This is a genomic window from Streptomyces sp. NPDC032161 (assembly GCF_040636995.1).
In the GTDB taxonomy this organism is placed as follows: domain Bacteria; phylum Actinomycetota; class Actinomycetes; order Streptomycetales; family Streptomycetaceae; genus Streptomyces.
The window spans coordinates 1222122-1278874 of record NZ_JBEZVN010000001.1; the positions used below are offsets into that span (position 1 = coordinate 1222122).

General features: G+C 72.1%; 54 protein-coding genes and 3 tRNA genes (2 of these 57 cut by a window edge). 24 read left to right on the plus strand and 33 right to left on the minus strand.

Annotated elements, in window-relative coordinates:
* Positions 1-536 carry the 3' portion of an NAD(P)H-binding protein gene (locus AB0E67_RS05275; protein ID WP_362021076.1) on the plus strand. It extends 100 nt beyond the left edge of the window, so only the last 536 of its 636 coding nucleotides appear in the window; the start codon falls outside the window, past its left edge; the stop codon is at positions 534-536.
* 73 nt (positions 537-609) lie between these two features.
* Here the strand turns inward: AB0E67_RS05275 and AB0E67_RS05280 are convergent, their stop codons facing one another.
* From AB0E67_RS05280 to AB0E67_RS05315, 8 genes are all read right to left on the minus strand, one after another.
* On the minus strand, positions 610-1665 hold the full coding sequence (locus AB0E67_RS05280) for a UDP-N-acetylmuramate dehydrogenase (protein WP_362021079.1): 1056 nt from the start codon (positions 1663-1665) through the stop codon (positions 610-612).
* 139 nt (positions 1666-1804) lie between these two features.
* Positions 1805-3247: a DHA2 family efflux MFS transporter permease subunit gene (locus AB0E67_RS05285; protein ID WP_362021081.1), complete on the minus strand. Its 1443-nt coding sequence runs from the start codon at positions 3245-3247 to the stop codon at positions 1805-1807.
* A 226-nt stretch (positions 3248-3473) separates the two neighbouring features.
* Positions 3474-4031, minus strand: coding sequence for a TetR/AcrR family transcriptional regulator (locus tag AB0E67_RS05290; protein WP_362021488.1), 558 nt, complete (start codon positions 4029-4031; stop codon positions 3474-3476).
* Positions 4032-4323: 292 nt separating this feature from the next.
* Positions 4324-4752, minus strand: a complete 429-nt coding sequence (locus AB0E67_RS05295; protein WP_362021084.1) for a MaoC family dehydratase — start codon at positions 4750-4752, stop codon at positions 4324-4326.
* Complete coding sequence (locus AB0E67_RS05300; protein WP_362021086.1) at positions 4752-5204, minus strand: MaoC family dehydratase N-terminal domain-containing protein; 453 nt, start codon at positions 5202-5204, stop codon at positions 4752-4754. Before AB0E67_RS05300 ends, AB0E67_RS05295 begins: the two co-directional genes overlap by 1 nt.
* Positions 5205-5308: 104 nt before the next feature.
* A complete protein-coding gene (gene rpmG / locus AB0E67_RS05305; protein ID WP_003956487.1) occupies positions 5309-5473 on the minus strand; it encodes a 50S ribosomal protein L33 in 165 nt (54 codons plus the stop codon).
* An 88-nt stretch (positions 5474-5561) separates the two neighbouring features.
* Positions 5562-5634 (minus strand) — tRNA-Met (locus AB0E67_RS05310).
* A gap of 45 nt (positions 5635-5679) precedes the next feature.
* Positions 5680-5752: transfer RNA gene (locus tag AB0E67_RS05315), tRNA-Thr, on the minus strand.
* A 498-nt stretch (positions 5753-6250) separates the two neighbouring features.
* Here AB0E67_RS05315 and AB0E67_RS05320 point away from each other — a divergent pair.
* Both AB0E67_RS05320 and AB0E67_RS05325 read left to right on the plus strand, forming a co-directional pair.
* A complete protein-coding gene (locus AB0E67_RS05320; RefSeq protein ID WP_362021089.1) occupies positions 6251-7561 on the plus strand; it encodes an amidohydrolase family protein in 1311 nt (436 codons plus the stop codon).
* Positions 7562-7595: 34 nt separating this feature from the next.
* The gene (locus AB0E67_RS05325) at positions 7596-8252 is read left to right on the plus strand and encodes an SDR family oxidoreductase (protein WP_362021092.1); all 657 of its coding nucleotides are present in this window, start codon (positions 7596-7598) and stop codon (positions 8250-8252) included.
* 129 nt (positions 8253-8381) lie between these two features.
* Here the strand turns inward: AB0E67_RS05325 and AB0E67_RS05330 are convergent, their stop codons facing one another.
* Positions 8382-8855, minus strand: a complete 474-nt coding sequence (locus AB0E67_RS05330; RefSeq protein WP_362021094.1) for a DUF523 domain-containing protein — start codon at positions 8853-8855, stop codon at positions 8382-8384.
* Positions 8856-8946: 91 nt separating this feature from the next.
* Positions 8947-9028: transfer RNA gene (locus AB0E67_RS05335), tRNA-Tyr, on the minus strand.
* A 217-nt stretch (positions 9029-9245) separates the two neighbouring features.
* Between AB0E67_RS05335 and AB0E67_RS05340 the strand changes: the two genes are divergently transcribed.
* From AB0E67_RS05340 to AB0E67_RS05355, 4 genes are all read left to right on the plus strand, one after another.
* Positions 9246-9734 carry a YajQ family cyclic di-GMP-binding protein gene (locus tag AB0E67_RS05340; RefSeq protein WP_362021097.1) on the plus strand — a complete coding sequence of 163 codons (489 nt, stop codon included), beginning with the start codon at positions 9246-9248 and terminating at the stop codon, positions 9732-9734.
* Positions 9735-9916: 182 nt separating this feature from the next.
* The gene (locus AB0E67_RS05345) at positions 9917-10579 is read left to right on the plus strand and encodes a hypothetical protein (protein WP_362021103.1); all 663 of its coding nucleotides are present in this window, start codon (positions 9917-9919) and stop codon (positions 10577-10579) included.
* 150 nt (positions 10580-10729) lie between these two features.
* The gene (locus AB0E67_RS05350; RefSeq protein ID WP_362021106.1) at positions 10730-11239 is read left to right on the plus strand and encodes a methylated-DNA--[protein]-cysteine S-methyltransferase; all 510 of its coding nucleotides are present in this window, start codon (positions 10730-10732) and stop codon (positions 11237-11239) included.
* 1 nt (position 11240) lies between these two features.
* The gene (locus AB0E67_RS05355) at positions 11241-11906 is read left to right on the plus strand and encodes an alpha-ketoglutarate-dependent dioxygenase AlkB (protein WP_362021108.1); all 666 of its coding nucleotides are present in this window, start codon (positions 11241-11243) and stop codon (positions 11904-11906) included.
* Positions 11907-11951: 45 nt separating this feature from the next.
* Here the strand turns inward: AB0E67_RS05355 and AB0E67_RS05360 are convergent, their stop codons facing one another.
* Positions 11952-12563: an SMI1/KNR4 family protein gene (locus AB0E67_RS05360; RefSeq protein WP_362021111.1), complete on the minus strand. Its 612-nt coding sequence runs from the start codon at positions 12561-12563 to the stop codon at positions 11952-11954.
* Between the two features lie 113 nt (positions 12564-12676).
* Here AB0E67_RS05360 and AB0E67_RS05365 point away from each other — a divergent pair, with 113 nt between their 5' ends.
* Positions 12677-13078 carry a YccF domain-containing protein gene (locus AB0E67_RS05365; protein WP_362021114.1) on the plus strand — a complete coding sequence of 134 codons (402 nt, stop codon included), beginning with the start codon at positions 12677-12679 and terminating at the stop codon, positions 13076-13078.
* Between the two features lie 93 nt (positions 13079-13171).
* On the opposite strand, the gene htpX is transcribed toward AB0E67_RS05365, so the two are convergent.
* From htpX to AB0E67_RS05425, 12 genes are all read right to left on the minus strand, one after another.
* Entirely contained in the window at positions 13172-14035 is an 864-nt protein-coding gene (gene htpX, locus AB0E67_RS05370; RefSeq protein WP_362021117.1) for a zinc metalloprotease HtpX, read from the minus strand.
* Positions 14036-14311: 276 nt separating this feature from the next.
* Positions 14312-14770: an MscL family protein gene (locus AB0E67_RS05375; RefSeq protein ID WP_073785363.1), complete on the minus strand. Its 459-nt coding sequence runs from the start codon at positions 14768-14770 to the stop codon at positions 14312-14314.
* Positions 14771-14868: 98 nt separating this feature from the next.
* Positions 14869-16383, minus strand: a complete 1515-nt coding sequence (locus AB0E67_RS05380) for an NADH-quinone oxidoreductase subunit N (RefSeq protein ID WP_362021491.1) — start codon at positions 16381-16383, stop codon at positions 14869-14871.
* Between the two features lie 134 nt (positions 16384-16517).
* Positions 16518-18074, minus strand: a complete 1557-nt coding sequence (locus AB0E67_RS05385; protein ID WP_362021120.1) for an NADH-quinone oxidoreductase subunit M — start codon at positions 18072-18074, stop codon at positions 16518-16520.
* Between the two features lie 27 nt (positions 18075-18101).
* Positions 18102-20102: an NADH-quinone oxidoreductase subunit L gene (locus AB0E67_RS05390; protein WP_362021123.1), complete on the minus strand. Its 2001-nt coding sequence runs from the start codon at positions 20100-20102 to the stop codon at positions 18102-18104.
* Positions 20099-20521, minus strand: a complete 423-nt coding sequence (gene nuoK, locus AB0E67_RS05395; RefSeq protein WP_362021126.1) for an NADH-quinone oxidoreductase subunit NuoK — start codon at positions 20519-20521, stop codon at positions 20099-20101. Before nuoK ends, AB0E67_RS05390 begins: the two co-directional genes overlap by 4 nt.
* Positions 20521-21018, minus strand: coding sequence for an NADH-quinone oxidoreductase subunit J (locus tag AB0E67_RS05400; RefSeq protein WP_362021494.1), 498 nt, complete (start codon positions 21016-21018; stop codon positions 20521-20523). Before AB0E67_RS05400 ends, nuoK begins: the two co-directional genes overlap by 1 nt.
* Positions 21019-21119: 101 nt before the next feature.
* A complete protein-coding gene (locus AB0E67_RS05405) occupies positions 21120-21773 on the minus strand; it encodes an NADH-quinone oxidoreductase subunit I (RefSeq protein ID WP_362021497.1) in 654 nt (217 codons plus the stop codon).
* Positions 21770-22738, minus strand: a complete 969-nt coding sequence (locus AB0E67_RS05410; protein ID WP_351517775.1) for a complex I subunit 1 family protein — start codon at positions 22736-22738, stop codon at positions 21770-21772. The genes AB0E67_RS05405 and AB0E67_RS05410 overlap by 4 nt, the downstream gene beginning before the upstream one ends.
* Positions 22735-23853: an NADH-quinone oxidoreductase subunit C gene (locus AB0E67_RS05415; RefSeq protein WP_362021500.1), complete on the minus strand. Its 1119-nt coding sequence runs from the start codon at positions 23851-23853 to the stop codon at positions 22735-22737. The genes AB0E67_RS05410 and AB0E67_RS05415 overlap by 4 nt, the downstream gene beginning before the upstream one ends.
* A 68-nt stretch (positions 23854-23921) precedes the next feature.
* A complete protein-coding gene (locus AB0E67_RS05420) occupies positions 23922-24650 on the minus strand; it encodes an NADH-quinone oxidoreductase subunit B family protein (protein WP_362021129.1) in 729 nt (242 codons plus the stop codon).
* Positions 24641-25042, minus strand: coding sequence for an NADH-quinone oxidoreductase subunit A (locus AB0E67_RS05425; protein WP_073785375.1), 402 nt, complete (start codon positions 25040-25042; stop codon positions 24641-24643). Before AB0E67_RS05425 ends, AB0E67_RS05420 begins: the two co-directional genes overlap by 10 nt.
* 193 nt (positions 25043-25235) lie before the next feature.
* Between AB0E67_RS05425 and AB0E67_RS05430 the strand changes: the two genes are divergently transcribed.
* The 6 genes from AB0E67_RS05430 to AB0E67_RS05455 all read left to right on the plus strand — a co-directional run bounded on the left by AB0E67_RS05430 (position 25236) and on the right by AB0E67_RS05455 (position 34696).
* On the plus strand, positions 25236-26465 hold the full coding sequence (locus AB0E67_RS05430; protein WP_362021132.1) for a sensor domain-containing protein: 1230 nt from the start codon (positions 25236-25238) through the stop codon (positions 26463-26465).
* A gap of 407 nt (positions 26466-26872) precedes the next feature.
* On the plus strand, positions 26873-28228 hold the full coding sequence (locus AB0E67_RS05435; protein WP_362021135.1) for a sensor domain-containing protein: 1356 nt from the start codon (positions 26873-26875) through the stop codon (positions 28226-28228).
* Between the two features lie 414 nt (positions 28229-28642).
* A complete protein-coding gene (locus AB0E67_RS05440) occupies positions 28643-29317 on the plus strand; it encodes a response regulator transcription factor (RefSeq protein WP_351517767.1) in 675 nt (224 codons plus the stop codon).
* A 284-nt stretch (positions 29318-29601) separates the two neighbouring features.
* Positions 29602-31557 (plus strand): 2-oxoacid:acceptor oxidoreductase subunit alpha, encoded by a 1956-nt coding sequence (locus AB0E67_RS05445; RefSeq protein ID WP_362021138.1) that lies wholly within the window; start codon positions 29602-29604, stop codon positions 31555-31557.
* Positions 31550-32608 carry a 2-oxoacid:ferredoxin oxidoreductase subunit beta gene (locus AB0E67_RS05450; RefSeq protein ID WP_362021141.1) on the plus strand — a complete coding sequence of 353 codons (1059 nt, stop codon included), beginning with the start codon at positions 31550-31552 and terminating at the stop codon, positions 32606-32608. The genes AB0E67_RS05445 and AB0E67_RS05450 overlap by 8 nt, the downstream gene beginning before the upstream one ends.
* 102 nt (positions 32609-32710) lie before the next feature.
* Entirely contained in the window at positions 32711-34696 is a 1986-nt protein-coding gene (locus AB0E67_RS05455) for an APC family permease (protein WP_362021143.1), read from the plus strand.
* A 70-nt stretch (positions 34697-34766) separates the two neighbouring features.
* On the opposite strand, the gene AB0E67_RS05460 is transcribed toward AB0E67_RS05455, so the two are convergent.
* On the minus strand, positions 34767-35171 hold the full coding sequence (locus AB0E67_RS05460) for a helix-turn-helix domain-containing protein (protein ID WP_362021145.1): 405 nt from the start codon (positions 35169-35171) through the stop codon (positions 34767-34769).
* 189 nt (positions 35172-35360) lie between these two features.
* On the opposite strand from AB0E67_RS05460, the gene AB0E67_RS05465 reads away from it, so the two are divergent.
* The 5 genes from AB0E67_RS05465 to AB0E67_RS05485 all read left to right on the plus strand — a co-directional run bounded on the left by AB0E67_RS05465 (position 35361) and on the right by AB0E67_RS05485 (position 40673).
* Entirely contained in the window at positions 35361-36239 is an 879-nt protein-coding gene (locus tag AB0E67_RS05465) for an SDR family oxidoreductase (protein ID WP_362021147.1), read from the plus strand.
* 136 nt (positions 36240-36375) lie between these two features.
* Positions 36376-37401, plus strand: coding sequence for an EamA family transporter RarD (gene rarD / locus AB0E67_RS05470; RefSeq protein ID WP_362021150.1), 1026 nt, complete (start codon positions 36376-36378; stop codon positions 37399-37401).
* 87 nt (positions 37402-37488) lie between these two features.
* Complete coding sequence (locus AB0E67_RS05475; protein WP_362021153.1) at positions 37489-39102, plus strand: FAD-dependent monooxygenase; 1614 nt, start codon at positions 37489-37491, stop codon at positions 39100-39102.
* Positions 39103-39224: 122 nt separating this feature from the next.
* Positions 39225-39773, plus strand: a complete 549-nt coding sequence (locus AB0E67_RS05480) for a hypothetical protein (protein ID WP_362021156.1) — start codon at positions 39225-39227, stop codon at positions 39771-39773.
* 123 nt (positions 39774-39896) lie between these two features.
* Positions 39897-40673 (plus strand): HAD family hydrolase, encoded by a 777-nt coding sequence (locus tag AB0E67_RS05485; protein ID WP_362021159.1) that lies wholly within the window; start codon positions 39897-39899, stop codon positions 40671-40673.
* A gap of 113 nt (positions 40674-40786) precedes the next feature.
* Here AB0E67_RS05485 and AB0E67_RS05490 read toward each other — a convergent pair whose 3' ends face one another.
* From AB0E67_RS05490 to AB0E67_RS05500, 3 genes are all read right to left on the minus strand, one after another.
* A complete protein-coding gene (locus tag AB0E67_RS05490) occupies positions 40787-41404 on the minus strand; it encodes a CGNR zinc finger domain-containing protein (RefSeq protein WP_362021162.1) in 618 nt (205 codons plus the stop codon).
* A 144-nt stretch (positions 41405-41548) separates the two neighbouring features.
* Positions 41549-41938: a VOC family protein gene (locus AB0E67_RS05495; protein ID WP_362021502.1), complete on the minus strand. Its 390-nt coding sequence runs from the start codon at positions 41936-41938 to the stop codon at positions 41549-41551.
* Between the two features lie 22 nt (positions 41939-41960).
* Entirely contained in the window at positions 41961-42956 is a 996-nt protein-coding gene (locus tag AB0E67_RS05500) for a nitroreductase/quinone reductase family protein (protein WP_362021165.1), read from the minus strand.
* Positions 42957-43349: 393 nt separating this feature from the next.
* On the opposite strand from AB0E67_RS05500, the gene AB0E67_RS05505 reads away from it, so the two are divergent.
* On the plus strand, positions 43350-44165 hold the full coding sequence (locus AB0E67_RS05505; RefSeq protein ID WP_362021168.1) for an HAD family hydrolase: 816 nt from the start codon (positions 43350-43352) through the stop codon (positions 44163-44165).
* A 66-nt stretch (positions 44166-44231) separates the two neighbouring features.
* Here AB0E67_RS05505 and AB0E67_RS05510 read toward each other — a convergent pair whose 3' ends face one another.
* The 5 genes from AB0E67_RS05510 to AB0E67_RS05530 all read right to left on the minus strand — a co-directional run bounded on the left by AB0E67_RS05510 (position 44232) and on the right by AB0E67_RS05530 (position 49910).
* Positions 44232-44852 (minus strand): TetR/AcrR family transcriptional regulator, encoded by a 621-nt coding sequence (locus AB0E67_RS05510; protein WP_362021171.1) that lies wholly within the window; start codon positions 44850-44852, stop codon positions 44232-44234.
* A 222-nt stretch (positions 44853-45074) separates the two neighbouring features.
* Entirely contained in the window at positions 45075-46106 is a 1032-nt protein-coding gene (locus tag AB0E67_RS05515; RefSeq protein ID WP_362021174.1) for an ABC transporter permease, read from the minus strand.
* Positions 46093-47058 carry an ABC transporter ATP-binding protein gene (locus tag AB0E67_RS05520; RefSeq protein WP_362021177.1) on the minus strand — a complete coding sequence of 322 codons (966 nt, stop codon included), beginning with the start codon at positions 47056-47058 and terminating at the stop codon, positions 46093-46095. The genes AB0E67_RS05515 and AB0E67_RS05520 overlap by 14 nt, the downstream gene beginning before the upstream one ends.
* 199 nt (positions 47059-47257) lie before the next feature.
* The gene (locus AB0E67_RS05525) at positions 47258-48541 is read right to left on the minus strand and encodes a DUF2092 domain-containing protein (RefSeq protein ID WP_362021180.1); all 1284 of its coding nucleotides are present in this window, start codon (positions 48539-48541) and stop codon (positions 47258-47260) included.
* A 361-nt stretch (positions 48542-48902) separates the two neighbouring features.
* Positions 48903-49910 carry a polyprenyl synthetase family protein gene (locus AB0E67_RS05530; protein WP_362021183.1) on the minus strand — a complete coding sequence of 336 codons (1008 nt, stop codon included), beginning with the start codon at positions 49908-49910 and terminating at the stop codon, positions 48903-48905.
* 156 nt (positions 49911-50066) lie between these two features.
* Between AB0E67_RS05530 and AB0E67_RS05535 the strand changes: the two genes are divergently transcribed.
* The 4 genes from AB0E67_RS05535 (at position 50067) to AB0E67_RS05550 (ending at position 55807) form a co-directional block, all read left to right on the plus strand.
* Positions 50067-51566 carry a peptide MFS transporter gene (locus AB0E67_RS05535; RefSeq protein ID WP_362021185.1) on the plus strand — a complete coding sequence of 500 codons (1500 nt, stop codon included), beginning with the start codon at positions 50067-50069 and terminating at the stop codon, positions 51564-51566.
* Positions 51567-51656: 90 nt separating this feature from the next.
* A complete protein-coding gene (locus AB0E67_RS05540; protein WP_362021187.1) occupies positions 51657-53654 on the plus strand; it encodes a CocE/NonD family hydrolase in 1998 nt (665 codons plus the stop codon).
* 173 nt (positions 53655-53827) lie between these two features.
* Positions 53828-55057 carry a fumarylacetoacetase gene (fahA, locus tag AB0E67_RS05545; RefSeq protein ID WP_362021190.1) on the plus strand — a complete coding sequence of 410 codons (1230 nt, stop codon included), beginning with the start codon at positions 53828-53830 and terminating at the stop codon, positions 55055-55057.
* Positions 55058-55198: 141 nt separating this feature from the next.
* A complete protein-coding gene (locus tag AB0E67_RS05550; protein ID WP_362021193.1) occupies positions 55199-55807 on the plus strand; it encodes a Uma2 family endonuclease in 609 nt (202 codons plus the stop codon).
* A gap of 25 nt (positions 55808-55832) precedes the next feature.
* On the opposite strand, the gene recQ is transcribed toward AB0E67_RS05550, so the two are convergent.
* Positions 55833-56753 carry the end of a DNA helicase RecQ gene (gene recQ, locus AB0E67_RS05555; RefSeq protein WP_362021196.1) on the minus strand. Its footprint extends 1215 nt past the window's final position, so the window shows 921 of its 2136 coding nt (coding positions 1216-2136); the start codon falls outside the window, past its right edge — the gene reads right to left on this strand; its stop codon occupies positions 55833-55835.

Sequence of the window (56753 nt, forward strand, 5' to 3'; positions counted from 1 at the left end):
CGGCGCGGCTGCCCGTACCGCCTCCCGGGGTGAGCGTCCGCACGGTGGCGCGGCTGGAGGATCCGGAGGCGCTGCGCGAGGTGGTGGCGGACCGGGACGCGGTGCTCTCCGGACTCGGCTCGCGCGGGCGGAGGGCCGACGGCGTGGCGGAACGGCTGACCCGGTCCGTGCTGCGGGCGATGGAGGCCGAGGGGACGCGGCGGCTGGTCGTGGTCAGCGCGGCCCCGGTCGGCCCGCGCCCGTCCGACGACCCGCTGGTGGACCGGCTGATCCGCAAGGTGGTGGGAGCGGTCCTCAGGGAGGTCTACGCGGACCTGACGCGCATGGAGGCCGCGCTGGCCGAGAGCGACACGGACTGGACGTCGGTACGGCCGCCGAAGCTCACCGACGGCCCGCTGACGGGCACGTACCGGACGGTCGTCGGCGGCGGTCCGCGCGGCGGCCGGACCATCTCACGGGCCGATGTGGCCCACGCGATGCTGGCGCTGGTCGACGACCCGGCCGCGGTGCGGCGGGGCGTGGGCGTGGCGTACTGAGTCCCCGGCGCGCCGGGGACTGTGCCCGGGCCCGGCGTACCGTCCGGCGCCCCGCACGTCCGCCGTACGCGTCCTACAGGCTCACGCCGACCGTGACGGGTTCGTTGACGAGCGTGACGCCGAACGCCTCGTGGACCCCGGCGACGACCTCGCGGGCGAGCGCGAGGAGGTCCTCGGTGGTGGCGCCGCCCCGGTTGGTGAGCGCGAGGGTGTGCTTGGTGGAGATGCGGGCCGGTCCGGTGCCGTAGCCCTTGGTGAAACCGGCCCTGTCGATGAGCCAGGCCGCGGAGGTCTTGACGCGTCCCTCGCCCGCGGGGAAGGCGGGGGGCGTCACGTCGGGGCCGAGCCGGTCCCGGACGCGGACGAGGAACGCCTCGTACTGGGCCGCCTCCAGGATCGGGTTGGTGAAGAAGGAACCGGCCGACCAGGAGTCGTGGTCCTCGGGGTCCAGCACCATGCCCTTGCCCGCGCGGAGCTTGAGCACGGTGTCGCGGGCGGCGGAGGCGGGTACGCGCTCGCCCTGTTCGACACCCATGGCGCGGGCCGTCTCGGCGTACTTCAGGGGCGCGGACAGGCCGCCCGCGTCCTCCAGCTCGAAACGGACACGGAGCACCACGAAGCGGTCGGGTTGGGCCTTGAAGCGGCTGTGCCGGTACGAGAACGCGCATTCGGCGTTGGAGAGGATGACCGTTTCACGGGCCTGCCGGTCGTAGGCCACGACCTCCGTGATCGTGGAGGCCACCTCCTGGCCGTAGGCGCCGACGTTCTGGATCGGCGTCGCCCCGGCGGAGCCCGGGATGCCGGCCAGGCACTCGATGCCCGCGAGACCGGCTTCGACGGTGCGGGCGACCGCGTCCGTCCAGATCTCCCCGGCAGCCAGCTCCAGCGCCGTGCCGTCCAGGGCGAAGCCCTGGGTCGCGATGCGCAGGGCGGTGCCGTCGAAGCCCTTGTCGCCGATGACCAGGTTGCTGCCGCCGCCGATGACGAGGAGCGGAGTGCCGGTGTCGTCGGCCTCGCGCACGGCCTCGATCACCTCGGCGTCGGTCGTCGCCGTGAGGAGGCGGGAGGCGGGACCACCGAGACGGAAGGTGGTCAGCGGGGCGAGGGAGGCGTCGTGGAGTTCCTGCACGGGGACAAGAGTACGGTCCGCCCGTGGACGGCCCGGGCGCGCGTCTCCGGGCGCGCCCGGTCCGCGGCCCCACCGCTCGGGCGGGGCCGCGGACCGGGGCGGTCGGGGCCGGGGGCCCGGAGGGACGCGAGGGCCGCGCTCAGACGGCGGCGGGGACGCGCTCCCCCGCCGCGTCGTCGGCCGCCGCGGTCTCAGGGGCCGGGGCCTCGCCGCGCCCCGGGATCAGCAGCGCGACGAGGGCGGCCAGCGCCACCGCGCCGGCGCCGATCCACACCGCCGGGACGGTGCCGTCCGTGAAGGCGCGCGCCGACTCGTAACCGCCGCGCGAGGAGAAGACCGTGGCGAGCACGGCGACGCCGAGGGCCCCGCCGACCTCGCGCAGCGCGTTGTTGGTGCCGGAGGCGATGCCCTGCTCGGCGGGACGGACGCTGGACATCACGAGCCCGGCGGCGGGCGCGAAGTACAGGGCCATGCCGACGCCACTGACGATCAGGCCGGGCAACTGCGCGGCGTACGAGGCGTCGGGTTCGAGGACCAGGGCGAAGAGGGCCAGGCCGGCCGCCTGGAGGGCGAGCCCGGTGACGACCACCGGACGCCCGCCGAACCGGTCGGAGAGCATCCCCGCGATCGGCGCGACCAGCATCGGCATCCCGGTCCAGGGCAGCATCCGCAGGCCCGCCTCGGTGGGCGAGTAACCCAGCACGGCCTGGAGGTACTGGCTGAGCAGGAAGATCGCCCCGAACATGCCGAGGAACATCAGCAGACCGGCCGCGTTGATCCCGAAGAACGCGCGGCTGCGGAACAGCCGCATGGGCAGCATCGGGTGCTTCGCGCGGAAGCCGTGAACGACGAACGCGCCGACGAGCACGGCACCGGCGAGCAGCGAGCCGAGGACGGTGGGGCTGGTCCAGCCGTCCTCGTTGGCGTTGACCAGGCCATGGACGAGACCGAAGAGGCCGCCGCTGACCAGGAGCGTTCCGGGAACGTCGAGCCGTGCGCCGGGCGCGTACGACTCCGTCAGCCGCAGCCGGGCGAGCGGCATCAGGAGCAGGCCGACCGGAACGTTCAGCCAGAAGATCCACTGCCAGGACAGGTGCTCGGTGAGGCTGCCGCCGATCAGCGGACCGCCGGCCACGGCCAGTCCGGAGACGGCGCCGAAGATGCCGAGCGCGGCACCCCGGCGGGCGGGCGGCACGGCGGCCGTGAGGAGGGTGAGCGTCAGCGGCATCATGATCGCCGCACCGAGGCCCTGCACGGCCCGGAAGGCGATCAGCTCGCCGATCCCCGACGAGAGGGCGGCCGCGGCGGAGGCGCCGGTGAAGACGGCGAGCCCGACGAGGAAGAGCCGACGGCGTCCGAACCTGTCGCCCAGGGCCGCTCCGAGCATGAGCAGGACCGCGAAGGTGAGGGTGTAGGCGTTGACCGTCCATTCGAGCTCGGCGAGTTCGCCGCCGAGGCTCTTCCGGATGGAGGGCAGGGCGGTGGTGACGACGAGGTTGTCGAGGGCCGCCATGAAGGCGGCGACGCTGGTGATGACGAGGGTCCAGACCGCTCCCGAGCGGCCCGACACTGGCTGGTTCACTGCTCTGCTCCCCCTAAGGATTAGTTATCAATTACTAACTTGCTTGGACAGAAAGCCGGACGGAAGACCGGACGGAGCCAGGTCGGACCGGATGGAACCGGGTCGGGCCGGACGGTCGCCGGTCGCCGACGGGATCAGGCGTGGCCCGGGGCGGACTGTCCGGAAGACCGGTGTCGTACCGCCCCAAGGGCCGGCACGGACCAGCGGAACGGATCGGCGGATGGTTTCAGTTCGAGGGCCCGGGCACGCATCCCGGCTTGGCCGGGTCGTAGAACCCGGCCCATACCCGGTGCTCGGGCGGGAAGCCGAGCGAGGTCAGGGTGTTGATGAGCATTCCGTACGCGAAGAAGACGGTCGTCTCCTCGATGTCGGCACCGAGGGCGAGATGGACGTCGTCCCACATCCGCAGCCACGCGGCGCGCAGGACCTCGCCGAACTCCCGGTCCCCCGCGCTCACCATGGCGGCGTACATCTGCATCTGCATCCGGAGCTTCTCGGGATCGTCGACGATGAGGCGCTGATACGCGCCGGCCATCGCCGTGACCGCCGCGTCGCCCTCCAGCCCCTCGGCCGCGTCGGTGAACACCTTCCTCGTGTCCGAGATGCAGCGCTCGGCGGCGGCGAGGAACATGGCCTGCTTGTTGGGGAAGAGGCGGAAGAGATACGGCTGCGAGACGCCGACACGCCTGGCGATCGCCTCCGTGGAGGTGGCGTCGTAGCCGCCGCGGGCGAATTCGGTGATCGCCGCGCGGATGACGCTCTCGCGCCGTTCTTCCGCACTCATCCTTGCCATGCCATGAAGTTAGTATGCAATCACTAACTTGGTCAAGCGGATCACCCCCGGCCCCCTCGTGGGGAAGCCGGGGCGCCACGCCCCGGGACCTCGCGCGGGCCGACCTCTGCCCGGGCCGACCTCTGCCGGGGTCTGCCTCGGCCCGGGTCGGCCTGAACGCGGCGGGAGGGGCGGGACGCGGCGGGAGCGGACGCGGCGAGGGGCACCGCCCCAGGACGGTGCCCCTCGCGCGCTCGCCCGCCCGCGCCCGCGGATACCCGCGTTCGCGGGCCCGCTCGCCGTCTCAGGCGAGCTGCACCACGGCCCGGGCCATGCCCAGCACCTTCTTGCCCTCGCTCATGGCCGTCAGGTCCACCCGCACCCGCTTGTCGTCGAGCAGGGCGGCCACCTTGGCGCCGACCTCGATCAGGGCGCCCTCGTCGTCGTTCGGCACGACGACCGGCTTGGTGAACCGGACCCCGTACTCGACGACCGCGCCCGGGTCGCCCACCCAGTCCGTGACCACGCGGATCGCCTCGGCCATGGTGAACATGCCGTGCGCGATCACGTCCGGCAGTCCGACCTCGCGGGCGAACTTCTCGTTCCAGTGGATCGGGTTGAAGTCCCCGGAGGCGCCCGCGTACTGGACCAGCGTCGCCCGGGTCACCGGGAAGGACTGCGCGGGCAGTTCCGTACCGACCTCGACCGACCCGTATCCGATCCTCGCCGTCATCACGCCTCCTCGGCGGCGCGCGCCACCAGCTTCGTCCACGCGGTCACCACGCGTTCACCGGACGCGTCGTGGACCTCGCCGCGGATGTCCAGGACGTCGTTGCCCGCCAGGGACTTGATGCCCTCGATCGTCGAGGTGACCGTCAGCCGGTCCCCCGCCCGCACGGGACGCATGTAGGCGAACTTCTGGTCGCCGTGCACCACACGGCTGTAGTCCAGGCCCAGCTGCGGATCCTGCACCACCTGCCCGGCGGCCTTGAAGGTGATCGAGAAGACGAACGTCGGCGGCGCGATCACGTCGCTGTGGCCGAGCGCCTTGGCGGCCTCGGGGTCGACGTACACCGGATTGGCATCGCCCACCGCCTCGGCGAACTCGCGGATCTTCTCGCGGCCGACCTCGTACGGCGGGGTGGGCGGATAGGTCCGCCCCACGAAGGACTGGTCGAGCGCCATGAGCTCGCTACCTCCTGATGAAAGATGAAAAAGGCCGAAACAACAGCCCCATACAACGACACGAGGCCGCCCCCATCGGGGACGGCCTCGTGTACGAGCCTGATTCAGCGCGTTTCGCGGTGCGCGGTGTGGGAGTTGCAGCGCGGGCAGTGCTTCTTCATCTCAAGACGGTCCGGGTTGTTACGCCGGTTCTTCTTGGTGATGTAGTTCCGCTCCTTGCACTCCACGCAGGCCAGCGTGATCTTCGGGCGGACGTCGGTGGCAGCCACGTGAGTGCTCCTTGACGGACGGATGGACGGATGAACGCAAAAAAGAGTAGCCGATCGAAGGACCGACCCCGCAATCGGCTACCGTGAGTAGCGGTGACCGGACTTGAACCGGTGACACAGCGATTATGAGCCGCTTGCTCTACCGACTGAGCTACACCGCTTTGATGACAGGTCCCCCCGCCGAAGCGGGGATTCCCGATCACCAGAGCCCCAATGCGGAATCGAACCGCAGACCTTCTCCTTACCATGGAGACGCTCTACCGACTGAGCTATTGGGGCGAGCGAGGAAGACATTACACGCTCGGTCGCCGGTTGCCCAAATCGGTTTGAGCGCCCCGCTCCGAGCGCCCGGTCCGCCCGCCCGTCATCCGCCCCGCCCCCGCTTCCCGGCCGCCTGAACAGCGCCTCGGCCGCCACACGGGCCACGGCCGTTCCGCCCCGGCGCGCACGCACCCGCGGCCACCACCACCCCGTTCCCGGCGGCGCCGACCGGTTCTTCCGCGGCCCCGACAGGGTCGTCACCCGCCCCGTGGGCCACGGCGTTCCCTCGGGCTCGCCCCGGTAAGCCGACGCTGCCCCGGACACCCTCCTCGGCCCGTACGTCCCCGGAGCCACACCGGTACGACTATTTCGCTCCTCCTCGAACCGGACCGAACACGCCCCTAGGCTCGACTCACTCTGCGTGATCTTCCGCGCTTTCCAGTCGCCTCTTCTCCCCCCTCCCAGCCCTTGCACCCCTCGCACCCCCTGCCAGGGACTTCCCGTTCCAGGAGCGCGATGCCCGAGAGCCATCCGCGGCCGTCCGACGACCACGCCGACGACCACGCCGACGACCCGGCCGACACGACCGACGGCCCCGACACCGCCACGACCGCCGAGACGAACCCCCTGGTGCTCTGCGGCGCCCGCCTCACCGACGGCCGCGTCGTGGACGTACGGCTCGGCGGCGGCCGTATCGAGGCCGTCGGCACCGCGGGCAGCCTGGCCGTCCCCGGCGCCCGGGTGGACCTGCGCGGCCATCTGCTGCTCCCGGCCCCCGTCGAACCCCACGCCCACAGCGACACCGCACTCACCGCCGACGGCACGGGCCCCGGCATCCCGGGCCCCGTCTCGCACCGGCCCCAGGACATCCAGCGCCGGGCAACCGAGGCCGCGCTGCTGCAGCTCGGCCACGGCGCCACCGCGCTGCGCGCGCACGTACGGATCGGCTCGGTCCAGGGCCTCGCCTCGCTCGACGCCGTCCTGCGCGCCCGGGACTCGCTGCGCGGCCTCGTCGAACTCGCGCCGGTCGCCGTGCCCCGGCTGCTCACCGGCGTCGCGGGCTCCGACAACCTGGCCATGCTGCGCGACGCGGTGAAGATGGGGGCGTGCGCGGTCGGCGGCTGTCCCGACCTCGACCCCGACCCGGCGGGCTACGCGGAGGCCGTGCTGGAGATCGCCGCCGAGCACGGCTGCCCCGTCGACCTGCACACGGACGGTGACGACCCGGCCCGGCTCGGACGGCTGGCCGCCGTGGCGGGCGGGGTGCGGTCCGGTGTCTCCGTCGGCCCGTGCGCCGGTCTGGCCCGGCTCCCCTCGCAGTCCGCGACCCGGGCCGCAGACCAGCTCGCCGCGGCCGGGGTGACGGTGATCTGCCTCCCCCAGGGCGGCTGCTGCGGGGTGGAGGGCCGGGGCACCGCGCCCGTGGGGCTGTTGCGCGCGGCCGGGGTACGGATCGCGGCGGGCAGCGGCGCGCTGCGGGACGTCACGAACCCGGTGGGCCGCGGGGACCCGCTGGAGGCCGCCTATCTGCTGTCCTCGCAGAGCGGACTGCGGCCCGACGAGGCGTACCGGGCGGTCTCCTCGGCCGCCCGGAAGGCGATGGGCCTGCCCGAGGTCCGGATCGAGGCGGGGTTCCCGGCCGAACTGCTCGCCGTGCGCGGGGAACAGCTCTCGGGCGTGCTGTCGCTCGCGTACAGCCGGATCGTGGTGCACCGCGGCCGGGTGGTGGCGCGGACGAGCGCCGTGCGCGAGTACTGCGACTCGGAGACCGTCGTCGCCCTCGGCCTGCCGCGCCAGGGTCGGCCGGATCCGTTCGGCGGGCCCTGAGCACGGCGGCCCGCAGCGGCGTACGGTCGGGAACATGCGCATTGTCATCGCAGGTGGACATGGTCAGATCGCGCTGCGGCTGGAGCGGCTGCTCGCCGCGCGCGGGTACGAGGCGGTCGGCGTCATCCGTGATCCGGAACAGAGCGCGGACCTCCGGGCGGCGGGCGCCGAACCGGTCGTCCTGGACCTGGAGTCGGCCTCCGTGGACGACGTGGCGGCGGTACTGCGCGGCGCCGACGCGGCGGTCTTCGCGGCCGGCGCGGGCCCGGACAGCGGCGCGCCGCGCAAGGAGACGGTGGACCGCGGCGCGGCGGTGCTGCTCGCGGACGCGGCCGAACGGGCGGGCGTACGGCGCCTGGTCGTGGTCTCGTCGATGGGTGCCGATCCCGATCACCCGGGCGACGAGGTCTTCGACGCGTACCTGCGGGCGAAGGGAGCCGCGGACGCGTACGTGCACTCCAGGACCGCGCTGGACTGGACGATCCTGCGCCCCGGCATGCTGACGAACGACGCGGGCACGGGGCTGGTCCGTCTGGCCGTCTCGACCGGCCGCGGACCGGTGCCGCGCGACGACGTGGCGGCGGCGCTGCTGGAGCTGCTGGAGACCCCAGCGACGGCGGGGCTGACGCTGGAGCTCGTCTCGGGGAACGTGCCGGTGGCGGTCGCGGTCAAGGACGTGGCGGGCAACTGACCCCCGGCTGCCCCGGCCGACCCCGCCGCCGTCCGTGGCATCGACGAGAACCGCGTGCGGCGCCCGGGGGCACGCGGGCCGGCGGCGCCCGCGTACAGCGCTCCGGGCCACGCGGACCGGCGGGCGCCCTCAGTCGCGCGGGGCCGGGCGGACCGTGATGCCGTGGCGCTCCAGCAGCGCGGCGGTGACGCCGTCGCCCTCGCGGAGCCGGCCCGTGAACGTGCCGTCGTAGACCGTGCCGCGCCCGCAGGAGGGGCTGCGGCTCATCAGCAGCGCCTCGGCGCACCCGGCCCCGCGCGCGACCTCCAGCGCGCGTTCCGCGCCGTCCACGAACTCCCGTGTCACGTCGTGCCCGGTGTCGTCGACGACGCGGGCGCGGCCCTCCAGCACGTCGTGCCCGTCGCCGCCGACGATCTCCGCGGGGCGGCGCGGGGTGGACAGTCCGGCTGCCACCTCCGGGCAGAAGGACACCGCCCGACGGTCCCCGATGGCCTCGGTCACCGCGTCGGACGCCTTGCCCCGGCCGTCGAAGCGGCACGGCACACCGCGCAGACAGGCGCTGACCAGTACGGGTGCGGGTGCGGGTGCGGATACGGGTTCCATGCTCACGACCTCGGCAGCGGGCCCGCCGCACAGGCCGACGGGCCAAGGAAACGAAGAAGGCCCCTGTCTTGTGAACAGGGGCCCTTTCCTGTGGCGGCGCCAGGATTCGAACCTGGGAAGGCTGAGCCGGCAGATTTACAGTCTGCTCCCTTTGGCCGCTCGGGCACACCGCCTGGGATCGTCACCGTCGAGAACCGCTTTTCGGCGGTGCTCCCTGGCAACGACGTAAACGATACCCGATGCCCGGGGGTGCTCCGCCACCGGATTGACCAGCGGCTCGATCGGGTCCGGATGGCTAGGCTTTGACCGGCGGGGCGGGGCCGGGAGGCCCGCGACCGCCCCCGTACGTACCCCGTTTCCCAGCACCCCCGATCCAAGGAGCCACACGTCATGGCCGACTCCAGTTTCGACATCGTCTCGAAGGTCGAGCGGCAGGAGGTCGACAACGCCCTCAACCAGGCCGCCAAGGAAATCTCGCAGCGTTACGACTTCAAGGGCACCGACGCCTCGATCGCCTGGTCCGGCGAGAAGATCCTGATGTCGGCGAACGGCGAGGAGCGGGTCAAGGCGATCCTCGACATCTTCCAGTCCAAGCTGATCAAGCGCGGGATCTCACTCAAGGCGCTGGACGCGGGCGAGCCGCAGTTGTCCGGCAAGGAGTACAAGATCACCGCCTCGATCCAGGAGGGCATCTCCCAGGAGAACGCGAAGAAGGTGGCGAAGATCATCCGCGACGAGGGCCCGAAGGGCGTCAAGGCTCAGGTCCAGGGCGACGAGCTGCGGGTCAGCTCGAAGAGCCGGGACGACCTCCAGGCCGTCCAGGCCCTGCTGAAGGGCAAGGACCTCGACTTCGCGATCCAGTTCGCGAACTACCGCTAGCTAGGGCGTGTTCCGAAAGTAGCGTCGTCCGCCCGAAGGGCGGGGCGTCTGTTTCCCGGTCGGGGAGGGCGCGTCGGGGCGGCACGGAGAACTCCGGACGCCGCCCCCGGCACGCCCTCCCCGACCGTCGCTGTCCGGCCGTTCGGCCGCGTCGCGCCCCGGCCGCATGCCACGCTGGGGGGATGTTCTCCGAGTCCACCACCCCCGACGGCCGGCACACCCCGGCCGAACCGACGCCGCTCGCGGGCGGTGAGGTTTTCCGGAGCGCGGATGCCGGGACGGTGCTGGACTTCTGGCGCTACGCGATGCCCGATCTGCGGACCAACACGACCCGGGGCCTGCTCGCGGAGTTCCTGGTCCACCGCGCGGTCGGCGCCGAGCAGCGCAACGCGGAGTGGGAGAGCTTCGACGTCCTGGCACCGGACGGGCTGAAGATCGAGGTCAAGACCAGTGCCTACCTCCAGGCGTGGGGGCAGCGCCGACTGTCGGAGATCCGTTTCTCCCGGCTGCGCGGGCGGATCCGGACGCCCGAGGACGGCGATGCCGCGGAGCAGTCCTACAACGCGGACGTCTACGTCTTCGCACTCCACACCGCGCGCACCCACGCCGCGTACGACCCGCTCGACGTCGGCCAGTGGTGCTTCCACGTCGCCTCCCGGGCTCGCGTGGAGGCCACGGGGCAGGCCAGTCTGGGCCTGGCCTCCGTACGGAGGCTCTGCGGCGAGCCCGTCGGCTACGGGGAGCTCGCGGAGCGGATCAGGGCCTGTGCCCTTCGGCCGCTCCCGTTCCCCGGTGCCACCACCGACGCCGTCGAAGCCGTCGAAGCCGCCCCTGCGGATGCGTGACAGACGGCGGGTGACGGGTGACAAGCGACGACATCGTTCCGGCGCGATGTCCGAATACCGCCGGTCGCGGTGCGGCCGCGGACGCAGACTGGTGAGTGCCGGACGATGATCCTGTCGCCCCCGGCACGACAGGCGCGGAGAGGACGAGCCATGACCATGTACGCGACGGTCGACAGCCCGCTGGGTGAACTGCTGCTGGTCGGCGAGGAGACCGCCGACGCGGCCGGAGGGGTCGCGCTCGCCTCGCTCTCCCTGCCCGGACAGAAGGGCGCCGCGGTCGTCCGGGCCGACTGGGTCCGCGCGCCGGACGCCTTCGAGGGGATCGCCGCACAGCTGCGGGAGTACTTCGCGGGGCGGCTGACCCGTTTCGACATCGTGTACGCCGACGGCGCGGGCACGGACTTCCAGCGCCGGGTGTGGGCCGCGCTCGACACCCTCCCGTACGGGGAGACCGTGTCGTACGGGCAGGTCGCCGAGCGCGTCGGGGCGTCCGGGGCGGGTGTGCGGGCCGTGGGCACGGCGATCGGCCGCAACCCGCTGCTGGTCGTGCGGCCGTGCCATCGGGTGATCGGCGCGGACGGGGCCCTGCGCGGCTACGCGGGCGGCGTGGAACGCAAGGAACGGCTGCTGAGGCTGGAAGGCGCCCTGGTGGTGCGCTGACATGTCCGGGCTCTTTCCCAGACCGCGGGCCGTCGTGGCGCCGGGGGCCGTGCACGTGCCGGAGTGGCTGTCGCCCGCGCGTCGGCGGGAGCTGGTGGCCGCCTGCCGGGAGTGGGCGCGAGGGCCGGTGCCGCTGCGGCACACGGTGCTGCCGGGCGGCGGTGTGATGTCGGTACGGACGGTCTGCCTGGGCTGGCACTGGCAGCCGTACCACTACTCGCGCACGGCCGACGACGTGAACGGCGCGCGGGTCGCCGCGTTCCCCGACCGGCTCGCGGAGCTGGGCCGGGAGGCACTGGTGGCGGCGTACGGGGACGAGAGCCGCGCGCGGGCGTACGCGCCGGACGCGGCCCTCGTCAACTTCTACGACGGAGCGGCGCGGATGGGCATGCACCAGGACAAGGAGGAACGGTCCGGTGCCCCGGTTGTGTCGCTCAGCATCGGCGCCACCTGCGTCTTCCGCTTCGGGAACACGGAGAACCGGGGAAAGCCCTACACGGACGTGGAGTTGGCCTCCGGCGACCTGTTCGTCTTCGGCGGGCCGTCGCGCTTCGCCTTCCACGGCGTACCGAGGATCGTCGCCGGGACGGCCGATCCCGCGTCGGGGCTGGGCCATGGCCGGCTCAACCTGACCCTGCGCGAGACGGGCCTCGGCCCTTCCGGATAGTCCGGGCGTTCCGCAGGGCCCGAGAATCGGACGGCCCGAGGAGCGTCAGGGGCGAGCGGCTCTCCCGGCGCCGACAGACACCGCGCCGGCGGTCACGGGTCGTATGCGCGCGCCGAAGTCGGGCCAGGGCTCCATGTCGGCTTCCTCGTCCTCCGCCTCCTCGCAGTGCCACGCGGTGCCGTCCAGCCAGGCGTGCAGCCACTGGGCGAGATCGGGCTTGTCCACGTACCAGGCGAGCTCGGGCTCGCCGACGTTCGGCTCGAAGAGCAGGACCGTGGTGCGCTCGCTGCGGCAGTCCACGCAGGAGTACATCCCACAGCCCAGGCTGCATATCGGCAGCACGCCCTCCGGCCACGGCCACGCCCCCTCCTCCGCGTCGTCCCGGCGCAGCGCGAGGTACTGCGCGACGGCGGACTCCTCCCCGTCGGGCGTCCGGTCGCCGATCAGCGGCAGGAAGCCGTACGCGGGCCCGAAGCCGCCGTTGGCCGTCCGGGTGTACAGCGCGGTCAGCAGCGGCGGCAGAGGGAAGCCCAGGGCGGCCTCGGCCCGCTCGACGCCCTCGGCGGACAGGGGCGCCGGAAGGGGGTGCGCCGCCCAGCGCGGCCCGGTGCGCGCGGTCTTCTCCACGGCTGCCAGCAACTGCTCGATGTCCATCATGCGTTCATGGTGAGTGACGGCACTGACAATCGGCCGGAGCGGTGGTCCGGGCCGTCGGCCGGGACCGGCGGCGAAGGGCGCTGCCGGGCGAAACACGTGGAAGGCTGGGAATCATGAAGCTGCTGCAACTGATCCTGAACGTCCTGTGGGTGGTGTTCTGCGGGTTCTGGATGGCCCTCGGATATCTGGTGGCCGCGATCATCTGCTTCGTGCTGATCGTGACGATCCCGTTCGGCATCGCGTCCCTGAGGATCGCGGGCTACGTCCTGTGGCCGTTCGGGCGGACCACCGTGGAACGGCCCGACGCGGGGGCGCCCTCGTTCGTCGGCAACGTCATCTGGCTGGTCTTCGCCGGGTGGTGGCTGGCGCTGGGGCACCTGCTGACCAGCATCCCGCTGTTCGTGTCGATCATCGGCATCCCGTTCGGCTGGGCGAACCTGAAGCTGATCCCGATCTCCCTCATGCCGCTGGGGCGCGAGGTGGTCCCGACCGACGAGAGGTTCGGGGCGCGCTAGCGGTCCGGACGGGGGCAGAAGCCGGGATGGAACGGAGGCGGTTCGCGCGGAGCGCCTCGTGCGTCCCGGGGCCGGTGCGCGGGGCCGACGGCCTCACGGGCGGCGGCCCGCCATCTGTTCCAGGCGGGCGATGCGCTCCGCCATCGGCGGGTGCGTCGAGAACAGCTTGGACATGCCCTGACCGGGGCGGAAGGGGTTCGCGATCATCATGTGGCTCGCGGTCTCGATCCTCGGCTCGGGAGGCAGCGGGAGCTGCTGCGTCCCCGCTTCGAGCTTCCGCAGGGCACCGGCGAGGGCCAGCGGGTCGCCGGTGAGCTGGGCACCCGAGGCGTCCGCCTCGTACTCGCGGGAGCGGCTCACGGCCAGCTGGATGACGGAGGCGGCGAGCGGGCCGAGGATCATGATCAGCAGCATGCCCAGAATGCCGGGGCCCTCGTCGTCGTCGGACCGGCCCACCGGGACCAGCCAGGCGAAGTTGACCAGGAACATGACGACGGAGGCGAGTGCCCCGGCGACGGACGAGATCAGGATGTCGCGGTTGTAGACATGGCTCAGCTCGTGCCCGAGGACGCCGCGCAGCTCTCTCTCGTCGAGGATCTGAAGGATGCCCTCGGTGCAGCAGACCGCCGCGTTGCGCGGGTTTCGGCCGGTGGCGAAGGCGTTGGGGGCCTGGGTCGGGGAGATGTAGAGCCGGGGCATGGGCTGCCGGGCGGCCGTCGAGAGCTCGCGGACCATGCGGTACAGCCCCGGCGCCTCGAACTCGCTCACGGGGCGGGCGCGCATGGCCTTCAGCGCCAGCTTGTCGCTGTTCCAGTACGCGTAGGCGTTGGTGCCGACGGCCACGAGGAGCGCGACGATCAGGCCCGTACGTCCGAAGAAGCTTCCGATGACGATGATGAGCGCGGAGAGACCGCCGAGAAGTACGGCGGTCTTCAGCCCGTTGTGCCGGCGGTGCACGGTACGCCCTCCAAGTGGTGCGGCAGGGGAACCCTTTGCTCGGTGGTCTCCACTCCCCCAGTGGAGCCTCCCGTACGGGTCAACGCCAGGCGAGGTGAGCTAGTTCCCTTGTGCGTGCCGCCGCGGGGCGGGGCCGGGACGGGACACGCGGTCCGGGCGGGCGCTGCGCCGTACGGGTGGCGGGCCCGTGCGCACCTTGTCACCCGTGTCCGTACCGTGCCGATCCGCGCTCCCGGGCGGGGTCCGTGCCGCGTCCGGGAGTCGTGTCCGGGCGGGTCAGCGCTGGGCGGGGAACCCGGCGACCGCGAGGGCCTCGGGGTCCGGCTCGATCTCGCTGGTGCAGTGGGCGCAGCGGGAGGCGATGGCCGGGATCTCGGTGTAGCAGCGCGGGCAGTCGCGAACGGCGGCCTTGATGTCGACCTTCTCGTCGGCCTTGGAGAAACGGTTCTGGACCTTCGCCATGGGCACGACGACGCCGAAGTAGAGCACCGCGGCGGTGATCAGGAAGGCGATGGCGGCGGCCAGGAACTTCCCGTACGGGAAGACCGTGCCCTCGATCGCGAACTCCGCGGAGCTGAAGTCGCCGACCGAACCGGTGGCGAGGCCGATCAGCGGGGTGATGAACGCGGTGCTGAATCCGGTGACGACGGCGGTGAACGCGGATCCGACGGCCAGACCGATGGCCATCGAGATGATGTTTCCGCGCAGGATGAAGTCCTTGAACCCGTTCAGCACTGCTTTTGCTCCCTCTGGGACCTGGGTGTGTTGTCGCGATGTGCGGCCCTAGACCTTGCCCTGTGCGGACCGTCCCGGGCAAACCGATCTTGGGTATGTCAGAAGAGGCCGACGGCGGCGAATTCCAGGATGGTCTGCGGGACTCCGGAGAGCACGATGCCCGCGACGGCGGTGAGGGCGATCGCGAGAGTGACGGGGACCGGGACATGGTGCCTGGCGGGGGCGGGTGCGGCCGGTGTCGCTCCGGCGGGCCGGTCCGGGACCTCGTCCGCCGCCCGCTCCGGGGCGCGGAAGAGCACCGCCGTCCACCGCAGGTAGTAGTACAACGCGATCACTACGTTGACGGCCATGACGACCGCGAGCCAGCCGAGTCCCGCGTCGACGGCGGCGGAGAAGACCGTGACCTTGGCGAAGAGGCCGATGATGCCGGGCGGCAGACCGGCCAGGCAGAGCAGGAAGAAGGCCAGCGCGAGGGCGGCGAGGGGGCGGTGGGCGTAGAGGCCGCGGTAGTCGGAGAGCCGGTTCCCGGGGCGGGTACGGGCGACGAGCGCGGCGACCGCGAACGCGCCGAGGTTCACGACGGCGTACATGAGGGCGTACGCGACGGTGGAACCGACGTGCCGGTCGCTGGCGTACGCGGCGGCGGCGATCGGCACCAGGAGGTAGCCGGCCTGGCCGACGGACGACCAGGCGAGCAGGCGTACGGCGCTGCGGGCGCGGCCGGCGTTCTGGCGCAGGGCTGCGACATTGCCGACGGTCATGGTGAGGGCGGCGAGGACGGCGAGGGCCGGTCCCCAGACGTCCGCGTACGCCGGGAAGCCGATCACTGTGACGAGGATGAGGCCGGAGAAGCCGGCCGCCTTGCCGACGACCGAGAGATAGGCGGCGACCGGCAGGGGGGCGCCTACGTAGGTGTCGGGGACCCAGAAGTGGAAGGGCGCGGCGGCCGTCTTGAAGGCGAAGCCGACGAGGGTGAGGACGACGCCCGTCTCGGCGAGGGTGCCGAGCTGTCCGGGTACGTCGTCGAGCCGGGCGGCGAGTTCCGTGAGGTGGAGGGTGCCGGTGGCCGCGTACACGAAGCTGACGCCGAGGAGCATGACGGCGGTGGCGACGACGGAGGACAGGAAGAACTTCAGCGCGGCCTCGGAGGACCGGCGGTCGCCGCGCTTGAGGCCGACGAGGGCGAAGGCGGGCAGCGAGGCGACTTCGAGGGCGATGACGAGGGTGGCGAGGTCGCGGGCGGCGGGCAGCAGCACGGCGCCGGCCGCGGAGGACAGCAGCAGGAACCAGAACTCGCCGGCCGGGAGCCTGCGGGTGTCGTCGAGCGAGAGCAGGGCGGTGAGCAGGGCTCCGACGAGGACGAGGGCCTGGATGACGAGGGCGAAGTGGTCGGCGGTGTAGCTGCAGGCCCCGGTGGCGCCGGTGCCGGTGGCGGCCGGGGTGAGGCAGAAGGTGGAGCGGTCGCCGTCCCGCAGCGGGACGAGGAGGGCGAGGGCTGCGACGAGTCCGGCGAGGGTGATCAGGCCGAGGATCTGCTTGCGTTCCCTGGGCAGGAAGAGGTCGGCGACCAGGACCACCAGGGCGGCGGCCGCGACGACGACGGGGGGCGCGATCGCGAGCCAGTCGACGGACTGGACGAGGCTGGTGGTGCTGTCGGCGGCCGTGGTGACGAGACCGGTGCCGCCGTGGGTCGCGGTGGCGGCGAGGCCGGGCGCGGTGGTGACGGCGCTCAGGGCGGCGGCTGTGGTCACGACTTGCCTCCTGCGAGGAGCTTCTGCACGGCCGGATCGGTGAGGCCGAGGAGGACGGCGGGCCACAGGCCGGCGAGGACGGTGAGGGCGACGAGCGGGGTCCAGGTGGCGAACTCGTACGCCTGGACGTCGGCGAGTCGCGGTTCCTCCCGCTTCGCGCCGGTGTCGCCCATGCAGACGCGGCGTACGACGATCAGCATGTACGCGGCGGTGAGCAGGGTGCCGAACGCGGCGATCGCCATGAAGGTGAGAAAGGCGGGGCGGCTGAGTCCGTCGGCGGGGTCGAAGGAGCCGAACAGGGCGAGCATCTCGCCCCAGAACCCGGCGAGGCCGGGCAGGCCGAGGGAGGCGATCGCGGCGAAGGCGAGGAGACCGCCGAGGCGCGGCGCCCGGCCGTAGAGCGCGGCCCCGGTCGCGCCGGAGAGGGTGTCGAGGTCGGCGGTGCCGTAGCGGTCCTTGACGGCACCGACGAGGAAGAACAGCAGGCCGGTGATGAGGCCGTGGGCGATGTTGGCGAAGAGCGCGCCGTTGACGCCGGTGGGGGTCATGCTCGCGATGCCGAGGAGGACGAAGCCCATGTGTCCGACGGAGGAGTACGCGATCAGCCGTTTGAGGTCGCCCTTGGATCCGGGGCGGGCCAGCGCCAGGCAGGCGAGCGATCCGTAGACGATGCCGACCACCGCGAAGGCGGCGAGGTAGGGCGCGAAGGTGTGCATGCCGTCGGGGGCGGCGGGGAGCAGGATGCGGACGAATCCGTACGTGCCCATCTTCAGCAGGACACCCGCGAGCAGCACCGAGCCGACGGTCGGGGCGGCGGTGTGGGCGTCGGGGAGCCAGCTGTGCAGCGGCCACATCGGGGTCTTCACTGCGAGCCCGATCCCGATCGCCAGAACGGCGATGACCTGCACGGACGTGGTGAGCCCACGGCCGTTGTCAGTGGCGAGTGCCACCATGTCGAAGGTGCCGCTCTTCAGCCCGATGAGGAGCAGGCCCAGCAGCATGATCACCGAGCCGAGGAGGGTGTAGAGGATGAACTTCCAGGCGGCGGCCTGCCTGCCCGCACCGCCCCAGCGGGCGATCAGGAAGTACATGGGGATGAGCACCATCTCGAACGCCAGGAAGAACAGCACCAGGTCGAGGACGGCGAAGGCCGCGAGGGTGCCGGATTCCAGGGCGAGGACGAGAGCGACGAACGCCTTCGGGGAGGGGCCCTCCGGCTTCTTGAAGTAGCTGTACAGCGCACAGAGGAAGGTCAGCAGCGCGGTCAGTACGAGGAGGGGGAGCGAGATGCCGTCGATGCCCAGGTGGATGCGGACGTGGAGCGCCGGGATCCAGCTGATGTCGGTCGTAGCCTGCATCTTCGACGGATGGTCGTGGTCGAAGCCCGCGGCGAGGAGGAGCGTGGCGGCGAGGACCGCCCCGGTGACGGTCACGCCGTGGCGGAGCACGGCCTGGTCGGGGCCGGTGCCCTTCAGTCCGGGCGGGGCGGGCAGCAGAGCGGCCACGGCGCCGACGAGCGGGGCGAGGACGACGAACGCGAGAAGGAACTGCATCACGGATTCACTGATATCGATCACGGTTCACGACCCGGCGTTGACGTTGGCGAAGACGACGGCGGCGATCGCCAGGACCAGGGAACCGGCGAGCAGAGCGCTGAGGTAGGTCTGCACGTTGCCGGTCTGGGCGCGGCGTACGGCGGCGCCGAGCCAGCGCGCTCCGGTGCCGGAGCCGCGTACGTAGGTGTCGACGACCTCGCGGTCCAGGAACCGGACCAGGCCCGCGGCGGCCCGCACGGGGCGGACGAACAGGGCCGTGTAGAGGGCGTCGAGGTGGAAGCCGGTGGCGGCGTGGCGATGGAGCGGGCCGAGCAGGAGGCGGCCCGGGTCGGCCGGGTCGGGGGCGTCCCCGGCGGTGCCGTAGGCGGCGGTGTGCGCGGTCAGCGCCTCGGCCTCGACGAGGGCGGGTTCGGCGTCGGGGTGGGGGGCGACGGTGCCGACGGCGGTACGGGCGGCGAGTGCCGAGGTGTGGCGCCAGGCGCCGTAGGTGACGAGGCCGCCGACGAGTCCGATGCCCGTGGAGAGGACGGCGGTGGTGAGGGAGGGGGCGAGGCCGTGGTCGTCGAACCAGTCGCCGATCGCGCCGACGGTCAGCCCGAAGGCGATGGTGGGAACGGCGAGGACCCACAGGACGGTGGTCATCGCGACGGGCTGGCGGCCATGGTCGGGGGCCTCGGCACCGCGGCCACGGAAGGCGAGGAGCCAGAGGCGGGTGGCGTACGCGGCGGTGAGGGCCGCGGTGAGCAGTCCGGCGACGAGGACGGTCCAGCCCGTGGCGGACGGGGCGACGTGCCGGTCCCCGAACGCGGTGTGCTCGGCGGCGACGAGGACGGCTTCCTTGGAGAAGAAGCCGGAGAACGGCGGGATGGCGGCGAGCGCGAGCAGGGCGACGGTCATCGTCCAGTAGGCGTCCGGGATGCGCTTCGCCAGGCCGCCCATGCGGGACATGGCGGCCAGTGAGTTGGTCCCGGCGGCGTGGATGACGACACCCGCCGCGAGGAAGAGGACGGCCTTGAACGCGCCGTGCGAGAGGAGGTGAAAGACGGCGGCGCCGCGGTCGCCGACGGCCAGGGCCCCGGCCATGTAGCCGAGCTGTCCGATCGTCGAGTAGGCGAGGACGCGTTTGATGTCGTCCTGGGCGAGGGCGGCGAGGGCGGAGCCGGTCATCGTGACTGCGGCCATCACGGCGAGGACGACGAGGGCCGCGCCGGACTGGGCGAAGACGGGAAGGAGCCGGGCCACGAAGTAGATGCCGGCCGCGACCATCGTCGCGGCGTGGATCAGCGCGGAGACGGGGGTGGGGCCGGCCATCGCGTCGGGCAGCCAGGTGTGGAGGGGGAACTGCGCGGACTTCCCGGCGACACCCGCGAGGAGCAGCAGGGCGATGAGGGTGGGGTGGTCGAGGCCGCCGTTCGCGACGGCGCCCAGGATGCGGGTGATGCGGAACGAGCCGGTGTCGGCGGCGAGCGCGAACAGCCCGATCAGGAAGGGGACGTCGCCGAGCTTGGTGACCAGGAACGCCTTGAGGGAGGCGGCGCGGGCCTCGGGTGTCTCCCAGTAGTGGCCGACGAGGAAGTACGAGCAGATGCCCATGATCTCCCAGCCGACCAGGAGCACCATCAGGTCGCCGGAGTAGACGACGAGGAGCATCGCGGAGGTGAAGAGGGAGACGAGGGCGGTGTACGAGGGGTAACGGGGGTCGTCGCGCAGGTAGGCGGTCGAGTAGATCTGCACGCAGGTCGCGACGAGCCCGACCAGGACGGCGACGAGGACCGCGAAGCCGTCGAGGTGCAGGGCGAGGTCGATCGGCACGGACCCGGTGGGGGTGAGCCGGGTCGCCGCGTCGACGGCCGGCCCGCCGCCCTGACGCGAGGCGACGACGACGGCGAGCAGGAAGGCGGTGAGGGTGGGCAGTACGGCGAGGGGGCGTACGAAGCCGGGCGCGACGCGTCCGGTGAGCAGACCGCCCGCAGCGCCCAGGAACGGAAGGAGGGGGACGAGGACGGCGAGGGTCGTGGTGGTCACGGAGTGGCCTCTGCCTTCTGTGCCTTCCCTGCCGGAGCAGTGGCCTGGTCTGCGGTGTCGTGGTTCCCGTCGGTGCCGGGGGGCGGCTCGTCGGGGAGCGTCTCGGCGGCGTCGGTCTCGGCGGTGTCGCGGAGACGGTCGATGTCCGAGGTGCCCCGGTTGCGGTACACGGCGAGGACGACGGCCAGGCCGATGCCGATCTCCGCCGCCGCTACGGCGATGGTGAAGAGGGTGAGGGCCTGTCCGGCGTGGAGGGTGTCGCGGAGCCAGACGTCGAAGGCGACCAGGTTGAGGTTGACGGCGTTGAGCATCAGCTCGACGGACATCAGGACCAGGATCGCGTTGCGGCGGGCGAGCACCCCGTACAGCCCGGTGCAGAAGAGGAGGACGGCGAGCACGGCGGGGTAGGCGAGGTGCATCAGCTCTGCTCCCTGCCGTGCTTGCGGGACAGGACGACGGCGCCGACGAGGGCGGCGAGCAGCAGGACGGAGAGCGCCTCGAACGGCAGCACCCAGTGCCGGAAGAGGGACACACCGGTCACTTCCGTTGAGCCGCCGACGGGTCCTTCGAGGTCGATCCAGGTGGTGCGGAAGGCGTCGACGACGATCCAGACGAGCGTGCCCGCGGCGGCCGCCGCGACGCCGAGGGCCACCCGGCGGTTGCCGGAGTCGGCGTCCGGGGAGCGGCCGATGGGCGCCTTGGTGAGCATCAGCCCGAAGAGGAGGAGGACGACCACGGAACCGACGTAGATCAGTACCTGCACCCAGGCGATGAACTCGGCGGTGAGCAGGAGGTACTCGACGGCGAGTCCGCCGAGGGCCACGACGAGCCAGAGGGCGGCGTGCACCAGCTGTCTGGTCGTGACGGTGACGAGGGCGGCGCCGAGGGTGGCGATGCCGACGAGCACGAAGGCGATCTCGACGCCGGTCGGGGAGAGGAAGCCGGAGGGTGCGGAGGGGACGGAAGGGAGGGACTGGGCGGCCCCGGCTGCGGACTGGGCCGCGATGGCTGCGAGTGTCACGCCTCCCCCTCTTCTTCCTTCTGTTCCTGCTGGTCCTGCTGGTCCGTCCGGTCCTCGTGGGCCTGCCGCGTCTCGGCGGTCTGCCGGGCCTCGGTGGCCTGCTGGGCCGCCTGCGCCTCCTTGGCACGCTGGGCCTGGAGTTTCTCCGCCGTCTTGCGGGCGGCGGCGATCTCCTTCGGCTCCTCGGCGGCCGGGTCGAGCGCGGGCGGTTCGGGCACCGTCCACATCCACTCGCGGAGCTTGTCGCGCTCGTGGGTGAGTTCGAGGATGTCCGTCTCGGCGTACTCGAACTCCGGCGACCAGAAGAGGGCGTCGAAGGGGCACACCTCGATGCAGATGCCGCAGTACATGCAGAGCGAGAAGTCGATCGCGAAGCGGTCGAGGACGTTGCGGCTGCGCTCGCGTCCTCCGGGGGCGGCGGCCGGCACCGTCTCCTTGTGGGAGTCGATGTAGATGCACCAGTCCGGGCACTCGCGGGCACAGAGCATGCAGACCGTGCAGTTCTCCTCGAACAGCGCGATCACGCCGCGGGACCGGGGCGGCAGTTCGGGCTGGACGTCCGGGTACTGCGCGGTGACGTTCTTCCGCGTCATCGTCCGCAGGGTGACGGCCAGGCCCTTGGCCAGGCCGGAGCCGGGAACGGCCATCAGTTCATCGCCACCTTCACGATGCCGGTGAGCGCGATCTGCGCGAGAGCGAGCGGGATGAGCGTGGTCCAGGCGAGCTTCTGGAGCTGGTCCTCGCGGAGCCGGGGGTAGCTCACCCGCAGCCAGATGACGACGAAGGCGAGGACCGCGGTCTTGAGGAGCGTCCAGAACCAGCCGAGTCCGTCGGCGCCGAACGGGCCGTGCCAGCCACCGAGGAAGAGCACGGTGGTCAGCCCGCTCAGCACGACGATGCCCGCGTATTCGGCAAGCAGGAACAGCGCGAAGCGCAGCCCGGTGTACTCGGTGTACGCGCCGAAGATGATCTCCGAGTCGGCGACCGGCATGTCGAAGGGCGGGCGCTGGAGCTCGGCGAGTCCGGCCACGAAGAAGACCAGCGCGCCGGTGATCTGCCAGGGCAGCCACCACCACTCGAAGGCGTCGAGGATGCCCGGGAGGGAGACGGTCCCGGCGGCCATGGCGACGGACGCGGCGGCGAGCAGCATCGGCAGTTCGTACGCGAGCAGCTGGGCGGCCGTGCGCAGTCCGCCGAGGAGGGAGTACTTGTTGGCCGAGGCCCAGCCGGCCATCAGCGAGCCGAGCACGCCGACGCCCATCACGGCGAGCACGAAGAAGATGCCCGCGTCGACGACCTGCCCGACCGCGCCCTCGCCCGGGCCGATCGGGAGGGCGACGAGGACGAGGAGGTACGGGAGCAGCGCGACGGCCGGTGCGAGCTGGAAGACGCGGCGGTCGGCATCGGCCGGTACGACGTCCTCCTTCTGCGCGAACTTCACGCCGTCCGCGACGAGCTGGGCCCAGCCGTGGAAGCCGCCCGCGTACATGGGTCCGAGCCGGCCCTGCATGTGGGCCATCACCTTGTGCTCGGTCTGCCCCACGACGAGCGGGAGGACCATGAACGCGACGAAGACGATGACGAGACGGAGGGCGACGTCGAGTACGTCGTTCACGCGGTATCGCCTCCGTCGGGACGGTCGGGGGTTTCGGGGCTCTCAGGGCTTTCGGGCCCGGTGCCGGGGGAGTCGGGCGACGCGTCGGTGCTGGGCGACGCTTCGGAGCCCGGCGACGTGGCGGAGTCCCGTCCCTGGGTGCTTCCGGGGGCGGGCTCCGAGGTGGTTCCGGGTTCGTCGAAGGCGGGACGGGCGTGGTGCCAGGGCGCGTCGCCGCCTCCGGCCTTCGGCTTCGGGGTTGCCGGGCCGGTCGGGGCTGCCGGGCCGGTCGGGGCTGCCGGGGCGGTGGGAGCCGGTGCCGGATCGGTCGGCGCCGGGCCGGTCGTCGGCTTCGGTGCCGTGTCCCGGGCGGGCGCCGCGGGCGGGACGGTCGTGCCCGGCTCGGCGGCCCCGGCCGACGGCGCCTCCGCCGTCGGCCGACTGGCCGAGCCCTCGCTCGCGCTGCGGGTACGCCGTACGGGACGCTCGCCCGCCGCGCGCGCGGTGCGGGCGGGGCGGGACGGGGCGGGCGGGAGCTGGCCCTTCAGCGGGCCCCACTCGTTCGGGTCGGGGACGCCGGGCGGCAGCATCGTGCGCCGCTTCGGACCGCCGTGCTCCGACTCGCCCGGCTCCTTCGCACCTGGCCACGCCTTGGCGACACGGGCGGCCAGGACGAAGTCCTTGCGCAGCGGGTGGCCCTCGAACCCCTCGGGCAGCAGCAGCGGCACCAGATGCGGGTGGCCCTCGAAGCCGATGCCGAACATCTCGTGCGTCTCGCGCTCGTGCCAGGCGGCGCCCGCGTAGACGTGGACGGCCGTGGGGAGCGACGCGGCGTCGTGCGGAACGGTCGTACGGACGAGGAGCCGCCGGACCACGCCCGGTGCCAGGGCCACGACATGGGCGCACACCCGGAAGCCGGTGCCCGGCTCGTCGACCGCGCTCAGCCAGTCGAAGTAGCTGCAGCCCAGCCGGTCGCGGGCCGTTTCCAGGGCGGTGGTCCAGGAGCCGGCGGGCACGTCGACGGTCAGCAGGTCGTACGCCAGCTCGGCCGTCGCGCCCTCGCCGAAGAGTTCGGCGGCGGCGTCCGGCAACCGGTCGTAGGCGGTGGGGTCGTACGCGTCCCGCCCGGGGGCCACACGCTCCTCGTCGGCCCCGCGGTTCTCGGGGGCGCGGCCCTCGTGGTCGCGGTTCTCCGCTCCTCCGGTCACTTCCGCTCCTCCCCCGGTACCGGCGGGGCGGCGACCAGGCCGCTGCGCAGCGCTGCGGTGGAGGGACGGCCTCCGCCCGTTGCGTACCGCTCGCCCAGCGACTCGCGGGCGATCTTCTCCTGGAGCTTGAGGATGCCCTGGAGCAGTGCCTCGGGCCGGGGCGGACAGCCGGGGACGTAGACGTCGACCGGAATGATCTGGTCGACCCCCTTCGTCACGGAGTACGAGTCCCAGTACGGGCCGCCGCAGTTGGAGCAGGCGCCGAAGGAGATGACGTACTTCGGCTCGGGCATCTGCTCGTACAGCCGCTTCACGGCCGGGGCCATCTTGTCCGTCACCGTGCCGGAGACGATCATGAGGTCGGCCTGGCGGGGGCCCGGGGCGAACGGGATCACACCGAGCCGGATGAAGTCGTGCCGGGCCATGGAGGCGGCGATGAACTCGATGGCGCAGCAGGCGAGCCCGAAGTTGAAGACCCAGAGGCTGTAGCGGCGGCCCCAGTTCAGGACCACCTTCATCGGCTCGGGCGCGAGCCGGGACAGGACGCCGAGCCGCTTGGGCTCCGGCAGGAACGCAGGAACGGGCTGCGGTTCGGTCCCCACCCCGTCGTCGGTCGGCACGACGCCCGACCCGTCGGCCGGTACGGCACCCGTCCCGGGCGCCGATTCCGTTCCCGGACCCGCTCCGTGCCGGTGCTCGGGGGGCGGAGGGCTCGTCACGTCCATTCGAGGACGCCCTTCTTCCATGCGTAGAGCAGTCCTACGGCCAGGAAGCCGAGGAAGATGAACATCTCCACCAGGGTCGTCGCCCCGTATCCGGGAGCGGCGAACACGGTCGCCCAGGGAAACAGGAAGATCGAGTCGACGGCGAAGATCACGTACAGGAAGGCGTACACGTAATAACGGACCTGCGTATGCGCCCATCCTTCACCCACAGGGTCCACGCCGCACTCGTACGTCAGGAGCTTTTCCGGGGTGGGCACGACGGGGCGCAGCAGGCGCCCGGCACCGAACGCGACGGCGACGAACAGCACGCCGATCACGGCGAGCATTCCGACCACCGCGTAGCCGTGGAAGTAGTCCGACGCGAGAACGGTCGGTTCCGGCAGATCCGCCACGTCCGTCCCTCGCTCCCTCGATCGATCCGTTCGGCGATGCTGTACGCGGTCGCGCGCAGTTGTACGCACGGGAGTCTAGGCCCTGTTAAAGGGAGGGTAAGCAGCCGCGTCGGACAACGGGTGGGGTTATCCCTACTTCACGCCACCCATGAACCCCATGGCATGCGTGGCCCTCGCCCGGCAGGCTGGGGGCATGACCATGAGCCCCCTGGTGCCCGCCGACGACGTTCCGCCGCCCGCCCGCTTCGCCCTCGACCGGTGGACGTGGAAGGAGATCGCACACCTCCTGGCGAACCTCCCCATGGCCGTGGCCGGTTTTGTTTACGCGGTGTTCATGATCGGGGTCGGTGTGGGGTTCTCGGTCACGGTGGTCGGGCTGCCGCTGCTCGCCGCCGGTCTGCACGGGGCGCGACTGATCGGCAGGGCCGAGCGGGCCCGGGCGCGGGCGATGCTCGGGGTGCACGTCGACGAGCCCAGCCCGGTGGTGCTGACCCGCACGGAACAGGGGTTCTTCCCGTGGCTGTGGTCGAGCCTCAAGGATCCGGTGGGCTGGCGGGCGGTGCTGTACTCCTTCATCCGGCTGCCGTGGGGAGTGCTCACCTTCGTTGTGACGTGTGTGAGCTTCTTCCTGCTGTGGCCGGTGCTCCCCTTCATCACGCGGTCCCTCACCAATGTGGACCGGATGATGGCTCGCGGGCTGCTGTCGCCCTCGGACGAGCTGGAGCGGCGGATCGCGGAGCTGGAGTCGGACCGGGGGGTGGTCGTGGACACCGCCGCCGCCGACCTGCGCCGCATCGAACGCGACCTCCACGACGGCGCACAGGCCCGACTCGTCGCCCTCGCCATGGACCTCGGCCTCGCCAAGGAAAAACTCACCCACGACCCCCAGGCCGCCGCCCGCATGGTCGACGAAGCCCACGGCGAAGTGAAAACCGCCCTCCAGGAACTCCGCGACCTCGCCCGAGGCATCCACCCCGCCGTCCTCACCGACCGCGGACTCGACGCCGCACTCTCCTCCATCGCCTCCCGCTGCACCGTCCCCGTCACGGTCTCGGTGGATCTGCCCGCGCGCCCGGCGGCGGCGATCGAGGGCATCGCCTACTTCACGGTCTCGGAGCTGCTGCAGAACATCAGCAAGCACAGCGGGGCCCGAACGGCGTCGGTCGAGGTGTGGCGGGCCGGGAAGCGGCTCATGCTCCAGGTCACCGACGACGGCCGCGGCGGGGCGCGGCTGGACGGCGGTACGGGCATGGCCGGGCTGGCCGAACGGCTGGGCGCCGTCGACGGGCTGTTCGTCCTCGACTCGCCCGTGGGCGGCCCCACGACGGTCACCGCGGAGCTGCCCTGGCGGGACCGTGAAGAGGGACGGGGCCGGGGTGGTCGCGGCCGGGGCGGCGCGGCAGCGTCCGCCGAGCGCGCCTGAACACACCTGAACCCGGGTCTGAACCCAGGTGAATGCGCCGGGCGCCCTCGGCGCGTTCACGGCGCGCTCTCTGCGCGCCCAGGTCGGAAGCGGTGCGGAGGACCGGTCGCCACGGGCCGGTCCTCGCGCCGTCGTGGTCGGCATCCCTCGGGGGTGGGGAAAACCCCCGTCCGAAGAGGGATACCGCCCTCATGGTGGGCGCGCCCTCGGGCCCAGCACTCTTGGACTACGGCCACGAGAACGACCACAGCCACAAGAACCACGGCCACGAGCGCCTGTGCCGCCGGCCTGCCACCCCGGCAGACCGTCGAATACGCCACACCAGCAGGCCCCGGGCGCCAGGCCCACCGGCCCCCGGCCGCAGACCGCAGACCGCCGAGCAGCACGAGAAGAAACGGACACCATCCATGGCCACGGCATACGGACCTGACTCCCGGGACCACCAGCGGTCCGGAGCCGGCTTCGGGGACCACGCCCCGGTGCGGCACTTCCTGCCCCCAGTGCTGCGCGCGCCCTTCGAGGGCAGGACCCTGCGGGAGCTCGGCCATCTGTCGCTGAGCCTGCTGATCAGCCCGGTCCTGTTCGCCTTCGCGGTCGGTTTCACGGCTGCGGGGATCGGGACGCTGATCACCTTCCTCGGCGTGCCGATCCTCGCCGGCGCGCTGGCCATGTGCCGGGGCTTCGGCGCGTTCGAGCGGGTCCGGGCGCGCGGGCTGCTGCACCTGGACGTCGCGGAGCCGGAGCCGGTGCGCGGCAGGAACGGCAGCCTGATGTCCTGGATGGGCGCGGTCCTCAAGAGCGGGACGTCCTGGCGCCACCTGCTGTACATGCTGCTGCACCTCCCGTGGGCGATATTCGCCGGTACCGTCTCGCTGACGTTCTGGGTGACCGGGTGGGCCGTCTTCGCCTACCCGCTGTGGAAGTGGGTGTTCCCGAAGTACGTGGGCACCGGCGGCATCCAGCTGTACGGCGACGACCACCACCAGGTCTACCTCGACTCCCCCTTCGAACTGGCCGCGACGAGCGTGTGCGGTCTGGTCCTCGTCCTGTTCACGCCGTGGCTCATCCGCGGTCTGGCGAGTGTGGACCGGCTGATGGTGGCGGGGCTGCTCGGTCCGTCCCGGCTGGCCACCCGCGTCAGCGAGCTGGAGTCGGACCGGGGGGTGGTCGTGGACACCGCCGCCGCCGACCTGCGCCGCATCGAACGCGACCTCCACGACGGCGCACAGGCCCGACTCGTCGCCCTCGCCATGGACCTCGGCCTCGCCAAGGAAAAACTCACCCACGACCCCCAGGCCGCCGCCCGCATGGTCGACGAAGCCCACGGCGAAGTGAAAACCGCCCTCCAGGAACTCCGCGACCTCGCCCGAGGCATCCACCCCGCCGTCCTCACCGACCGCGGACTCGACGCCGCACTCTCCTCCATCGCCTCCCGCTGCACCGTCCCCGTCTCCGTGGACGTCGACCTGGCGTCCCGGCCCGCCCAGGCCATCGAGGGCATCGCCTACTTCACCGTGTCGGAGCTGCTGCAGAACATCAGCAAGCACAGCGGCGCCCGCTCCGCCTCCGTCGACGTATGGCGGGCCGGGAACCGCCTGATGCTCCAGGTCACCGACGACGGCCGCGGCGGCGCCGATCCGTCCTCGGGCAGCGGGCTCGCCGGTCTGGCCGAACGGCTGGACGCGGTGGACGGAGTGCTCGTCGTGGACTCCCCCACGGGCGGTCCGACGCGGATCACGGCCGAGCTGCCCTGGCGTGGCTGAATCCGTTCGTAGCGGTCCGCGCGCGCCATTGACCTGAAGGCCTGCGTGCGGAGGCCCGTGGCGCCCATCCCCCGCGCCACGGGCCTCCGCACGCCGTGCCCCCGCGCACGCCCTCCGTATCCCGTCGTCATCCGGTCGTACGCCCCTCCGTATCCCGTGCTCCCGCACCACGGCCTTCGCATCCCCTGCTCCCGGCCGCCGCGCAGGCTCGAAATCAAGCCTGTGCGGCGGCCGGGCACACGAATCCGCGAATACAAGCGAATACTGGGATGCTGAACGCCGTACGGACCGGCCCGCGAACGGCGCGGGACCGGCAGGCGGTACGGAACCGGCAGACGATGTGCGGGACCGGCGAAGAAGGCGCGGACCGGCGGCGACGTGCGGGACCGGCGATCAGTGGGGGAACAGGAAGTCATGGTGGAGGACAGGGTGCGGGTGGTCATCGCCGAGGATTCGGTGCTGCTCCGCGAAGGGCTCACCCGGCTGCTGACCGATCTCGGGCACGAGGTCGTCGCGGGTGTGGGCGACGCCGAGGCGTTGATCAAGACGGTGCGCGATCTCGCCGGTCAGGACGCGCTGCCCGACGTGGTGGTCGCCGACGTACGGATGCCGCCGACCCATACGGACGAAGGGGTCCGGGCGGCCGTGCGGCTGCGCAAGGAGTACCCGGGAATCGGGGTCCTGGTCCTTTCGCAGTACGTCGAGGAGCGGTACGCGACCGAGCTGCTGGCCGGTTCCAGCCGAGGTGTCGGTTATCTGCTCAAGGACCGCGTCGCGGAGGTCCGCGAGTTCGTGGACGCGGTGGTCCGGGTGGCGCGGGGCGGCACGGCGCTGGACCCGGAGGTGGTGGCGCAGCTGCTGGGCCGGAGCCGCAAGCAGGACGTCCTGGCCGGGCTGACGCCGCGCGAGCGGGAGGTGCTCGGTCTGATGGCCGAGGGACGGACGAACTCCGCGGTGGCCAAGCAGCTGGTGGTGAGCGACGGGGCCGTGGAGAAACACGTCAGCAACATCTTCCTGAAGCTGGGCCTGTCCCCCAGTGAGGGGGATCACCGCCGGGTGCTGGCCGTGCTGACCTATCTGAACTCCTGACGGGCTGACACTCTGTCAGGTATCCGCCGCGTCGGGGTGGGGTTCGCCACCTCCGGGCAGGAATCCCGCCGGCGGGGTCCTACAACCAAAGAATGAACGCACAGCTCTTCGTCGAACGATTTGGGGGGTTCGCGAAACATGACAAAACGGTACAGTATCGCGTCTCATAACCATGTCCACCATGTGACCTGTCCAGGGAAGGCGACCCTTACCGTCGTAGGGTGGGCACCGGGACCGTCGGCGGGCCGACCGGTCCCGAGCCGCCGCGAGGGAGGTCCAGTTCAGTGACCAGCCAGGTCAGTAGCCCAGCCGAACAGGCCGACGAGGCCGACGAGGCACTTGCCGGGGAGCAGCGTGCCCTCGACGCCGGTCACGCGAGCTCCGGGGACAAGGAAGTCCGTCGCCTTGATCGTGTGATCATCCGGTTCGCGGGTGACTCGGGTGACGGTATGCAGCTCACGGGTGACCGTTTCACGTCGGAGACGGCATCGTTCGGGAACGATCTGTCGACGCTGCCGAACTTCCCCGCCGAGATCCGGGCTCCTGCCGGGACCCTGCCGGGCGTCTCGTCGTTCCAGCTCCACTTCGCGGACCACGACATCCTCACCCCCGGCGACGCCCCGAACGTCCTCGTCGCGATGAACCCCGCCGCGCTCAAGGCGAACATCGCCGACGTACCCCGCGGCGCCGAGATCATCGTCAACACCGACGAGTTCACCAAGCGCCCCATGGCGAAGGTCGGCTACGACAGCAACCCCCTGGAAGACGGCTCGCTGGACGGCTACAGCGTCCACCCGGTGCCGCTGACCACGCTCACCATCGAGGCGCTCAAGGAGTTCGGGCTCTCCCGCAAGGAGGCCGAACGCTCCAAGAACATGTTCGCCCTGGGGCTGCTCTCCTGGATGTACCACCGGCCCACCGAGAACACCGAAGCGTTCCTGCGGGCCAAGTTCGCGAAGAAGCCGCAGATCGCGGAGGCGAACGTGGCCGCGTTCCGGGCGGGGTGGAACTTCGGTGAGACGACCGAGGACTTCGCCGTGTCCTACGAGGTCGCGCCCGCCACCCGCGCGTTCCCGGCGGGTACGTACCGCAACATCTCGGGGAACCTGGCCCTGTCCTACGGGCTGATCGCCGCCTCCCGCCAGGCCGACCTGCCGCTCTACCTGGGCTCCTACCCGATCACCCCCGCCTCCGACATCCTGCACGAGCTGAGCAAGCACAAGAACTTCGGTGTGCGCACCTTCCAGGCCGAGGACGAGATCGCCGGTATCGGCGCCGCGCTGGGCGCCGCATTCGGCGGGTCGCTCGCCGTGACCACCACCTCCGGCCCCGGTGTGGCACTGAAGTCGGAGACGATCGGCCTCGCGGTCTCGCTGGAGCTGCCGCTGGTGGTCGTGGACATCCAGCGCGGCGGCCCGTCGACCGGTCTGCCGACCAAGACCGAGCAGGCCGACCTCCTCCAGGCCATGTACGGGCGCAACGGTGAGGCGCCGGTACCGGTCGTGGCACCGCGCACCCCGGCGGACTGCTTCGACGCCGCCCTGGACGCGGCCCGCATCGCCCTGACCTACCGCACCCCCGTCTTCCTCCTCTCCGACGGCTATCTGGCCAACGGGTCCGAGCCGTGGAAGATCCCCGAGCCCGACGAGCTGCCCGACCTGCGGGTCCAGTTCGCCACCGGCCCCAACCACACCCTGGCCGACGGCACCGAGGTCTTCTGGCCCTACAAGCGCGACGAGCAGACCCTGGCCCGGCCCTGGGCGGTGCCCGGCACCCCCGGTCTCGAACACCGCATCGGCGGCATCGAGAAACAGGACGGCACCGGCAACATCTCCTACGACCCCGCCAACCACGAGCACATGGTCCGCACCCGCCAGGCGAAGATCGACAACATCGCCGTCCCCGACATCGAGGTCGACGATCCGGACGGCGCGCGCACCCTGGTCCTGGGCTGGGGCTCCACCTACGGCCCCATCACCGCCGCCGTCCGCCGTCTGCGCACCGAGGGCCACCCCATCGCCCAGGCGCACCTGCGCCACCTCAACCCCTTCCCCCACAACCTCGGCGAGGTCCTGGCCCGCTACGACAAGGTGATCGTGCCGGAGATGAACCTCGGCCAGCTCGCCACCCTCATCCGGGCCAAGTACCTCGTCGACGCCCGCAGCCACACCCAGGTCAACGGAATGCCGTTCAAGGCCGAACAGCTCGCGACGGCCCTCAAGGAGGCCATCGATGCCTGACACCAACCAACTCCTCCAACTGGTGCCCAAGGCCGAGGCCAAGCAGTCCATGAAGGACTTCAAGTCCGACCAGGAAGTGCGCTGGTGCCCCGGCTGCGGCGACTACGCCGTCCTCGCGGCCGTCCAGGGCTTCATGCCCGAGCTGGGCCTCGCCAAGGAGAACATCGTCTTCGTCTCCGGCATCGGCTGCTCCTCCCGCTTCCCGTACTACATGAACACCTACGGGATGCACTCCATCCACGGCCGCGCCCCCGCCATCGCCACCGGGCTCGCCACCTCCCGCCGCGACCTGTCCGTCTGGGTCGTCACCGGCGACGGCGACGCCCTCTCCATCGGCGGCAACCACCTCATCCACGCCCTGCGCCGCAACGTCAACCTCAAGATCCTCCTCTTCAACAACCGGATCTACGGGCTGACCAAGGGCCAGTACTCCCCCACCTCGGAGACCGGCAAGATCACCAAGTCGACGCCGATGGGCTCCCTCGACGCCCCCTTCAACCCGGTGTCCCTGGCCCTGGGCGCGGAGGCGTCGTTCGTCGCCCGCACCATCGACTCGGACCGCAAGCACCTCACGAGCGTGCTGCGCGCCGCGGCCGACCACCCCGGCACCGCGCTGGTGGAGATCTACCAGAACTGCAACATCTTCAACGACGGCGCCTTCGAAGCCCTCAAGGACAAGGACCGCGCCCAGGACGCCGTGATCCGCCTCGAACACGGCCAACCCATCCTCTTCGGCGCCGACAACTCCAAGGGCGTCGTCCGCGACCCCGCCACCGGGGATCTGGAGGTCGTCGAGGTGACGGACGGCAACCGGGACCGCGTCCTGGTCCATGACGCGCATGCCGCGTCCCCGACCACCGCCTTCGCGCTCTCCCGGCTGGCCGACGCCGACACCCTGCACCAGACCCCCATCGGGGTGCTGCGCAGCGTCGAGCGGCCGGTCTACGACACGCAGATGGCCGAACAGCTCGACGCCGCCGTCGAGCGGAACGGCAAGGGCGACCTCTCCGCGCTTCTCGCGGGCAACGACACCTGGACCGTCGTCGGCTGACTGCCGGTCACGAGCGTCCGCGATCGCCGGACGGGCTGAAATTCCGGCCCGTCCGGCGTTTGCGTACCGGTGGACCACCGTCCGGGACCCCACCATGTGGCCATGACCTCGGACCGTCCGGCCTACGACCGTCCCACGTTCGACCGTCCCGCGTACCGCATCAAGCGGCGTCTGCTCGGCCGACCGCTCACCACCCAGCGCATCAGCGAGGAGAAGCTGAACAACCGGACGGCGCTCGGGGTGCTCGCCTCCGACTGCATCAGTTCGTCCGCGTACGGCTCCGAGGAGATGCTGCGGGTCCTGGTGCCCGTCGTCGGCGCGGGCGCGTTCACCCTGCTCATGCCGGTGACCGGTGCGATCCTGTTCGTTCTGGTGCTGCTGACGCTCTGTTACAGCGATGTCGTGATGATCTACACCCGCACGGGTGGTTCGTACGTCGTCGCGCGGGAGAACTTCGGGCCGGACGTGGCGCAGATCGCCGCCGTGGCCCTGCTCGTCGACTACATCGTCACCGTCGCCGTGCAGGTCTCGGCCGGCACCAACGCCCTGATCTCGCTCGCCCATCTGGTCGGCAACGAATTCACCGGCCTGGACCACCTCCAACTGCCGGTGTCCGTCGCCGTGATCGTGATCCTGGCGTACGGAAACCTGCGCGGGGTCCGGGAGGCGGGCCGGGCCTTCGCGCTGCCCGCCTACCTCTTCATGGCGGCGGTCGGTCTGATCCTGCTGGTCGGCACGGTGCGCGGGCTCACGGGCGGACTGCCGCACGCCGATCTGCGCGCCGAGGGCGTGGTGCCGGTCGGTACCCCGGGCGACGGCTGGCTGTACGGGGCCTCGCTCTTCATCGTGCTGCGCTCGTTCGCCAACGGGGGTTCGTCGCTGACCGGCCTGGAGGCGATCTCCAACGGCATCTCCACGTTCCGCGAACCGCAGGGCCGCAACGCCCGTCGCACCCTGATCGCCATGAGCCTGATCCTGGGCGTCCTCGTGCTGGGGGTGTCCACGATGGCGCACTTCACCCATGCCGTGCCGTACGTGGACGGCACGCCGACCGTCATCGCGCAGGAGGCCCATCTGGCGTTCGGCGACGGCCCGCTGGGCACGGCCGGGCTGGTCTTCGTGCAGCTGGCGACCGCGCTGGTGCTGTACACCGGCGCCAACACCCCGTTCACCGGCTTCCCGTACCTCGCCAGCTTCGTCGCAAAGGACCGGTTCCTGCCGCGGCAGCTGACCCGGCGCGGGCACCGGCTGGCCTTCTCCAACGGCATCATCTCGCTGGCCGTGGTCTCGCTCGCGCTGCTGCTGGTCACCGGCGCCAGCGTGGACCGGCTGGTGGCCCTGTACGCGATCGGCGTGTTCACCGCGTTCACCATGGCCGGGTCCGGGCTCGCCGCGTACCACCTGCGCCGCCGCGAGCCGCACCGGCGGCTGAAGATCGCCGTCAACGTCATGGCCGCGGGCGTCTCGGCCGCGGTGGTGCTGATCTTCGCGATCACCAAGTTCACCGAGGGCGCCTGGCTGGTCGTGGTCGTCTTCCCGCTGGGCGTGTGGGCGTTGATGCGGATCAACCGCGAGTACCGGCGCGAGGCGGCCGCGTTGCAGAACTTCCCGCCCCCGGGCATCGGCCGGGAGCGGTACCACCGCCATCTGGTCCTGGTCCTCGTCGAGTCGCTGGACCTCGCGACGCTGAAGGCGCTGCGGTACGCCCGTGAGCTGCACCCGGACGAGATCCGCGCGGTGCATTTCGCGATCGACGAGGCGTACGGCCGGCGGCTGGCCACCCGGTGGGGAGCGACGTCCGCCACCTCCGTGCCGCTGGAGCTGGTGGCGTGCCCGGACCGGCGGCTGCGGCACGCGATGCTGCAGCTCGCCTCCCGCACCACGGAGGACGGGCAGACCTGGCTGACGGTGCTGGTGCCCCGGCGGACGTACCGCAATGTGCTGGGCAAGCTGCTGCACCGGGGCACGGGCGAGCAGATGGCGAAGACCCTGGCACGGCTGCCGCACGTGGCGGTGACGATCCTGCCGTTCGACGTGTCGTGGGCGCTGCGGCAGTTGGAGGAGGGGCGCGCACCGCAGCCGGACTGACGAACGACGGCCGTGCGGAGCGGCCGGGGCGCGGGGAGGGGGCGGCGAGCCCGTTCGCCTCCCGGGGCCACTACCCCTCGTGGGCCTTCCGCCGGTCGTACGTCTCGCGCGCCGACCGCACCGCGTCCAGGCTCCGTTCCGTCCAGCGGGCCAGCGCCCACACCTGCTCGGCGGCCTCCCGGCCCAGCAGGGTGAGCGAGTAGTCCACCCGGGGCGGGATCACCGGCTTCGCGTCCCGGTGCACGAAGCCGTCGCGCTCCAGTGTCTGGAGGGTCTGGGCCAGCATCTTCTCGCTGACCCCGCCGACCTGGCGGCGCAGTTCGCTGAAGCGGTACGAACGCTCCAGCAGGGCGGCGAGCACCAGCACCCCCCAGCGGCTGGTGACGTGTTCGAGCACCAGCCGGGAGGGGCACATCGGCCGGTTCACATCGGGTCTGCGGTCCTCGGGCCTGGAGTCCACGGCGCTCACACTCATGCCAGTACCTTACTTCAAGGTGGGTACTTTCCATTAGTTAGTACCCCTCTTAGGGTGAGCCGAAAGAGCCCGTACGCAGAAGAACCCACGCGCAGAAGATCCCGGACGTCGAGGAACACGGACCGGGACCGATGCCGCCGAAGGCTCCGGAAGCGCGGAAGCACCGAAAGCAGAAAGCAGAGAACCCTCATGAGCATCGTTGTCACCGGAGCCACCGGAGAGCTCGGCCGCCTCGTCGTCGACCGGTTGCTCACCACCGTCCCCGCCGACGAGATCGCCGCCGTCGTCCGGAACGAGGAGAAGGCGGCCCCGCTCGCCGCCCTCGGTGTCGGGATCCGGGTCGCCGACTACGACCGCCCCGAGACCCTGAAGGACGTATTCCGGGCCGGTGACCGCGTCCTGCTCATCTCCGGCAGCGAGGTCGGCAGGCGCGTGCCGCAGCACACCGCCGTGATCGAGGCGGCCAGGGCGGCGGGGGTGGCACAACTCGCGTACACCGGCATCCTGGGCGGCCCCGACGCCGACTTCGAGCTGGCCGCCGAGCACAAGGTCACCGAGCGCCTGATCCTCGACTCCGGGCTGCCGTACACCTTCCTGCGCAACGGCTGGTACACCGAGAACTACACCGCCCACCTCGGGCCCGTCCTGGAGCACGGTGCGGTCGTGGCCAACGCGGGCGACGGTCGGGTCGCCTCCGCCACCCGCGCCGACTACGCCGCCGCCGCGGCGGCCGTCCTCACCGGCGAGGGCCACATCGGCGCGGCGTACGAGCTGAGCGGCGACGTCGCCTGGTCGTTCACCGAGTACGCGGAGCAGGTCGCGAAGGCCACCGGCAAGGAGATCGTGTACCGGCCCGTCCCGGCCGCCACGCACCAGGAGATCCTGGTCGGCGCCGGTGTCCCCGAGCCCTTCGCGGCGATCCTCGTCGACGTCGACGCCGCGATCGAGCGCGGGCTGCTCGCCGGCGTCGGCGGCGACCTGGCCCGGCTGATCGGCCGCCCGACGACGCCGCTCGCCGAGACGATCGCCGCGGCGGTCGCCGGGACGGACGCCGGGGCCGGGGCGTAACCCCACCCACCGGGCAGAGACCCCTGTGTCATGGCCGTATCGTCATACGGTCATGACACAGGGCGTCCGGCGGCGATACCGTCGTGCGGTCGATGCAGCGCCCGACCCAGACATGCCGGGAGGAGCCGTGAGGTCGGTGGGGTCCATAGGGTCCGCGGGGTCCACGAAGGGAACGAACGAACAACGTGCCGGACTGCTGTCCGGCATCGGCGCCTACGGACTGTGGGGCATCGTCCCGCTGTTCTGGCCGCTGCTGAAACCCGCGGGCGCGATCGAGATCCTCGCCCACCGCATGGTCTGGTCCCTCGGGGTCGTCGGCATCGCGCTGCTGGTGCTGCGCCGCTGGTCCTGGATCGGCGCGCTGGTACGCCGGCCGCGGAAGCTCGGCCTGATCACGGCCGCGGCGGCCGTGATCACGGTCAACTGGGGCCTCTACATCTGGGCCGTGAACAACGGCCATGTCGTCGAGGCGTCGCTGGGCTACTTCATCAACCCTCTGGTCACCATCGCCATGGGCGTCCTGCTGCTCGGCGAACGACTGCGCCCGGCACAGTGGGTGGCGGTCGGCACCGGGGTCGCGGCGGTGCTGGTGCTGGCGATCGGCTACGGGCGGCCGCCGTGGATCTCGTTGACGCTGGCGTTCTCCTTCGCGACGTACGGCCTGGTGAAGAAGAAGGTCGCCATGGGCGGGCTGGAATCGCTCGCCGCCGAGACCGCCGTGCTGTTCCTGCCCGCCCTCGGCTATCTGCTCTGGCTGGGCGCGCGCGGCGAGTCGACGTTCGGCTCCGAGGGGCCCGGCCACGCGGCGCTGCTGGCCGCGACCGGTGTCGTCACGGCCACACCGCTCGTCCTGTTCGGGGCGGCGGCGATCCGCGTACCGCTGTCCACGCTGGGCCTGTTGCAGTACCTGGCACCGGTGTTCCAGTTCGTGCTGGGCATCCTCTACTTCCACGAGGAGATGCCGCCGGAGCGATGGGCCGGGTTCGCCCTGGTCTGGCTGGCCCTCACCCTGCTGACATGGGACGCGCTCCGGACGGCGCGGCGGACGAGGGCCGAGGCGGCCCGGACCCTGGCGGCGCGGACGGCGGCACAGCCCTCCCCCTCGGTACCGCCGTCGGCCGGGGACCCCGCCCCGCCCTCCGCCACGACCCCGGCATCATGACCGGATGACACAAAGATTACCCGGTTGCTTTTTTAACTCGGTTACGTTTTGCTGGGCATCCACGAAACCCCTGACCGAGGAGCCCGCGTGTCCCCAGCCGCACCCGTCACCCACGTACTGATCGTCGGCTCGGGCCCGACCGGCCTGACCCTCGCCTGCGATCTGGCCCGTCGCTCCGTCGACGTACGGATCATCGACAAGTCGCCGGACTTCCCGCGCAGCTCACGGGCGAAGGGCCCCAACCCCCGCTCCCTGGAGGTGCTGGCGGACCTGGGGGTGGTGGACCGGGTGCTGGCGGCCGGTTCGGCGCCGCTGCCGATGCGCAAGTACCGGAACGGGCTGCCGGTCGCCGACGCCGACCCGTACGGGGCGTCGCGTCCGGCGCCCGATACCCCGTACGACCGCCCGCGGCTCATCGCCCAGTGGCGGCTGGAGGAGATCCTCCGCGACCGCCTCGCGGAGTACGGCGTCCGTGTGGAACTCGGTTCGGAGGCGGTCGGGCTGACCCGGCACGCCGACTCGGTGACCGTCGGCCTCGCCGACGGCCGGAGCATCGGGGCGCGTTACGTGGTGGGCTGCGACGGCGGCCACAGCCCGGTGCGCAAGATGCTGGGCGTCACGTTCGAGGGGAGGACGGCGGAGGACCAGGTGATGGTCTGCGGGGACGTCACGGTGGACGGCCTCGACCGCGGCGTCTGGCACCAGTGGTTCGACGAGGACGGAGCCGTGATGCTGTGCCCGATCCCGGGCACGCGATCGGGCTGGTGGTTCCAGGCGGGTCCGGAGCGCGACGCGGCGGGCGCCCCCGTACCGCCCTCGCTGGAGAGCTTCCGCCGACTCCTCACCCAGCACACCGGGCTGCCGGGCGAGCGCATGTCGCGGGCCGAGCTGCTGTCCACGTACCGGGTCAACGAGCGCATGGCCGACCGCTACCGGGTGGGCCGGGTGCTGCTGGCCGGGGACGCCGCGCACGTGCATTCCGTCGCGGGCGGGCTGGGCATGAACACCGGGATCCAGGACGCGTTCAACCTGGGCTGGAAGCTCGCCCTGGTCGTCGCCGGGCGGGCGGCCCCCGGCCTGCTGGACACGTACGAGGAGGAGCGGCTGCCGGTGGCCGCGTGGACCCTGGGCCTGACGGCCGAGCGCCTGCGGGCCACGCTCGACGCGATCAAGGAGCCGGGCGGCGGACTGGACTCGGCGGTCACCGCGAAGACCATGGGGCTGGGACCGGACGGCGGCTACCCCTGGAGTCCGCTCTCCCGCGACACCCGCCGCACCGCGCACTCCCCCGTGGACCCGGTCACCGGACCGGCCACCGAATCGGCCACCGGCCCACGGGCGGGCGACCGGGCCCCGGACGCCCCCTGCCTCGACGTCGCGACGGGTGCGCCGACGCGCCTCTTCGAGGTGTTCGCCGGGCCGCACTTCACCCTGCTGGGCTTCGGTCCCGGTACGGCACAGGCGCTGCGCGCGGCGGAGGCGGACCACGGCGACCTGCTGCGGGCGACCGGAGTGGACGCGGGGGCACGGCACGGCCTGAACGACGTCGCGGGCCACGCCCGTTCGGCGTACGGCGTCGAACGGGACACCCTCGTCCTGGTGCGCCCGGACAACCACATAGGGCTGATCGCGCCCGCGGAGGACGGCCGCGCCGTCGGCGACTACCTGGACCGCGTCGTCGGCGCCGGACCGGACGCCTGACACCGCCGGGGGCGGACCCACCGCATTCCGCACAGTGTTCCGTACGGCATTCAGGCGGGCTTTGACGGCGTCACGGTGAGGCATCGCTGAACTACCAGCCGTTTATATTCTTCTGACATGCCATGAGCCGATCCACGCGCATGTCCGGGGCCGTCCGCGTGCTCCTGCGTACCGTCGTCGCGACCCTGTCCACGCTGTCGTTCCTCGTCGGCCAAGCCTCGCCCACGGCGCACGCGGCCGACGGCACGGAGCGCGCCCGGCCGTCCGGCCGCGAGCCGGGCGGCCCTGGTCCCCGCCTCCAGGACGGCCGCTCGCACCACACCCGGGCGCCGGGGAACCGGACGGCCTCCCCGGCGCCCGCACACGCCCCCGTGCCCGCGCTCGTCGCCGACCCCGCGCACCCCCGCTTCGCCGCCGCGTACGCCGACGGCCCGATGAGCACCGGCGTGCTCGCGACGGGCGCCGGGGAGGCCCCGCGAAGCTCCGGGGTCCCGAGCATCCCGGCGTCCATGGCCGGGGACGGGGGCCACCTGGTGCCGAGCGCCTCGGGGACCGGTCACCCCGGGCTCTCCCACGCGGGTCTCGCATTCACCACGACCGGTCTCCTGGCCGTCGCCTGGGCCGTCGGAGGCGGCGGCCTCCGCACGATGCGGCGCGGCGACCGGAGCTGAGCGGCGCCCCGACGGAGGCCGGGGGCGTGGAAGCGGTCGGCGGCCGTCCGGTCGGTCCGGGGTCCGGGCGCGATCACCGGGCGCACCACAGCCGCTCCCCGGCCGTCCAAATACAATCCGACAATGCTCAATCTTCGCGCCCGCACCGTGGTCTTCGACATCGATGGCACGCTCTGCTTCGACGGACGGACGATCGACGGCCGGATACTCGCGGCGATCGGCGCGTGCGAACGCGCCGGCCACCACGTGGTCTTCGCGTCCGCCCGCCCCGTTCGTGATCTGCTGCCCGTACTCGACGGAGCGTTCCCGTCCGCCACGCTGATCGGCGGGAACGGAAGCCTCGTCTCGGTCGACGGCCGGGTGCGGGCCCGGGCCGCGTTCGATCCCACCGGGCTCGGCGCGCTGCTGGAGGCGGTCGAGCGGTACAAGGGCACCTATCTCGCCGACGGACCCTGGGACTACGCCTACACCGGGCCCGCGGACCACCCGATCCGCGGCCGTGTCGACCAGGGCAACCTGGCGAGCAGGGTGAACCTCGCGGAGCTTCCCGAGGTCGTGAAGTTCCTTGTCGTCGGCGCGTCGGACATGGCGGAACTCGCCGAGGCCGGCCGCGGGCTCGGGCTGACGGTCAATCATCACCTCGACGAGGCGATCGTCGACATCGGCCCGGGGTCGACGACGAAGTGGGAAGCCCTGACCTCGCTCGGGATCGACGAGTACGTGGCGTTCGGCAACGACATCAACGACCTCGATCTGCTGCGGAACGCGGAGCGAGCGGTACGGGTCGGCGCGCACCCGAGCCTGGACGGTGTCGCCCATGTCACCGTCGCGGCCGCCCCGGAGGCGGTCGCGGCCGAGATCTCCCTGCTGGCCCGGACCTCCCCGACCGACGCCCGGTGAGCCGTACGGGGGTCGCCCGGTGCGCCGTGCCGCTCGGTGTGAGCCCTGTTCGTCCGGCGTGATCCAGTCGGTGAGCCGTGCCGCTCGGCCGGGCACGGCGCCGGCGCGGCCCCTCAGCCGGTGGTGGCGTGCCGGGCGCGGTGGGCGCGTACCTTGTGGAGGTTGCCGCAGCGTTCCATCGCGCACCAGCGCCGTCGGCCCGGGCGCGAGGTGTCGATGAAGACCAACGCGCAACGGTCCGAGCCGCATTCGCGCACGCGGTCGGCGTACGGCCCGGTGAACAGTTCCACGGCGTCCCGCGCCACGGTCGACAGCAGGGCCGTTCCGGTCGCGCCCGGGGCCCACCCGAAGGCACCGGACGCGGCGTCGACACGAGGGACGAGCGGCGGTTCGGCCGCCGCCGCGTTGACCGTGCGCAGCGCGCCCGGGTCGAGCGGACGGCCGTGCGCGCGGGCGGACGCCAGCTCCCACAGAGCGGCGCGCAGCGCGTGCGCCCGGCGCAGTTCCTCCGGGCTCACCTCCGGCGACAGCCCGCCCGGCAGCCGGCATTCGCCCGCCCAGCGCACCAGGTCGGCAGGGGTGCGCAGCACCTCGTACGCCGCGTACCGCGCGCACCCGCCGGTGGGCAGCAGCTCCAGGCACAGGGTGCCGGGATCGAAGCGGTAGGGACGGCCCTCCGGCGTATGGAGAACCAGTCCCGGGGGCTCCTTCGCGGGCTCGGTCACGGTCATGTAACCAGGATAAGCGGTTTCCGCGAGCGGACGGCCTCACCGGTACCGGCTCCCGGGGGGCGGGCGGCGGGGCCTGAGCCCGGGGCCCCGCCGCCCGCCTCATCCCCGGCCCCGGCCCGACCCCGTTCCCGGCCCGGCCCCGGCTCAGTCCGCCGCCACGTCCTGCGGGTACCAGCGCAGCTCGACCGTGTTGCCGTCCGGATCACGGACGTACACCGACTGCGCCGTGCCCCGGGCGCCGGAGCGGCTGACCGGGCCCTCCAGCACGGTGAAGGTGCCCGAGTCGATGACCTGCTGCCAGTCCAGCGGCTCGACGACCAGGCAGATGTGGTCGACGTTCGACTCGGAACGCGGCCGCTCCAGCAGATCGATGATCATCGTCGGACTGACCCGCACCGACGGGAACGGGAACTCACCGGCCCTCCACTCGTCCACCATCATCGGCTCCAGGCCGAGCGGGCCGCAGTAGAACTCCAGCGCCCGCTCGACGTCCCGCACATTGAGCACCAGATGATCGAAGTCCTTGACTCTCACTCGCACGGCACAACCTCTCGACTCAGCCATTGGCATGGGGTTCGGATGCTTCGGACGGTTCGGCGGGTCCGGTCCGGGCCGGTCCGGCCGTAGGAACCTCGGGGTCCGCGGGGGCCGGGACGGGCGGAGGCCAGGGGACCTCGGCCAGCAGGGGCAGGAGCCGCTCCTCCTCGTCGTCCAGATGCGCGTTCAGCTCCACGGACATCCTCTCCAGCTCCGCGCGGAAGCGCGCAGGATCCGCGATGCCGATGCCCGCGAGCAGCGCGACCAGCTCGTCCTGAATACGCGCGATCGACCGGTGCTCCTCGGCGAGCCGGGCGAACGTGTCGGCCAGGTGCGGGTGGTGGCGGGCGATCCCGGGGAACAGGTGCGCGTCCTCACTGGTGTGGTGGAACCGCAACGACTGGCAGAACGCCAGGCACCGCTGCCGGATCTGGAGGCCCAGGCCCGGGGACGGCGGTCCGCCGGGGCCCCGGTGGGCCGCCCGCGCGGCGAAGTGAGCGTCGGCCTCCGCCCTGACCTGGTGCAACTGGCCCCGCAGCCAGGTGTGCACCTCCATGAGCTTGTCGGCGAGGCTGACGGTCTCCGCGGGTGCCTCCCAGCCCTCGGGTTCGGCGCGCTCCAGGGCCACGACCGGCAGGATCCGGGCGGTACGGGCCTGGTATTCGGCGTACCCGGGCGCCGCGCGCGCCACGTGCGCGAACAACGCGTCGCGCCGCGCCCCCTCGGCGGGGACCGCGAGGGCCTGGAACGCACGCGTGCCGAGCTCGACGCCCACCACCGGGTGTGCGAGCAGGTTGTGGTACCAGGCAGGGTGCGACGGGGCTCCCTGGTCGGAGCCGACGACCAACGGCGTGTCGCCGTGACGGACGAAGCCGAGCGGGGTCGTGGTCTCCCTCCCCGACCTCGCGCCGGTGGTCGTCAGCAGGAGCAGGTCGGCGCCCGCGAAGGGGCCACCGACCCTTCCCCCGTTGGCGCGGAACTCGTCGATGACGGACTGGTCGAAAGATGTGGGCATGCGTGTTCTGTCTCTCCGGAGTGGGGACGAGGCCGCGGCGCGGCGGTCGCGGCAACGGCTGGGCGTGACGTGATGCGTGTGCGGCCCACACCGCGGCGGGAAGACCCCGGAGGGCAGGGAACGCCCAGGGAGCATGGAGAGCCCGGAGGGCACGAGGGGCCCGGAGGGCGGAGAACGCCGCGCGGCGGCCGCGCCGCGTCAGAAGGAGGGCACGGAGTACGAACTACTCATGACGGAACCCTTGGATGAAGGGTGTTCGCCCGATCGTCGGCCGGCCCACTGCTCTTTGGCCGACGTCACGCGACACCGGTTTCATTACACGCAGCCTGCCGTCTCCTGTCAACGCGGCATGTGGCACCACGGGCGGGCGCGTCGGAGAACGGAGCCCGGACCATGTCCACCCCACCCCCCGCCCATGCCCTCGTCGCCACGGACCTGGACGGCACCCTGCTGCGCCGCGACGACACCGTGAGCCCCCGCACCCGCGCCGCCCTCGCCCTGGCGGCCCGCGCCGGGGCCCGGCACCTCGTGGTCACCGGACGGCCGGTGCCCGGCGTACGGCGGCTCCTCGCCGGGCTGGACTACCGGGGCCCGGTGGTCTGCGGGCAGGGGACCCAGCTGTACGACGCCGGGACGGGGCGGATGATGCGTACGGTCACACTGGACCGAACGGCCGCCGACGCCGCGCTGGGAAAGATCGAGGCCCAGGTGGGGCCGGTGTTCGCGGCGGTGGACCAGGCCGGCACCGACGGGCGGACGCTGATCGAACCGGGCTACGTGCTGCCGCATCCGTCCCTGCCCGCCCAACGCACCCGCCGACGCGCCGAGCTGTGGTCCGCGCCCGTCATCAAGGTGCTCGTCCGGCATCCGCGGCTCACCGACGACGAACTCGCCGACGCGGCCCGCTCCGCCGTCGGCGCTCTCGCCTCCGTCACCCACTCCGGGCCCGGCACGGTCGAACTCCAGCCGTACGGGGTCGACAAGGGGAGCGGCCTCTCGCTCGCCGCGGAGTGCCTGGGCGTGGACGCCCGCAGCGCAATCGCCTTCGGGGACATGCCCAACGACCTGCCGATGTTCCGCGCGGCCGGTCACGGCGTCGCCATGGCCGACGCCCACCCGGACCTGCGGGCAGCGGCGGACGAGGTGACGTCGTCGAACGAGGACGACGGGGTCGCCGAGGTGCTTGAGCGGGTGTTCGGCCGGGCCTGAACGGGCCGCGCGGCCCGACCGCGGGAACCGGCCCCCACGGTCCCCCGCCGCCTCCCGCCCCGGCCCTCAGCCGACGCCCTCCGGTACCCCGACCTCCTCCGGCGCCCGCGCCCCCAACGCCCGCAGCACCTGCGTGACCAGGGCCGCGACCGTCTCCTCGTCCGGCACCGGCTTGCGCAGCACGTGGCGGTAGTACACCGGCGCGTACAGCATCTCCACCGCCAGCGGCAGATCGGCGTCGGCCGGGATCTGGCCCTGCGCCTGGGCACGGCGCAGGCGGGCGACCGCCTCCTCGAAGCGGGGGTCGACCAGCTTCGCCCTGACCGTCTCCGCCAGGGCGTCGTCGTGATGGACCTCGGACAGTATCCCGGCGTACGCGGGGCCGAAGGGCGGCGTGGACAGCAGCCGCACCGCCCCCATCACGTTCTCCCGCAGGTCGGCGGCGATGTCCCCGGTGTCGACGAACGGCGTGGTGCCGACCAGGGCGTCGGTGAACGCCTCCAGGATCACCGCGCTCTTCGCGGGCCACCAGCGGTAGATCGTCTTCTTGCTGACACCCGCTCTCGCCGCGATCGCCTCGATGGTGACACGGCCGTACCCCTTCTCCGTGCACAGTTCGAGCGCGGCTTCCAGGATCGCCCGTCGTGATCTCTCGCTGCGGCGCAGTGAACTCGGCGATGTGATCATTCGGTGAGCATAGGTGCGTTCGTACCCGCCCTTGTTGACAGCCCGTCGCCACAAGTCGAACAATGCTGAGGCGGAAACGGAACGTGCCGTGTCGCATCGTTCCCGCTGTTCGCACCGTTCGCACCGTTCGCGCCGCGACGAGCCGATCGGGGGACGGCTCGCCCGGCCGACGGTGCGGGGCGGTGTTCCGTGACCCATGACCCGCACCCGACGCACCATGCGTCAGGACGTGATGTCCTTCGCCGTGAAGCGGGCCCAGGCCGCCGAGCCGAACACCACCGCGTACAAGCCCTGAAGGCCCAGGTTCTTGACCAACTCGTCCCAGTAGACGGGTACGCGCAGCAGGTCGGCGTACGACATCCAGTAGTGCGGGAAGAGATACGGGTGGACGCCGCTCAACTGCGGGATCGTGTCGACGATCTGCACGGTGATCAGCAGGCCCACGGTCGCGGCCATGGCCGCGATCCCGCTTCCCGTGAGGGTCGACACGAACACCCCGAGCGCCGCGAAACCGATCAGCGAGGCCGCGACCGCCAACGCGATCAGACCCGCCCTCAGCAGCCCCTCACCGAAGCCGATCCGGGTCCCCGAGATGGTGGTGACATCGCCGACGGGGAAGAGCAGGGCACCCGTGGCGAGTGCCGAGAGCGCCACGACCAGGGTCGCGACCAGGCAGAACGCGAGGACGGAGGCGTATTTCGTCAGCAGCAGGCGGCTCCGGCCCGCCGGGGCGACCAGCAGATAGCGCAGCGTGCCCGCGCCCGCCTCCCCGGCGACCGAGTCGCCCGCGACGACCCCGACGGCCATCGGCAGGAAGACCGGGAGCGTCACGGCGAGGGCGGCGAAGACCAGGAAGAGGCCGTTGTTGGTGACCTGGGAGAGGAACGCGGGCCCTCCCGCGCCGTCGCCCGGCCCGGGTGAGGAACCGTGGCCGGTCTCGATCCGCACCGCGATCCCGATCAGGACGGGAACGGCGGCCAGCACTCCGAGCAGGGCCAGGGTGCGCCATCGGCGGAAGGTGATGGCCAGTTCGGAACGGAGGAGTCCGAGCGTCCACAGCCGCCCGCGCGCCCCGCCCGCCCCGGTGGTCCCGCCCGCCCCGGTGGTCCCGCCCGCCCCGGTGGTCCCGCCCGCCCCGTTCGCCGCCCCGGTGGTCCGGCCGGCTCCGGTGGTCTTCCCGACCCGGGCGGCTTCACCCGCTCCGGCGGCCTCTCCCGCTCCGGCGCGTACGCCTTCTGTTTCAGCCCGCGACATCGAATCCCTCTCCGGTGAGTGCGACGAAGGCGTCCTCCAGCGACGCCCGTTCGACGCCGAACGACCGCACGCGCACGCCGGCACGCACCAGCGCCGCGTTGAGGTCCGCGAGTTCGACGTCCCCCGGTGGCGCGTCGGCGCTCACCCGCTCGCCGTCGACGGTGATGCCGGCGAGGGCCCGTTCCTCCAGGACACGGGCGGCCTCGTCCGGGTCGGGGGTCGTGAGGGCCAGTCGGCCCCGGGCACCCGCCGCCAGGTCCGCGACCGGGCCCTGCGTGACCAGCCGCCCGCCGGCCATCACCGCGGCGTGCGTGCAGACCTGCTCGATCTCGTCGAGGAGGTGGGAGGAGAGGAAGACCGTGGTGCCGTCCGCCGCCAGTTCCCTGACCAGGGTGCGGATCTCGCGCATGCCCTGCGGGTCGAGGCCGTTGGTCGGCTCGTCGAGGACGAGCAGACGGCGCGGCCGGAGCAGGGCGGCCGCGAGACCGAGGCGCTGTTTCATGCCGAGCGAGTACGCCCTGGCCTTCTTCCCCGCCGCCGGGGCCAGCCCGACCCGGTCCAGGGCCTGTCCGACCCGGGCCCCGCGGGTGCGCGGATCGGCGGTCGGGTCGGCGGAGTCGTAACGCAGCAGATTGTCCCGGCCGCTCAGGAAGCCGTACAGCGCGGGCCCCTCGATCAGCGCCCCGACCTGCGGAAGCACCGTGCGGGCCGCGCCCGGCATGGCCCGGCCGAGCACCTGGGCCGTGCCGGACGTCGGCTCGATCAGGCCCATCAGCATCCGGATCGTCGTGGTCTTGCCGGAGCCGTTCGGACCGAGGAAGCCGAAGACGCTGCCCTCGGGGACGGCGAGGTCGAGGCCGTCGACGGCGGGCCTGCCGCCGCCGTAGCGCTTGGTGAGGCCCCGTGTCTCGATGACCGGGCCCGGCTCGGGCGTGTTTCCGGGCCGTGTCATGCGTGCTCCCCTCGGTCGGGCCGGCCGGGACCGGCGGACCGGAACCGGACGGCCCCGGATGTGCGAACGGGCCCGGACGGCCCCGGGCGTCCGGGTCCGGCTGTGCGCGCGGGCCCGCGCGGACGAACCGCCCCGCCGTACGGAGCGTACGACGGGGCGGGTGAACGACGACGGGGGCGGCGTGCCGCGCCCCGTGGCGTCAGGAGGCGCCGTTGGCCGCCTCGACCAGGGCGGCCGGCGTGACCGCGCCGACGTACACCTTGCCGTTCTCGGTCATCAGCGCGTTGACCAGGCGGGTCTTGAAGACCGTGCCCGAGCCGAACTTGCCGGAGACCTTGTCGCCCAGCGCGTCCAGGAACTGCTGCGCCTCGGGCGGCATGTCGTCGCCCGACGCCTTCGAGGGAAGTCCGGTGCCGCCGGGAACGGTGATCTCGGCGATCGCGTTCCAGCCCTCACCGATGACCTTCGGCTCCTTGAACCCCTCGGCGCCCTCGATCCCGTCGGTGCCCTCGGCACCGGCACCGGATACGCCGACGCCCGGGAGGAGACCGAGGCCCTGGGGCCCGTCGGCCTTCCGCCGCGTCTTCGCGTCGTCCGCCTCGGTCACCTCGGTGCCCTTGGGCGGGGTGAACGTGAACGAGGAGGCGGCCGGCTTCGCGAAGTCCACCTGGGTGAACCCGGCGTCTACGACGGCCTTGCCACCGCCGCTCGGCAGCAGGGTGAACTTGAGCGGCACGCCGTTCTTCGCGTCGACCGCGACCGTGACCGAGCCGACCGTGGAACCGCTCTGCTTCGGCTTGACGACCAGCTTGTACGCGTCCCGCCCGGCGACCCGTGCCGTGCCGTCGACCGTCACCGATGTGGTGGGGCCGGCCGCCTTCAGGACCTCCTCGGCGAGCGCCTTCGGCGTGGTCGGCACGGTGGAACCGGGAGCCGGGGCCCGACGCCCGTGCTCGCCCGCAGCGCCGCGCTTCTCCTCGGCGTGGTACGCCTGGTTGCTGCCGCTGTCGTACGCCCAGACCTCGTCGCCGTTGCGGATCAGGCTGTACTCCGCCGCGTTCTCCAGGATGGAGACCCGCTGCCGGTCGGGGCCGTCGGCGGCGATCCGCAGGGTGTGCGTGCCGGATGCCAGCTCCGTCAGCTTCTCCTGCGGATCGGCACTCGAACCGCCCTTGCCGCCGGGCGCGCCGCCCTGGGCGAAGGAGCCGGCCAGTCCGCCGAGCGAGGGAAGGCCGAGGTCCGTGCTGATCCGGACCGTGCCGGAGAGCTGCTGGGTGTCCGAAGCGGCGATCTTCTCGATGAGCTGCTGTGCGGTGATCTCCGGCAGATCGGGGTCACCCGTGCTCGCGAGTGCCGGGACCAGCCCGATCGTCGCGGCCGCCACCCCCGCCACCGCGACCGGGACGATGTAGCGTGCCGCCTTGCGGCGGACCGCGGTGTCCGCCGCCCCGCCCTCGGTCGCCGCGTTGTCGTTCGGTGCCATGTATGCCCTACCTCCGTGGTCGGCGGCTTCCGTCCGGATGCACGCGTCCACTCCGCGCCGCCATTCTCACCCGATTCGTTCAGGAGTGGATGTACTCCATCCGACCAAATCGACGGCGCGAAGGCGTCAGCCCGGGGGAGCAACTCCGCCTACCCCTTCGGTATGACAGGGCTCGCACCGGCCTCACCCGACCCGTAGGGGCAGGCATATGACCGAGACATACGCGCCCGCGGGCGCGCGGTGCGCCACGGCGCTCGGCACGGGGAAGGCCGTGCCCCGGCGCTCGGTCCACGCCCCGGTACGGGCCGTGCCCCGGCGCTCGGTGCATCACCCCGTCGCGCGCCCTGTCACGTCCGGGCTTTCAGCCGGCGCGGTGCACCACCGCGTCGCACATCTCCGCCAGCGCGGCCTTCGCGTAGCAGTCGGGCAGCGGGGACAGCGTCCGGCGTGCCTCCTCCGCGTACCGGACGGTGTCCCGCCGGGCCTGCTCCAGCGCCGGGTGGGCGCGCAGCCTGCGCAGCACCTCGGCGTGTCGGGCGTCGTCACCCAGGTCGCCGTCGAGGAGTTCGACCAGCTCCAGGTCCTCCGGCCTGCCCTCGGCCTCCGCCCGGGCCCGCAGATGGAGCACCGGCAGGGTGGGGATGCCCTCGCGCAGGTCGGTTCCGGGGGTCTTGCCGGACTCGTGGGAGTCGGAGGCGATGTCGAGCACGTCGTCGGCGAGCTGGAAGGCCACGCCGAGCCGCTCCCCGTACTGGGTGAGGATGTCGACGGCCGAATCGTCCGCACCGGCCATCAGCGCGCCGAACCGGCAGGCCACGGCGATCAGCGAGCCGGTCTTGCCGCGCATCACGTCCAGGTAGTGCTCCACCGGGTCGCGGCCGTCCGGGCCCGCGGTCTCCAGGATCTGGCCGGTGACCAGCCGCTCGAACGCCTCCGCCTGGATGCGCACGGCCTCCGGTCCGAGGTCGGCCAGTATGTGCGAGGCACGGGCGAAGAGGAAGTCGCCGGTCAGCACGGCCACCGAATTGCCCCAGCGGCTGTTGGCGCTGTCGACGCCGCGCCGCACGTCCGCCTCGTCCATCACGTCGTCGTGGTAGAGCGTCGCGAGATGGGTCAGCTCCACGACGACGGCGGCGGGCACCACGCCCGGCGCGTCCGGGTCTCCGAACCGGGCGGCGAGCATCGCCAGCAGTGGCCGGAAACGCTTGCCCCCGGCGCGTACGAGATGCTGCGCGGCCTCCGTGATGAAGGGCACGCCGCTCTTGGTGGCATCGAGCAGACCGGACTCGACAGCAGCCAAACCGGCCTGGACATCGGCCTCAAGAGCGTGGTCCCGCACGCTCAGTCCGAACGGCCCGACGACGGTCACGAGGGGATCTCCTGTCTGCTGACGATCACACGGAATGTCGATGTGTCGCTGCCATCACTCAACTCAGCGTATCCGGTCCCCTTTGGATCAACGTGGGCGGCTTCCCGCCACCGCCGGTATGTTCGGGATCAGCTCATACGATCAGGAGTACTCCCTTTGTCTCGCACGACAACCGATACCGAACCGACTCAGTCCGCGCCCAGCGGCGACCATGCCTTTTTCGGCCAGCCACGGGGGCTGATGACGCTCTCCGGCCTGGAGGTCTGGGAGCGATTCTCGTTCCTGGGCATGCAGGCGATTCTGGTCCTGTACTTCGCGGACACCGTCGCCCGGGGCGGCATGGGCATGGAGGCGGGCACGGCGGCGTCCGTCTCGGCCGCCTACGGCACCCTGGTCTACCTGGTCTCCGTGGCCGGCGGCTGGCTGGCCGACCGGATCCTCGGCTCGTACCGGGCCGTGCTGTACGGCGGGATCCTCATCGCCTGCGGGCATTACGCCATGGCGGTGCCCTCCGACGCCATGACCTGGACCGGCCTCGGTCTGATCAGCGCCGGGACGGGTCTGCTCAAGCCCAATGTGGCGTCCATGGTCGGCAAGCTGTATCGCACCGACGACGAGCGCCGCGACGCCGGGTTCGCCCTGTACTACATGGGCATCAACATCGGCGCGTTCCTGGGCCCGCTGGTCACCGGCTGGCTCGGCGACCACGCGAGCTGGCACTGGGGTTTCTCCGCCGCCGCCGTCGGCATGACGCTCGGCCTGATCCAGTACGTACTGGGCCGGCGTCACCTGATCGGCCGAAAGCACAGCGCCGAATTCGCGCTGGCCCCGCAGGCCATGCGGCGCGCCGTACGGCTGATCGCGGCCGGCGCGGTCGTCGTCGCCGTCCTCGCCACCGCGCTGTCCCTGGCGGGATGGCTCACCATGGGCCGGTTCGTCGACGTGCTCACCCTCGTCTCGGTGATCGCCCCGGTCGTGTACTTCGTGGTGATGTTCCGCAGCCCGCGGGTCACCGCCGAGGAACGCGGCAGGCTGCGCCCGTACGTGGTGCTGTTCCTGGCCTCCGTCGTCTTCAACTTCATCCTCTTCCAGGCGTACTCGACGATGATGCTGCTCGCGTCGACCAACGCGCGTACCGAGATCCTGGGCTTCCACTTCCCGGCCGGCTGGTACGCCTCCGCGCTCGGCGCGTTCGAGGTCGCGCTCGCCCCGGTGGTCGCCACCGTCTGGGCCCGGATGGGGCCGCGCCAGCCGCACGCCTCCAACAAGATCGCGATAGGCGTGATCCTCGGCGGGCTGTCGTTCCTGGTGATGGTGCTGCCGACGTCCGGCCACTCCGGCGACACCTACCGGATGGCCGCCTGGTGGATCGTCGGCTCGTACCTGCTGCTCGGGCTCGGCGACATCCTGCTGGAGACCTCCGGCATGTCGGCGACCACGAAACTCGCGCCGAAGGCGTTCTCCGGTCAGACGATGGCGCTCTGGTTCCTCTCGCTGGCCCTCGCCAACGGCATCCAGGCCCAGGTCGTGAAGTTGTACGGCGAGGTCTCCACCCCCGCCTACTTCGGTGTCAACGGCGCGATCGCGGTGGTGGCCGGGGTGGCCGTCATCGCCGCCGCCCCCTGGCTCAGGCGCACCATGCACCCCGTCCGCTGACCACCACACGCGCCCCGTGCGCCGTACGCACAGACCACGCGCACCCCCGTCCACCGACGCGCCACGCGCCCCGTCGACCGAGGTACCGCCATGCACATCCGCACCACGTTCCCGTACGACACCACCCATGAGGACGTCCATATCCCGCTGCCGGACGGCACCCGGCTCTACGCCCGGATCTGGCGGCCGGTCACCGACGAGCCGGTCCCCGCGCTCCTCGAATACCTGCCGTACCGGCTGAGCGACTGGACGGCCCCGCGCGACTGGCAGCGCCACCCCTGGTACGCGGGCCACGGCTACGCCTCCGTCCGGGTGGACGTGCGCGGCCACGGCAACAGCGAGGGGATGCCGGGCGACGAGTACGACGCGACGGAGCTGGCCGACGGCGTCGCCGTCGTCCACTGGCTGGCCCAGCAGGAGTGGTGCTCCGGCCGGGTCGGCATGTTCGGCATCTCCTGGGGCGGGTTCAACTCGCTCCAGATCGCCGCCCTGGCCCCCGAACCGCTGAAGGCGGTCGTCACCGTCTGCTCGACCGACGACCGCTACGACAACGACGTGCACTACATGGGCGGCTCGGTCCTCGGCGTCGACATGCACGCCTGGGCGGCGACCATGCTGGCCTTCGTCTGCCGGCCCCCGGACCCGGCGCAGGTCGGCGAGGGCTGGAAGGACATGTGGCTGAAGCGGCTGGAGGGTGTCGAGCCGTTCATCCACACCTGGCTGGCGCACCAGACCCGCGACGAGTACTGGAAGCACGGCAGCGTCTGCGAGGACTACTCCGCGATCCAGGCCCCCGTCCTCGCGGTGGGCGGCTGGCACGACCCGTACCGCGACACCGTCCTGCGGCTGGTCGAGCACCTGCCGCAGGACCGGGTGCGCGGGCTGATCGGCCCGTGGTCGCACCAGTACCCGGACCGGGGGCTGCCGCCCGGACCGGCGATCGGCTTCCTCCAGGAGACGCTGCGCTGGTGGGACCAGCACCTCAAGGGCGAGGACACCGGTGTCATGGCCGAGCCGCTGCTGCGGTCCTGGATCAGCGAGTCGCACCGGCCCGCCACCACCTACGAGACGCTGCCCGGCCGCTGGGTCGGGGACGGCGTCTGGCCGTCCCCGAACGTGTCGACCGTCGCCTACGCCCTCCGGGGCGGCCCGCAGATCGTCGACTCGCCGCAGCGCACCGGGCTGGACGCGGGACGGTTCTTCCCGTTCGGCAACGACGCCGACCTGCCGCCGGACCAGCGCGACGAGGACGCCGCGTCGGTGTGCTTCGAGTTCCCGGTCGAGGACGCCCCGATCGAGATCCTGGGCCGGCCGCGGGTGAGACTGCGCCTGCGCATGGACGCGCCGCGCGGGCAGGCGATCGCCCGGCTCTGCGACGTGGCGCCGGACGGCTCGTCCACGCTGGTCACCCGCGGCGCGCTCAACCTCTCCGCCCGGCAGGGCCGCGACCGCGCGGTGGAGTGGCCGGCCGGGTCGACCGAGGACGTGGGCTTCGAGCTGAACGGCATCGGGCACACCTTCCCGCCCGGCCACCGGATCAGGCTCGCGGTCTCCTCCGCGTACTGGCCGTGGATCTGGCCGCAGCCGGGGTCGGTGGGCTTCACCCTCGACGCCGACGGCAGCTTCCTCGAACTGCCGGTGCGCCGGCACACCGAGGACCCGGAGATCCGGTTCGAGGAACCGGAACAGTCCCCGCCGCTGGGCGTCGTCCAGCCGGTGCAGCTGGACGGGCAGCAGCGCCCCGAGCGCCTGGTGGTGCGCGACGTCGCCACGGGCGAGTGGCGGCTGGAGGTCGACCCGCGCTACGGCGGCACCCGCGTCTACCCGGACGGCCTGGAGTTCACCGAGGACGCCCTGGAGACGTACACGATCCAGGAGGACGACCCGCTCTCGGCGCGCACCCGTTCCGACTGGTCGATCCGGCTGCACCGGCCCGAGTTGGCCTGGGACGTGCGGATCGAGACCCGTTCCGAGATCAGCGCGGACGCCACCGACTTCATCACGTCCGACGAGGTGGTGTGCCGGGACGGCGGCGAGGTCGTCTTCCACCGCACCTGGGAGAAGCGGATCCCGCGCACGGCAGGCTGAGCGCACGGGCCCGGCGCCGTCGGCGAGAGCTTCCGCCGTGCCCCGTACGCCCCGGGGCACGGCGGAACTTTCCGGTCCTCGCGGACAGTTGGGACACGCTCGGGACACTCCCACGGGCGGCGGCGCCGACGTAACGTGTCCCCCAAGCGACCTGGAAAGCGAGGCGGCAACACATGCCCGAGCAGAGCAGCCCGCTCGATCTGGCCGAGGGCGACCCCTTCGGCCCGCACAACCTTCCGTACGGTGTGTTCTCCACCCCCGGCCACCCCGAGGACCGGCGGGTCGGCGTCCGCATCGGCGACCACGTGCTGGACGCCGGGGCCGCCGCACACGCGCTCGGCTCCCCCTACGCGCGGCTCCTCGCCCAGCCGGACCTGACCGCGCTGCTGGCCGCGGGCCGCACCGCCTGGCGGGACGTCCGGCGGGCCCTGACCGCGTGGGTGACGGTCCCGGCGCACCGCCCGGACATCGAACCGCTGCTGCACCCTGTCGAGTCCGTCACGCTGCACCTCCCGTACCGGGTCGCGGACTACGTCGACTTCTACGCGAGCGAGCACCACGCCACCAACGTCGGGAAGATCTTCCGGCCGAACGGCGACCCGCTGACGCCCAACTGGAAGCACCTCCCCATCGGATACCACGGCAGGTCCGGCACCGTCGTGGTCTCCGGAACGGACGTGGTGCGCCCGTCCGGCCAGCGCAAGGCACCCACCGACGCGGCCCCGGTCTTCGGCCCGTCCGTCAAGCTGGACATCGAGGCCGAGGTCGGGTTCGTCGTCGGCGTCGGCTCCGAGCAGGGCCGCCCGGTCCCGCTCGGCGACTTCCGCGAGCACGTCTTCGGGCTCTCGCTGCTCAACGACTGGTCGGCGCGGGACATCCAGGCGTGGGAGTACGTGCCGCTCGGCCCGTTCCTCGGCAAGTCCTTCGCCACGTCCGTATCGGCGTGGGTGACCCCGCTGGAGGCCCTGGAGGCGGCCTGGACCGCGCCCCCCGCCCGGGACTTCCCGCTCCTCCCCTATCTGGAGGACGGCGGCGAGGAGCAGGACGGCGGGCTGGACCTGCGGATCTCCGTCGCGATCAACGGGCAGACCGTCTCCGAGCCCCCGTTCGCCACCATGTACTGGACCCCGGCCCAGATGCTGGCCCAGATGACGGTGAACGGCGCGTCGCTGCGCACCGGCGACCTGTACGGCTCGGGCACGGTCAGCGGCGCCGAGCCCGGCCTGCGCGGCTCGCTCCTGGAGCTGACCTGGAACGGCCGCGACCCGCTGGACCTCCCCGACGGCAAGCGGACGTTCCTGGAGGACGGCGACACGGTCACGATGACGGCCTGGGCCCCGGGACCGGACGGCACCCGGGTGGGCCTCGGCGAGGTGACGGGGCGGATCGTTCCGTCCGCGTGACGTACACGTTGACGGCCGGGATCCTCGCGAGGGTCCCGGCCGTCAACGTCTCCTGATGGGTTCATTCGTTCGCGCGGTCCCGAATGGGTTTCTGATCGATACGCTGGACAGACCCGCGAGACTCCGTGCATGGGAGCACTGATGAGCGTCGAACCCGAGGCCAACGAGCCGAGGTGGGCGGTTCCGCCCGTGGGCGGCTGGACCGCCGATGACCTGGACACACTCCCGAATCTGCCTCCCCACACGGAGCTGATCGACGGGAGCCTTGTTTTCGTGAGTCCGCAGACCGTATTCCACGAGCGCGCGATCGACTACCTCAAGTGGCAGCTGCAATCGCTTGCGCCGCTCGACCTGGAAGTCTTTCGCGAATTCACCATCGACGTCGACTGGCAGAACCGGCCCGAACCCGATGTGGTCGTCGTGCGGGCGGACGCGGTCGAGAGTCTGCGGCAGACACGGTTCCCTGCAGAGGCGGTGGTGCTGGCGGTCGAGGTCGTGTCCGACGAGTCCCTGACCCGGGACCGGGAGACCAAGCCTGTGAAGTACTCGCGGGCGAGGATCCCTCACTACTGGCGAGTGGAAAACCACGACGGCAGGGTGGTGGTCTACGTCTTCGAGTTGGAGCCGTCGACCGGGACCTACACATCCACCGGCATCTTCCACGACCGGATGAAGGTCTCCGTCCCCTTCCCGGTCGATCTCGACCTCACCGCGATCACCGCGCGCCGCCGGGCGGCGGCCCCGGAGTAGCCCCGGCGCCACCGCCCCGCCCCGCTCACTCGTACTCCGGCGGCGGCTCCTCGTCCCAGTCGAACCCCGGATCGTCGTCGGGCGCGGCCGAGGCGGCCGAGGTCGAAGCGGCCCGCACGGGAGCGACCGGGGCCGGGGCGGCCGGAGCCGGGGCGGGCGGGTCCGAGACGGACGCCACCAGGGCGGACCCCGCAGCGGGTCCCGGCTCCGCCGCCGGACCGGCCTGCGGGAACACGTCCTGCCGCGGCCCTGCTGCCACATCCGGCTCCCCCGGCGCGCCCGCCACATCCGGCTCACCCTCCGCGTCCGGCACGTCCGTGAACTCCGCCAGCACCTCCAGCACCCCCTCCCCGTACGTGGCCAGCTTCTTCTCGCCCAGGCCGCTGATGCCGCCGAGCGCGGCCACCGAGTCCGGCCGCACCGTCGCGATCTCGCGCAGCGTCGCGTCGTGGAAGATGACGTACGCCGGGACGCCCTGCTCCTTCGCCCGGCCCCCGCGCCAGGCCCGCAGCGCCTCGAAGACGGGGACGGCCTCCGGCGCCAGCTCGGCGGCGGCCTGCGAGGACTTGGCCTTGCGTTCGCCCTTCGCGGAGCCGGAACGCGAGGCGGGCTTCGCGGCCTCCTTGCGCAGCGGCACCTGGCGCTGCCCTCCGAGGACCGCGCCGCTCTCCTCCGTCAGCACCAGCGTGCCGTACTCGCCCTCGACCGCGATCAGGCCCTGGGCGAGCAACTGCCGTACGACGCCCCGCCATTCGGCCTCGGACAGCTCGCCGCCGATGCCGAAGACCGAGAGCTGGTCGTGGTCGAACTGGATGATCTTCGCGGTCTTGCGGCCGAGCAGGATGTCGGTGATCTGGCCCGCGCCGAACTTCTGCCCGCGCTCCCGCTTCAGCCGTACCACCGTCGACAGCAGCTTCTGCGCGGCCACCGTGCCGTCCCAGGTCTC

Bases quoted from the DNA above. Each gene is read 5' to 3' on its own strand.
- AB0E67_RS05515 (WP_362021174.1), bottom strand. From the start codon at position 46,106: ATGTCGCGGGCTGAAACAGAAGGCGTACGCGCCGGAGCGGGAGAGGCC.
- AB0E67_RS05550 (WP_362021193.1), top strand. From the start codon at position 55,199: ATGAGCGTCGAACCCGAGGCCAACGAGCCGAGGTGGGCGGTTCCGCCC.
- AB0E67_RS05540 (WP_362021187.1), top strand. From the start codon at position 51,657: ATGCACATCCGCACCACGTTCCCGTACGACACCACCCATGAGGACGTC.
- AB0E67_RS05510 (WP_362021171.1), bottom strand. From the start codon at position 44,852: ATGATCACATCGCCGAGTTCACTGCGCCGCAGCGAGAGATCACGACGG.
- AB0E67_RS05330 (WP_362021094.1), bottom strand. From the start codon at position 8,855: ATGGAACCCGTATCCGCACCCGCACCCGCACCCGTACTGGTCAGCGCC.
- AB0E67_RS05355 (WP_362021108.1), top strand. From the start codon at position 11,241: ATGTCCGGGCTCTTTCCCAGACCGCGGGCCGTCGTGGCGCCGGGGGCC.
- AB0E67_RS05505 (WP_362021168.1), top strand. From the start codon at position 43,350: ATGTCCACCCCACCCCCCGCCCATGCCCTCGTCGCCACGGACCTGGAC.
- AB0E67_RS05520 (WP_362021177.1), bottom strand. From the start codon at position 47,058: ATGACACGGCCCGGAAACACGCCCGAGCCGGGCCCGGTCATCGAGACA.
- AB0E67_RS05290 (WP_362021488.1), bottom strand. From the start codon at position 4,031: ATGAGTGCGGAAGAACGGCGCGAGAGCGTCATCCGCGCGGCGATCACC.
- AB0E67_RS05420 (WP_362021129.1), bottom strand. From the start codon at position 24,650: ATGGACGTGACGAGCCCTCCGCCCCCCGAGCACCGGCACGGAGCGGGT.
- AB0E67_RS05465 (WP_362021147.1), top strand. From the start codon at position 35,361: ATGAGCATCGTTGTCACCGGAGCCACCGGAGAGCTCGGCCGCCTCGTC.
- AB0E67_RS05350 (WP_362021106.1), top strand. From the start codon at position 10,730: ATGACCATGTACGCGACGGTCGACAGCCCGCTGGGTGAACTGCTGCTG.
- AB0E67_RS05360 (WP_362021111.1), bottom strand. From the start codon at position 12,563: ATGATGGACATCGAGCAGTTGCTGGCAGCCGTGGAGAAGACCGCGCGC.
- AB0E67_RS05325 (WP_362021092.1), top strand. From the start codon at position 7,596: ATGCGCATTGTCATCGCAGGTGGACATGGTCAGATCGCGCTGCGGCTG.
- AB0E67_RS05450 (WP_362021141.1), top strand. From the start codon at position 31,550: ATGCCTGACACCAACCAACTCCTCCAACTGGTGCCCAAGGCCGAGGCC.
- AB0E67_RS05295 (WP_362021084.1), bottom strand. From the start codon at position 4,752: ATGACGGCGAGGATCGGATACGGGTCGGTCGAGGTCGGTACGGAACTG.
- AB0E67_RS05480 (WP_362021156.1), top strand. From the start codon at position 39,225: ATGAGCCGATCCACGCGCATGTCCGGGGCCGTCCGCGTGCTCCTGCGT.
- fahA (WP_362021190.1), top strand. From the start codon at position 53,828: ATGCCCGAGCAGAGCAGCCCGCTCGATCTGGCCGAGGGCGACCCCTTC.
- AB0E67_RS05365 (WP_362021114.1), top strand. From the start codon at position 12,677: ATGAAGCTGCTGCAACTGATCCTGAACGTCCTGTGGGTGGTGTTCTGC.
- AB0E67_RS05435 (WP_362021135.1), top strand. From the start codon at position 26,873: ATGGCCACGGCATACGGACCTGACTCCCGGGACCACCAGCGGTCCGGA.
- AB0E67_RS05460 (WP_362021145.1), bottom strand. From the start codon at position 35,171: ATGAGTGTGAGCGCCGTGGACTCCAGGCCCGAGGACCGCAGACCCGAT.
- AB0E67_RS05300 (WP_362021086.1), bottom strand. From the start codon at position 5,204: ATGGCGCTCGACCAGTCCTTCGTGGGGCGGACCTATCCGCCCACCCCG.
- AB0E67_RS05455 (WP_362021143.1), top strand. From the start codon at position 32,711: ATGACCTCGGACCGTCCGGCCTACGACCGTCCCACGTTCGACCGTCCC.
- AB0E67_RS05320 (WP_362021089.1), top strand. From the start codon at position 6,251: ATGCCCGAGAGCCATCCGCGGCCGTCCGACGACCACGCCGACGACCAC.
- AB0E67_RS05525 (WP_362021180.1), bottom strand. From the start codon at position 48,541: ATGGCACCGAACGACAACGCGGCGACCGAGGGCGGGGCGGCGGACACC.
- nuoK (WP_362021126.1), bottom strand. From the start codon at position 20,521: ATGCACCTCGCCTACCCCGCCGTGCTCGCCGTCCTCCTCTTCTGCACC.
- AB0E67_RS05345 (WP_362021103.1), top strand. From the start codon at position 9,917: ATGTTCTCCGAGTCCACCACCCCCGACGGCCGGCACACCCCGGCCGAA.
- AB0E67_RS05485 (WP_362021159.1), top strand. From the start codon at position 39,897: ATGCTCAATCTTCGCGCCCGCACCGTGGTCTTCGACATCGATGGCACG.
- AB0E67_RS05385 (WP_362021120.1), bottom strand. From the start codon at position 18,074: ATGCAGTTCCTTCTCGCGTTCGTCGTCCTCGCCCCGCTCGTCGGCGCC.
- AB0E67_RS05490 (WP_362021162.1), bottom strand. From the start codon at position 41,404: ATGACCGTGACCGAGCCCGCGAAGGAGCCCCCGGGACTGGTTCTCCAT.
- AB0E67_RS05430 (WP_362021132.1), top strand. From the start codon at position 25,236: ATGACCATGAGCCCCCTGGTGCCCGCCGACGACGTTCCGCCGCCCGCC.
- AB0E67_RS05440 (WP_351517767.1), top strand. From the start codon at position 28,643: ATGGTGGAGGACAGGGTGCGGGTGGTCATCGCCGAGGATTCGGTGCTG.
- AB0E67_RS05340 (WP_362021097.1), top strand. From the start codon at position 9,246: ATGGCCGACTCCAGTTTCGACATCGTCTCGAAGGTCGAGCGGCAGGAG.
- AB0E67_RS05500 (WP_362021165.1), bottom strand. From the start codon at position 42,956: ATGCCCACATCTTTCGACCAGTCCGTCATCGACGAGTTCCGCGCCAAC.